This window comes from Enterobacter sp. 01-M-03-SI-ECC (genome assembly GCF_047530215.1).
GTDB classification, from domain to species: domain Bacteria; phylum Pseudomonadota; class Gammaproteobacteria; order Enterobacterales; family Enterobacteriaceae; genus Enterobacter; species Enterobacter chengduensis.
In genome coordinates, this window is record NZ_JBLKDA010000007.1 from 113,519 (window position 1) to 170,220 (window position 56,702).

Consider the following 56,702-nt stretch of genomic DNA (forward strand, 5'->3'; position numbering starts at 1 on the left):
TGGAACTGCTTTTCGCCGGTGAACGGCCAGGAAAGCTGCTTGCTGACGACCTCAACATTGAGCGGCAGCCCGGCTTCCGCCAGCTGGGTTTGCGCGCGCAGAACCATGTCCACCGGGCCGGAGAGATTCACGCCTACATCCAGCCTGTCGCGCAGCGCCCCGCCCACTTTAACCTTCACCTTTTCGCCTTTGAGCGGGTCGATGTTGAGCGCGCTGTTCAGCGTAATATCCACCGGCCAGCTGTCGCGCAACAGGGCGTTCCCTGACGCGTTAACCGAGCCCTGATTGGTGTCGATATCCAGCGCGTCGAGCTTCATGTTACCGTCGATGCTGCTGACCTTCAGCAGCATGGTGTAGACGGTCAGGTCGGTATCGCCGGTCAGGCGCAGCTGCTCGCCTTTGAACTCCTCAATATTGAGGTTCAGCGGCAGATGGACGTCGGTCATTTCCGGCAGGACAGGCTTTGAGAAAAGATCCTTCAGCGTTTCACCCAGCGGCTTTTCTTCCGGCTGCGGGTTCTGGATCTTCGGCTCGACGATCTCTTCCTGCGCCACGTCGGCCACTTTCGGCAGCGCGATCAGCAGGCCCTGCAGCGAGGTTGGCGTGAGGGTGAGGTTTTTCTCCTGCCAGCGCAGGCCGGAGGTGAAATCCATCACCGACACGGTGGTGTCGTCGATGTTGATATTGACGTTATTGAGCGCCACCCGATAAAGCGCGATCGGGTACGGCGTGGAGAGATTGAGCGGGCCGCTGTCCTCTTCCTCGACCGGCGCGGACTTCGGCATTTTCTTCGAATCGATCGCTACGTTGACGTCTTTTAGCGACAGGTCGTTGACGCAGAGTTTGCTGTCCCGCAGGCAGCCCAGCTTCACCGCCAGGTGGAACTCCCCGGCGTTCACCGCCACGCCCGGCTGCGTATAGCGGATGTTCTTCAGGCGCAGGTCGCGCCAGCCGCCCGTCACCTGACCAATCTCCAGCCCCGGCACCCAGCGGTTCGCGGCGTTAAACAGCAGATGCAGCCCGGTCGTCGTTCCCACCAGAAACGCCACCGTACCGAGCAGCAGCACGATAAAAATCAGCACCCCGAGGCTTATCTTCTTCCATAAACTCATAATTCAGGCCCCAGACCGATGTAAAACTGTAATCCGTGTTCTTCTTTATCGCCGACCGGCACGGCGAAATCGAGCTTGATCGGCCCGACGGGCGACTGCCAGCGTACGCCTACGCCCGCGCCGGTTTTGAAATCGCTCTTGCGGATGTCGCTCACCGCCTCGCCGCCGTCGACGAACATGGCACCCCACCATTTGCCGCTGACGTTGTACTGATACTCCAGCGAGCCGGTCGCCAGCTTGGAGGCCCCGATCAGCTTGCCGTCATCGTCTTTAGGCGCGATAGATTTGTATTTGTAGCCGCGGATGCTGCGATCGCCCCCGGCGAAGAAGCGCAGGTCAGGCGGCACTTTGTCGAAGTCGCCGGTTTCAATCCAGCCGAGGTTGCCGCGCATCACAAAGCGGTGTTTGTCATACAGCGTCCGGATCCAGACGTTTTGCGCCTGAATGACCGAGAAGTCCACGTCGGAACCCCACAGGGTGTTGGAGTAATCGATGGAGTAACGCTGGGAATCGCCCCAGGTCGGCATCAGGCCACCGCGCGAGCGGGTCCGGCTGATCATCACCCCAGGATAGAGCAGCATGGTGGTGTTGGTGACGTTGGCCTGGGTAAAGTGGTCCAGGCTCCAGCGCAGGTTGATGGCGCGCTGCCAGCCGCTGGAGAGATCCCAGTAACGCGATACGGCAAGGGTGGTGGAGTCGGACTCGGTATCGTTAAGATCGGTGCGCTTAAAGCCCCCCTGAACCAGGTAATACTGCTCAAGCGGATTTTTCAGCAGCGGCATTTTATAGCTGAAATCAAGCTGCTGTTCCGGGGCGGAGATACTGGCGCTGGTGGTCAGGCTGTGGCCGTAGGAGTTCATCCACGGCTTTTTCCAGGTGGCCTTCACGCGCGGGCCGACGTCCGTCGAATAGCCGACACCGGTCTCAATGGTGTTCTCGGTGCGCGGCGAAACAACGCCATGCAGCGGCAACACCTTGGTTTTGCGAGACTTATCAAATTCCGGTGCGACAATCACGGAGTTAAACCAGCCGGTCGCGGAAAGACGGCGGTTCAGTTCCGCCAGGTCCTTCGACTGGTAGTAATCGCCTTTTTTGAACGGCACGAGGTTTTGCAGGTACTCTTCACGGATTTGTGAACCTTCAAAGGTCACATCGCCAAAGCGGTAGCGTTCCCCGCTGTCGTAGTCGATATCCCAGAAGGCCTGACGCCGATCCAGCGCAATGCCCAGCTGGCTTTTATCGAACTGGCTGTCAAAGTAGCCCTTGCGCAGGGAGACGCTCGTCAGCTCTTTTTTGAAATGGTCGTAGTCGCCGTGGTTCAGCACGGTACCGATTTTCGGACGCGTGCTGAGCAGGTCCAGGTAATCCCGGTCGGTACGCGCCCCGCCGCGCAGGATGACGTTCGTGCCGCCAATCAGTACCGGCTCACCCGGCGAAACGCGGGCAATAAGCACCTGACGCCCCTTCTTTGGCGGCGGGCGGAGATCGAAATCAATGGTGGGCTCATAATAACCCAGCGCTTTTAGCCCTTCCCGGATCGCATCGTCGACGCGCGCGCGAAAACGCCGGTCCGGCGTTACCTCATCACTCTGGATGGTCGATAGCTGCGCGCGCACGTTTTTTTCCAGCGCCCCGGATAACCCCTCAACCTGCAAACGGACATTCGCCGCGCTGGCAATCCCGCTTGTCAGCAATACACTGACTAAACATAACTGGCGGATTTTTGTCACGTTTTCTCCTGAATATCCCTGTTTCCACCCTGGAAGCAAATGCAGTGCCGCTCCGCGGCAAAATACGGCCTGATGGCCAAAAACCCGAATCGCGGGTTGAAAATGGGTGTAACACCCAAATATTTCTTATGATTAAATCTAGACTGATTCAGCGCATTTATTGTGTTCAATTAAACGCGTCGTGACAACCTTAACTGAAACATCGCACCCCGGGAGGCCCCAACGTGAGTTTATTCGACAAAAAGCATCTGGTTTCACAAGCAGATGCATTACCGGGACGCAACACCCCTATGCCTGTGGCAACCTTACACGCCGTTAATGGCCACTCTATGACCAACGTGCCGGATGGCATGGAAATCGCCCTGTTCGCCATGGGCTGCTTCTGGGGCGTTGAGCGCCTCTTCTGGCAGCTGCCCGGCGTTTACAGCACGGCGGCGGGTTACACGGGCGGCTACACGCCGAACCCAACCTACCGCGAAGTCTGCTCCGGCGAAACCGGGCATGCGGAAGCGGTACGCGTGGTGTATGACCCAACCGTAATCCGCTACGAGCAGCTCCTGCAGGTTTTCTGGGAGAATCACGACCCGGCGCAGGGCATGCGTCAGGGCAACGACCACGGCACGCAGTACCGCTCGGCCATTTATCCGCTCACGCCCGAGCAGGATGCCGCCGCGCGCGCCAGCCTTGAGCGCTTCCAGCAGGCCATGCGTGAAGCGGGCGACACGCGCGAGGTGACCACGGAAATCGCGACGGCAAAACCGTTCTACTACGCCGAGGACGATCATCAGCAGTACCTGCATAAAAACCCGTACGGCTACTGCGGTATCGGGGGCATCGGCGTCTGCCTGCCGCCACAGCTGGCCTGATTACCGATCCAGCGCCGCGCGTGCCGCGTGGCGCTCATGGTTCTCTCTTCACATAAAGCCCCCCGCTAGCGCCTCCTCCGGGCATCTTCGCCAAAATGTGACCTCTGGCAGATTTACATCTCTTTACGCTATACTACCCGCTGAAATAATCGGCTCAACGCTACGAGCTGACGTTCAATGTGTTTCCACACAAATGGTATCAATTCCCCTTCTGAGGATCTGGCGAGAAGCCGGATAAACTATGTTAAACAGTATTTTAGTAATACTTTGTCTGATTGCCGTCAGTGCATTTTTCTCGATATCTGAGATCTCGCTGGCCGCGTCCCGTAAAATCAAACTGAAGCTGCTTGCCGACGAGGGCAACATCAATGCCACCCGCATCCTGAAAATGCAGGAAAACCCGGGCATGTTCTTTACCGTGGTGCAGATTGGCCTCAACGCGGTCGCCATTCTTGGCGGTATCGTGGGTGATGCGGCGTTTTCCCCGGCGTTTTATAGCCTGTTTGTGAAGTACATGTCCGTGGAACTGGCCGAACAGCTAAGCTTTATCCTCTCCTTCTCGCTGGTGACTGGCCTGTTTATCCTCTTTGCAGACCTGACCCCGAAACGCATCGGTATGATTGCGCCAGAAGCTGTGGCTTTGCGTATCATCAACCCGATGCGCTTCTGTCTGTACGTATTCCGTCCGCTGGTGTGGTTCTTCAACGGTCTGGCAAACGTCATTTTCCGCATCTTTAAATTGCCTATGGTGCGTAAAGACGACATTACCTCTGACGACATCTATGCGGTGGTGGAAGCCGGTGCGCTGGCCGGGGTGCTGCGTAAGCAGGAACACGAGCTGATTGAGAACGTATTCGAACTGGAATCCCGTACCGTGCCGTCTTCGATGACGGGCCGTGAAAGCATTATCTGGTTCGATTTACATGAAGATGAGCAGAGCCTGAAGAACAAAGTGGCGCAGCATCCGCACTCTAAGTTCCTGGTCTGTAATGAAGATATCGACCACATCATCGGTTACGTCGACTCCAAAGACCTGCTGAACCGCGTGCTGGCAAACCAGAGCCTGGCGCTGAACAGCGGCGTGCAGATCCGCAATACCCTGATAGTGCCGGACACCCTGACGCTCTCCGAAGCGCTGGAAAGTTTCAAAACAGCCGGGGAAGACTTCGCGGTGATCATGAACGAATACGCGCTGGTGGTCGGTATTATCACCCTCAACGACGTGATGACCACGCTGATGGGCGACCTGGTGGGCCAGGGGCTGGAAGAGCAGATTGTTCAGCGTGACGATAACTCATGGCTGATTGACGGCGGCACGCCGATTGAAGACGTGATGCGCGTGCTGGATATCGACGAGTTCCCGCAGTCGGGGAACTACGAGACCATCGGCGGCTTCATGATGTTTATGCTGCGTAAGATCCCGAAACGTACCGACTCGGTGAAGTTCTCCGGCTATAAGTTTGAGGTGGTGGATATTGATAACTACCGCATCGACCAGCTGCTGGTGACGCGCATCGACAATAAACCGACCGTGCTGGTACCCAAGCTGCCGGATGCGGAAGAGAAGGTCTCAGCGTAAGGTTTCTGCCCCCACAAACATCAACGGCTCCCATCGGGAGCCGTCTTTTTATCTACTACTACTGCATAGCACGTTGGTTAAGCCATCTCAGTTTGCAGACGCATAACCTGACGGTTGACTTCGGACATCACAGACAGGTGCTGTTTGTCCTTCACTTTTGGGACAAGGATTTTGCCCTTATCAAACTCAAAAGCGCCAACATCCTTGATGTACAACCGTCCACGGAACAGGATCTTCACGTACTTCGCCACCTGAAGCGGGTTGTAGCGTTGGAAAATTTTCATTCTTGTATCTCCTGCGAATCATACGCTCTTGCGGTGCCACAATCGGCCCGACTGTTCTGAGCGCAAATTTTGATGCCCAATGACTATAGACCAGAACTACGGTGTTACCCAGTGTGCATAAGTTTATTTACCGTTTGATTACAATTATTCAGAATAATCTTTGCAAAGCGTGACTGGGCGCAGTATAAGCCGTCGTTTTTTCATGGATATGTGCGTTCGCCCGCAAACTGGCATCGGGATTGCGGGAAAACCACATTGATCGCACTTATGATTAAAAGCGCAAGACCAAGTGGTCGGATCACCTGCAAACAATAAGGAAACGCCATGACCCTACGTAATATCCTTGCAGCAGCCTGCCTGCTGCTGCCCCTGTGGGCTTCCGCTCACAACATTGAAAAAGGACAACGTGTACCGCCAGTCGGCATTGCGGACCGGGGAGAATTGATTCTCGACAATGATAAGTTTAGCTACAAACCCTGGAATAGCGCGCAGCTTGCGGGCAAAGTGAGAGTTGTACAACATATTGCCGGTCGTACATCTGCAAAAGAGAAAAATGCCAGCCTGGTGGAAGCGATCAAGGCCGCAAAACTCCCTCACGACCGCTATCAGACCACCACGATCGTCAATACCGATGACGCCATTCCGGGCTCCGGAATGTTCGTGCGCTCAAGCCTTGAGAGCAATAAAAAGCTCTACCCGTGGTCGCAGTTTATCGTCGACAGCAACGGCGTGACCCGTAAGGCCTGGCAGCTGGAGGAAGAGAGCTCCGCGATTATCGTGCTGGATAAGGACGGTCGCGTACAGTGGGCAAAAGACGGCGCGTTAACTCAGGAAGAGGTGCAGCAGGTTGTCGACCTGCTGCATAAGCTGCTGGCTCAGTAAATGGAGACGCGGAAGCCAGGGTTGAGGAAGGATTCGCGCGGGGTATAGTCGAGCGGCTTGCCCTGCCAGTCATGAACATGCGCCCCGGCGGCCGCGGCAACGGCATGACCTGCCGCGGTATCCCAGACGTTGGTTGGCCCAAAGCGAGGGTAAAGCTGCGCATGGCCTTCCGCCACCAGGCAGAATTTCAGCGATGAGCCAATCGAGGTAGTCTGGTGTTCGCCCAGCTGTTGCAGGTACTCCTGCAGCTCGCTGTCGCTGTGCGAGCGGCTAATCACCACCAGCGGCGGACGGGCATCGCGCACCTGGATCTGCTTGCGCACGCCGCACTCTTCCTTCCACGCCTTCCCTTCTGCGGCGCTATACATCACCTTCATGACCGGGGCGTAAACCACGCCCAGCACCGCTTTGCCCTTCTCAATCAGGGCGATATTAACGGTAAATTCACCGTTGCGCTTGATGAACTCTTTTGTGCCGTCCAGCGGATCGACCAGCCAGTAGCGCTGCCAGTGCTGGCGCTCGTCCCAGCTTTGCGGCGCTTCTTCTGACAGAACAGGGATGTCCGGCGTTAAGTCCTGAAGCCCTTTCAGAATCACCTTATGCGCCGCAATATCCGCCGCCGTGACCGGAGAGTCGTCCGCTTTGCTGACAACCTCCATAGGCTTTATACCGTCATATACCTGCATGATGGTATCCCCCGCATCCCGTGCGAGCTGACAAATTTTATCTAGCATTTTCCACCTCTTTGTTAACGCAGTGAGGTTAACTCTTTGTTTTAGTTATATCGTAATGTGAACAATTCCGCTATCTGTGAAGCAATTCCGGTTTCAGGTTCCTTTTTTCTGTCAGGATTCACATTTCTGTAAGCAACACGCTATAGATACATACTCTTTTGTGGTCTTCATCGAAAAAAGGACTCCTCTGATGATTAAGTTTAGTGCAACGCTTCTGGCGACGCTGATTGCAGCGAGCGTGCAGGCGGCGACGGTAGATCTGCGTATTCTGGAAACGACCGATCTGCACAGCAACATGATGGACTTCGATTACTACAAAGATACCCCAACGGAAAAATTCGGACTGGTACGTACGGCAAGTTTGATCAACGCGGCGCGTGGCGAAGCAAAAAACAGCGTGCTGGTCGACAATGGCGATCTCATTCAGGGCAGTCCGCTTGGGGATTACATGGCAACCCGGGGGCTGAAAAAAGGCGAGATCCATCCGGTGTATAAAGCGATGAACACCCTGGACTATACCGTCGGCAACCTCGGCAACCACGAATTCAACTACGGCCTGAAATATCTGCATGACGCCCTGGCCGGTGCAAAATTCCCGTACGTTAACGCCAATATCATCGACGTTAAGACCCAAAAGCCGCTCTTTACCCCTTATCTGATTAAAGAGACCGAGGTCGTCGATCGGGACGGTAAAAAGCAGACGCTGAAAATCGGCTATATCGGTTTTGTCCCGCCGCAGATCATGACGTGGGATAAGGCCAACCTCGACGGTAAGGTGACAGTTAACGACATCACCGAAACCGCGCGCAAATACGTGCCGGAAATGCGCGAAAAAGGCGCCGATCTGGTGGTCGTTGTCGCCCACTCGGGGCTCTCCGCCGATCCGTACCAGGCCATGGCAGAAAACTCCGTTTACTATCTGAGTGACGTTCCCGGCGTTGACGCGATCCTCTTCGGCCACGCCCACGCGGTCTTCCCGGGCAAAGATTTTGCCAGCATCAAAGGGGCGGACATTGAGAAAGGGACGCTCAACGGCGTACCGTCGGTCATGCCGGGCATGTGGGGCGACCACCTTGGGGTGGTGGATCTGGTACTCAATAACGACGGCGGCAACTGGAAGGTCACCCAGTCAAAAGCCGAAGCGCGACCGATTTACGACGCTGCGGCGAAAACATCGCTGGCGGCGGAAGATAAAAAGCTGGTCGACGTGCTGAAGCACGATCACGACGCCACCCGCGAATTCGTCAGCAAGCCGATCGGCAAATCTGCCGATAATATGTATAGCTTCCTGGCGCTGGTGCAGGACGACCCGACCGTTCAGGTGGTCAACATGGCGCAGAAGGCCTATGCCGAGCACTTTGTGCAGGGCGATCCGGATCTGGCCAAGCTGCCGGTGCTCTCCGCCGCAGCGCCATTCAAGGTGGGCGGGCGTAAGAATGACCCGGCAAGCTACGTTGAAGTCGAAAAGGGCCAGCTTACCTTCCGTAACGCCGCCGATCTCTACCTCTACCCGAACACGCTGGTAGTGGTAAAAGCGACGGGTAAAGAGGTGAAGGAGTGGCTGGAGTGCTCGGCCGGGCAGTTTAACCAGATTGACCCGCACAGCAGCAAGCCGCAGCCGCTGATTAACTGGGACGGCTTCCGCACCTATAACTTCGACGTGATCGACGGCGTCAACTACCAGATTGACGTCACCCAGCCGGCGAAATATGACGGCGAGTGTCAGACGATCAACCCGCAGGCGGAGCGCATCAAGAACCTGACCTTCAACGGCAAGGCGATCGATCCGAATGCGACCTTCCTGGTGGCGACCAACAACTATCGCGCCTACGGCGGTAAGTTTGCCGGCACGGGTGATGGCCACATCGCCTTTGCCTCGCCGGACGAGAACCGCTCGGTGCTGGCGGCGTGGATCAGCGCGGAGTCGAAGAAGGCGGGCGAAATACGTCCGGCAGTGGACAACAACTGGCGTCTGGCGCCGATCCACAGCGATACGCCGCTGGATATCCGTTTCGAAACGTCACCGTCCGATAAGGCCGCGGCGTTTATCAAGGAGAAGGCGCAGTATCCGATGAAGCAGGTCGCGACGGATGATATTGGCTTCGCGATTTATCAGGTAGACCTGAGCAGGTAGCGGTGATTATGTCGGGTGGCGCTTCGCTTACCCGACCTACGGGTTTTGTAGGCCGGGTAAGGCGAAGCCGCCACCCGGCTTTTACGCCGCGCGATCGTCCCGATTCGCCATCACTTTTGGCGTGTTCACCTCAATCCAGTCCGCCAGCGCGGCGACCTTCTCGCTGACCTCCATGCCCATCGGCGTCAGGCTATACTCTACGTGCGGCGGCACCACCGGGTACGACACGCGATCGACAAACCCGTCCTGCTCCAGCGCCTGAAGCGACTGGGAAAGCATCTTTTCGCTCACCCCGCCCATTTTACGGCGCAGATCGCTAAAGCGATGCGTTCCCTGACGCAGGGCCAGCAGAATCAGGACGCCCCAGCGGCTGGTAACGTGCTTGAGCACCTCGCGTGAAGGGCACTGCTCCGCAAAAAGATTGCCATCGCGCATTTGCTCGCTGAGCGTCGGTATCGTTGTTTTCATACTTACCTTTTTGTACGTACTTACTAAAAGTTAGCTATGGTGCTAGTGTGCCACAACACCAGACAAACACGAAGGAGATTCATCATGATCGCGATTACCGGCGCTACCGGCCAGCTTGGCCATCTTGTTATTGAACAGCTGTTAAAAACCGTTCCGGCCAGCCAGATTGTGGCTATCGTTCGTAACCCGGCGAAAGCGCAGGCCCTGAGCCAGCAGGGGCTTGTGGTTCGTCAGGCGGACTACACGGATGAAGCCGCCTTTACCGCCGCGCTGAGCGGTGTGGATAAGCTGCTGCTGATCTCCTCCAGCGAAGTCGGCCAGCGAGCAACCCAGCACCAGAACGTGATTAACGCCGCCAAAGCGGCAGGCGTGAAATTTATCGCCTACACCAGCCTGCTGCATGCGGATACCTCACCGCTTGGTCTGCACGTTGAACACGTAGCCACTGAAAAAGCGCTGGCGGCGTCCGGCATTCCGTATGCCCTGCTGCGCAACGGCTGGTATACCGAAAACTACCTGGCGAGCGCGCCACCGGCAATTGAGCACGGCGTGTTCATAGGTGCGGCAGGCGAAGGCAAAATTGCCTCTGCAACCCGTGCAGACTATGCCGCAGCGGCAGCTAAGGTGATTGCTGAAGAGGGCCATGCGGGCAAGGTGTATGAACTGGCGGGCGATCGCGGCTGGACGCTGAGCGAACTGGCGGCTGAACTCAGCAAACAGAGCGGGAAGCCGGTGAGCTACCAGAATCTCAGCGAAGCGGATTTTGCCGCCGCGCTGAAAAGCGTCGGCTTGCCTGCCGGGCTGGCAGATATGCTGGCGGACTCCGACGTCGGGGCGTCCAAAGGAGGACTCTTTGACGACAGTCGTACCCTGAGCAGGCTGATTGGCCGTCCGACCACCCCGCTGGCGGAGAGCGTCAACGCCATCCTGTAATTGTTACGGATTGGTTATTTTTTGTGGCGTCCCTGCGGGTCATCTCTGATAATGAAGCGATGACCCGTAAGGAGGCTCACCGTGCAAGGCGTACCGGAACAGTTTATTGATGAGAGAGACAGCGCGCGCTTTCGCCATCTGGCGCAGCTGCCGGGCCTGGAGCTGTATCACGCGCATATTTCTGACTACGCCTTTGAGCCCCATACCCATGAAGCCTTCGGGATCGGCACGATTGAAACCGGTGCAGAACGCTTTCGCTATCGCGGTACCCAGCATCTTGCGGCAGAAAAATCCGTCGTCACCATGAACCCGGACGAGATCCATACCGGCGAATCCGCCACCGAAGGCGGCTGGCGCTACCGGATGGTCTATATCGAACCCGATCTGCTGGAAGAGGTGACCGGCCTCCGGGACTGGTGGTTCAGCGAGGTAACCCGTCATGACCCGCTGCGCTCGCAGCAAATCGGCAGGCTCATTTACGGCCTGTGGCACACGGACGATCCGCTTGCGCAAAAGGGATTACTGCTGGATCTGATCGAGACCTTCCGGCCGTTTGCCCATCACGCGCCGGTGGTTCTGGAAGGCGCGCATCGCTTCGAACGGGTACGTGAGTATCTGCACGACAACTATATGCACGCCCTGACGCTGGACGAGCTGGCCCGCGTCGTTTCGCTCAGCCCGTACCATTTTCAGCGCCAGTTCAAAGCCCATTTTCACGTGACGCCGCACCAGATGCTGATGGCCATTCGCCTGTGGCGCGCCAAAGCGTTCCTCACCCACGGCATGCCCGCTGCCGAAGTGGCTGCCGCGACCGGGCTGACCGACCAGTCCCATTTAACCCGCGCGTTTACCCGCCGCTACGGCATTACCCCCGTGCGCTACCAGAAGCAGGTCATCCGGCGCTGATGCGCAACCTCATACAATACGCGCGCAATTACGCCTCCTACACTGCATACAGCATAAATATCTGTAGGTGGAAAAATGATTAGTGGTGTGTTGTATGCCCTGCTGGCCGGGATGATGTGGGGGCTGATTTTTGTCGGCCCGCTGATCGTACCCGAGTATCCTGCAATACTGCAGTCGACCGGTCGCTATCTGGCGCTGGGGCTGATTGCCCTGCCTCTGGCATGGCTGGGGCGCGCGCGCCTGCGTCAGCTCAGCCGTCAGGACTGGGTGACCGCGCTGGCGCTGACCATGATGGGCAATCTTATTTACTACGTTTGCCTCGCGAGTGCCATTCAGCGTACCGGCGCGCCGGTCTCTACCATGATTATCGGCACGCTGCCGGTCGTCATCCCCGTCTTTGCTAACCTGCTCTACAGCCACCGGGATGGCAAACTGGCGTGGTCAAAAATGGCCCCAGCGCTGATCTGCACCGCCGTGGGGCTGGTATGCGTCAATATTGACGAACTGCGTCATGGGCAGGCGGACATTGACCTGTGGCGTTACGGTTCCGGCATTCTGCTGGCGTTCATTTCCGTGGCGTGCTGGGCATGGTATGCCCTGCGTAATGCCCGCTGGCTGCGGGAGAACCCGGACAAGCATCCGATGATGTGGGCAACGGCGCAGGCGCTGGTCACGCTGCCCGTTTCCATCGTGGGCTATCTCGGTGCATGCCTCTGGCTTGGCCATCAGCAGCCGGACTTCGCCCAGCCCTTTGGGCCGAGACCGTGGCTATTTATTGGTCTGATGGTGGCGATTGCGGTGCTGTGTTCATGGGTAGGCGCGCTGTGCTGGAACGTGGCCAGCCAGAAGCTGCCGACGGTGATTTTAGGGCCGCTGATTGTCTTCGAAACCCTGGCCGGGCTGCTTTATACCTTCCTGATGCGCCAGAGCGTGCCGCCGCTCTTCACGGCCTGCGGGATCGCGCTGCTGGTCGTGGGGGTGGCGATGGCGGTGAGAGCGAAGCCGGAAAAACCGAGGGTTGTTCCGGCATCGGAGAGGTGATTTTTGCCAGGTGGCGCTGCGCTTGCCCGGCCTACATAACCGTAGGCCCGGTAAGGCGTAGCCGCCACCGGGCAAGCCCTTAAAACGTCTCCCAGTTCCCTTCAGACGCCGCCGCTGCGGGCTGCGCTTTTGGCACATAGGTTTTCACCGGCGCGGCTTTAACCGCCTGATTGCGGGTAATTTTGAACACCGCAACCGCGTCGTTCAGGCGTGCAGCCTGATCTTCCAGCGCCGCCGCCGCCGCGGCAGACTCCTCCACCAGCGAGGCGTTCTGCTGGGTCACGCGATCCATCTCGGCTACCGCCTGGCCCACCTGGTCGATACCGCGGCTCTGCTCGTCAGAGGCCGAGGCAATTTCGCCCATGATGTCGGTGACGCGCGTGACGGCATTGACGATCTCTGCCATCGTCGCCCCGGCTTCGTTAACCAGCTGCGAGCCCGCGTTCACGCGTTCGCCGGAATCGTCGATCAGCGCTTTGATCTCTTTCGCCGCCTGGGCGCTGCGCTGGGCGAGGGTACGCACTTCCCCTGCCACCACCGCAAAACCACGCCCCTGCTCGCCCGCGCGCGCCGCTTCTACCGCCGCGTTCAGCGCCAGAATGTTAGTCTGGAAGGCAATGCCGTCGATCACGTTAGTAATTTGCGCGATTTTGCTGGAGCTGGTGGCGATTTCGTCCATTGTACGTACCACGCCTTCCACCACGTTACCGCCCTTCTTCGCCGTTGAGGAGGCGTCCAGCGCCAGACGCGAAGCCTGACGCGCGTTATCGGCGTTTTGCTTCACGGTGGCCGTCAGCTGCTCCATGCTGGCTGCCGTCTCTTCCAGAGAGGCGGCCTGCTGCTCGGTACGGGAAGAGAGATCGTTGCTGCCCGCGGAGATTTCTCCTGCGCCGGTGTAAATGGTATCTGCCCCTTCACGCACCACGCCCACGGTGTTCGCCAGCGAGGTTTGCATCTCCTGCACGTTACGCGCCAGGACAGCCATTTCATTTTTACCTTCTGCCTGAATCGGCTGGGTTAAATCCCCTGCCGCAATGGCGCGAATATGGTTAATCACCTCTTCCAGCGGCAGCAGCAGCACGCGGCGCATGGCGACCCAGCTGGAGATAATCACCACAATCACCAGCAGCATGACCGCAGAGAGGATCCACAGGATGTGCTTGTAATCACTTTCGTTATCCCGAATGCCTTTATCGGTGAGCGCGGCCTGCGCTTCACGCCATTCACGATAAACCTTCTGCATCGCGTTTTGCTTTTGTTCAGCATTCTGCTTGAACATATCTTCCAGATTGCCCTGGCTCAGCAGAACGTTCATTTGCGTCAGCGTTGCAGAGTAAATGCGGTACTGCTCTTCAAGCTGATTCGTCAGGTTCTCATCCAGCCCCGGCGTGTCCGGTAAGGCATAGTATTTATCGTAATGGACCTGGGCTTCAGCCAGCAGGTTTTTCGCCGTGGTCACCAGCTCGTTCAGCTGACCGCCGTTAATTTGCGAGGCCATGCTGCTTTGCAGGCGCAGCATGCCGCGGTTCAGGGTGACGCGCGCCTGGTTCAGGCTGATCCACGCATCGGTAAACTCCGCCACGTTCTGGCTGGAGACCTGTGACACGGTGAAGTTGTTTTTATCGTTATTCAGCGCGTTGATAAAGATACCGGCGGAAATCACTTGCATGATGCCGAGCGCAAGCAGCACCGAAATCAGAAGGGTAATGACTTTTATACGTTTAAACATGCGTTGCCTTTGTTTTATGCAGGTTTGTCTGACGTGGATATATCGGCAGGCGCAGCGGGTTGTTTACTGTTTCTCCACCTTTAAAAAGTTTCTAAACCACTTTCCTGAGTCCATTCAGAGCGTTAAACAGAATAATTTTTACGTGATCTGCCTCACATTTTTCCCTTCCCTCTAAAGGGTTATAGCGCCGCCATAAAGATGCATATAATATGCACCTTATATTCTTGAGACGAGGTAACTGCTATGGCCTTTCGCGACCAACCCCTTGGCGAGCTGGCGCTCTCCATTCCTCGCGCTTCTGCGCTGTTCCGTAAGTACGATATGGATTACTGTTGCGGCGGTAAGCAAACCCTGGCGCGTGCGGCCTCACGCAAAGAACTGGACGTTGAGGTAATTGAAGCCGAGCTGGCGCAGCTTGCCGGGCAGCCTGTCGACAAAGACTGGCGAACCGCTGCGCTCGCGGAAATCATCGATCATATCATCGTGCGGTACCATGACCGCCACCGTGAACAGCTCCCGGAACTGATCCTGCAGGCAACCAAGGTCGAGCGCGTCCATGCCGACAAACCTTCCGTACCGCGCGGTCTGGCGAAGTACCTGACCCTGCTGCACGAAGAGCTTTCGAGCCACATGATGAAGGAAGAGCAGATCCTCTTCCCGATGATTAAACAGGGAATGGGCAGCCAGGCGATGGGGCCGATTAGCGTGATGGAACGCGAGCACGATGACGCGGGCGAACTGCTGGAGGTAATCAAACACACCACCCACAACGTCACGCCGCCGCCAGAGGCCTGCACAACGTGGAAAGCGATGTACAACGGCATTAACGAGATGATTGACGATCTGATGGAGCACATCAGTCTGGAGAATAACGTTCTGTTCCCGCGGGCATTAGCGGGGGAATAAAAAAGCTCGGTGGCGCTAGCGCTCACCGGGCCTGCAACGTCCTCGAACGTAGGCCGGGTAAGCGTCAGCGCCACCCGGCATCATGCTTAACGCATGCCAGCCATGCGTTTCTTACCGATAAACATCCAGCCCAGCCCCAGCGCGATAAACCACAGCGGCGTGACGATCAGCGCCTGACGGGTATCATCTTCCAGCGTCAGCAGAACCAGCACGAAGAGGAAGAACGCCATGCAAACCCAGCACATCAGCTTGCCCAGCGGCATCTTGTAGATCGACTTCTCATGCAGGTGTGGACGCTGCTTGCGGTACACCAGGTATGAACAGAGGATGATGGTCCAGACGAACATAAACAGGATCGCAGAGACCGTGGTAATCATGGTGAAGGCGCCAATCACGCTTGGGTTCACGTAGAGCATCACCACGCCGCCCAGCAGGCACATGCAGGAGAAGGTCAATCCTTTCGCCGGTACCGCACGCTTAGAGAGCTTGGCGAACGCGCTCGGCGCCACGCCTTCCTGCGCCAGACCAAACAGCATGCGGCTCGTTGAGAACACGCCGCTGTTGGCGGACGAGGCAGCAGAGGTCAGCACCACAAAGTTAATCAGGCTCGCGGCGGCAGGCAGGCCTACCAGTACGAACAGCTCAACGAACGGGCTCTTGCTTGGCACCACCGAGCTCCACGGCGTCACGGACATGATGATGATCAGCGCGAAGACGTAGAACATGATGATACGCACCGGAATGGAGTTGATGGCGCGCGGCAGGGACTTCTCCGGATCTTTGGTTTCCGCAGCGGTCGTGCCGACAAGCTCAATCCCCACAAACGCGAACACCGCAATCTGGAAGCCGGCAAAGAAGCCGCTGATGCCTTTCGGGAACCAGCCGCCGTCATTCCACAGATGGGTAAACGACGCCTGAACGCCGGTTGGTGACTGGAAGTGCGTCAGTACCATCACCAGGCCCACAACGATGAGACCGACAATGGCCACGATTTTGATCATCGCGAACCAGAACTCCATCTCGCCGAACATTTTAACGGTGGCGAGGTTAAGGCTCAGCAGCAGAACAATGACCGCCAGCGAGGCAACCCAGTCCGAGAGCCCCGGGAACCAGAACTGCGCGTAGGCGGTAATCGCCACGACGTCCGCCATGCCGGTCACGACCCAGCAGAACCAGTAGGTCCAGCCGGTGAAATAGCCCGCCCACGGCCCGAGCAGGTCAGACGCGAAGTCGCTGAAGGATTTGTATTCGAGGTTCGAGAGCAGCAGTTCGCCCATTGCACGCATCACGAAGAACAGCATAAAACCGATAATCATATAAACGAATATGATTGACGGCCCGGCGAGACTGATGGTTTTGCCTGACCCCATAAACAGCCCGGTACCGATGGCACCCCCAATCGCAATAAGCTGAATATGACGGTTTGTGAGATTGCGCCGTAGCGACTGTTCAGACGACGCCTCTTCGTCGGCGACGACTTTGACCTGATCTACCATGTGATATTTTCCTGTTTATGCCTGTCTGTGTTGTTAAGGCTCTTCTGGCCTTTAAATACGTCAAAAGATGACGTTCCCCTGTAAGGGCTAATCGATATTAGGTAAGAATCGGCGGGATGAATACTATGATTTAGATATTATGTTAATAATATGTTGAAAGTGAGTGTCATATCACTCATACAGCGCGAAACAGCTCACAAAAATACACGCAACAGTTTCGTTTGCAAGATAAAATGTTGATAGCACCGTAACTATAGGTTTTAACGCTATTTTCCTCTCCCGAAACGGGGAGAGGAAATAAGAAAAATCGATTACAGAATTTCCAGCAGTTCGACTTCAAAGACCAGGGTGCTGAATGGCGGGATGGACGCGCCAGCGCCGCGTTCGCCGTAGGCCAGGTTGTGTGGGATCGTCAGTTCCCATTTGGAACCCACCGGCATCAGGGTCAGCGCTTCGATCCACCCTGCGATAACGCCGTTGACCGGGAATTCAGCCGGTTCGCCGCGCGCTACGGAGCTGTCGAACACGGTGCCGTCGATCAGCTTACCGGTATAGTGTACGCGAACGTGGTCGGTACGCGCCGGGATAGCGCCGTCGCCCTGATTGATCACGCGGAACTGCAGGCCGGATTCGGTGCTGTTCACGCCTTCACGCTCACGGTTCTCTTCCAGATATTTCACACCTTCGGCGGCCATCTCTTCAAAGCGCGCACGACGCACGGCGTCAGCACGTTCGTGGATTTCACGCAGCGCGCGGTGCACGACGTCAACCGGGACGGCAGGCTGTTTGCCTTCCAGCGCGTCAGCGATACCCGCCACCAGCGCTTCGGGTAACAGACCTTCCAGGCCGGATTCGCTCAGCTGCTGTCCTACCTGCAAGCCGATACCGTAACTTGCCTGCGCTTCGATAGTGTCAAAAGTCGGGGTGGTCATGGGTTTTCCTTCCATCACATTTAAAGTAGCGGGCAGCATATCAGCCATGCCCTTATGGGTAAAACTTTGTCTGAAGTTAAGGTGACAAACCGCGACGAAACAGAAACAATAGGGATAACCAGGATTAATCCCGAACTGATGTCACGGATGTCGGGTTTACTACGCCGTTCAGGCAGTTAGCAAACTATACTTCGGGGCACAGGATAAAAAATACGCGGAGCAGGAGGAGTGCCATGCCCGGGCGATTTGAACTGAAACCTACCCTGGCGAAAATCTGGCAGGCGCCGGACAATTTTCGCATCATGGACCCGCTGCCTCCTCTGCATCGCAGAGGGATCATCATTGGCGCGCTGATGGTGATTGTGGGCTTCCTGCTTCCTTCCGGGGGCGACGATGTCGATACTGCCCCCGTCTCCCGCAATGCCCAACTGGACATTCAGTCGCAGACGCGGCCGCAGCCTGACGCCCAGCCGATGCAGACGCAGCTTGTCACCCCGTCAAACGATCCGGGTCAGGTGGCGCCGGTTGAGCCAGAACCCATTCAGGATGAGCAGCCGCAGGATCAGGCCGCTGCCCCCTCCCAGCCTCAGGCGCAACAGCCCACCGGCATTGAGCAACAGTGGCGTTCCTATCGCGTAGAGCCGGGCAAAACCCTGGCACAGCTGTTCCGCGATCACAACCTGCCGCCCACCGACGTGTATGCCATGGCGAAAGTGGAAGGTGCGGGTAAGCCGCTCAGTAACCTGCAAAATGGTCAGATGGTACAGATTCGCCAGAATGCCAGCGGTGTGGTGACGGGGTTAACGATTGATACCGGGAATGGACAGCAGGTGCTGTTTACCCGTCAGCCGGACGGCAGTTTCATCAGGGCGCGTTAAGCTTCCGGATCGATAAAAAGCAAAACGCCGGCACAAGGCCGGCGTTTCAACGTGAGCAGAGTAAAAAATTACTCGGCTACAACGTTAACAACCAGTTTAGCGAACACTTCGCTGTGAACCTGGAAGTCAACTTCGTGCTCACCAGTGGTACGCAGAACGCCGTTCGGCAGACGAACTTCGCTCTTAGCCACTTTAACGCCTGCAGCAGTTACTGCATCAGCGATATCGCGGGTACCGATGGAACCGAACAGTTTACCTTCGTCGCCAGATTTGGACGCGATGGTAACGGTGCCCAGTGCGTTGATTGCTTCAGCGCGAGCGTTAGCAGCCGCCAGAACGTCAGCCAGTTTGGCTTCCAGTTCAGCGCGACGTGCTTCGAAAAACTCTACGTTTTTCTTGGTAGCTGGAACAGCTTTACCCTGTGGAACCAGGAAGTTACGTGCGTAACCCGCTTTAACGTTAACCTGATCACCCAGGCTGCCCAGGTTTGCTACTTTATCAAGCAGAATAACTTGCATTACCTTATCCTCTTAAAGTCGTATTAATGGACCGTGCCCGATTACTGATGACGATCAGTGTACGGCAGCAGGGACAGGTAGCGAGCGCGTTTGATAGCGCGAGCCAGCTGACGCTGGTATTTTGCACGAGTACCGGTGATACGGCTTGGGACAATCTTACCGCTTTCGGTGATGTAGTTTTTCAGCGTTGCGATATCTTTATAGTCGATCTCTTGAACGCCTTCCGCGGTGAAACGGCAGAACTTGCGACGACGGAAATAACGTGCCATATGGCTAGTCTCCAGAATCTATCAAATCAATCTGCTCGGCATGCAGAACCATTTTGCTCAGGCCGTTCTTTGCCTTGTGGCAAGAGATGAACCCCTGAACGATTACTGCGCTACCGACCGTTAAACTGTGAGTAATGGCCTGGTTTTCGTGACCGCTAATAATAACGGGCATTTGGCACCACGCCTGCCGGTGAAACCCGGCTTCCTCTTGCACAGAACGATGCTCAAGCACGAACTGGCAATGCGGAATTCCTGATGGACTGACCTTTCGAAGGGGAGCCCTGCATACGATGCCGGACAACGCCAGACGGTTGGTCATCAGAAATTACTCTTCAGAATCCCCAGCATCAGAATCATCTGCGGTTTCGTTTGCGAAATCATCGCGACGCTCACGGCGCTCGTCTTTCGCTTTAACCATCGGAGATGCTTCGGTAACTGCGTTTTTGGTACGCATAACCATGCTGCGGATAACGGCATCGTTGAAGCGGAAGGTAGTTTCCAGCTCATCGATCACTTCCTGCGGCGCTTCAACGTTCATCAGAACGTAGTGTGCTTTGTGCAGTTTGTTGATCGGGTAAGCCAGCTGACGGCGGCCCCAGTCTTCCAGACGGTGGATCGTACCTTCTGCACCAGTGATGGCAGCAGAGTAACGCTCGATCATACCCGGAACCTGTTCGCTCTGGTCAGGATGGACCATAAAAACGATTTCGTAATGACGCATCGAATTGCTCCTTACGGATTATTCAGCCTCCTGTCTGGGTCAGCCGAGGCCCGGGGAGGCAAGGAACGTGTTAAAGGTCGGCTGAAAAATTGACGCGTCATAATACTTGCGCGCCCCTGGAAACTCAAGCTGATTGCACAAATAATTCGCACAAACCGCGAAGCGGGTCTAAGTGGGTGATTTAAAATTGGTCACATCTGGAAGCGTTGTTTTTTTGAACAACTGCATCAGAAATGGTCACGCATCCCCACCGGATGAGTGATTACACTTTAATCAGAGATCACCTGAATAAAAGGAGGAGCATCCCCCTCACACCGCACGCAGTCGTGGAGCGCATATCATGAAAAAAATCGCATTAGCCATAATGGCGGCGCTTTTGCTCAGTGCAAACGCGATGGCAGCCATCAAGATAGACGGCCGACAGGCCAGAAACATGGATGATGTGCAAAGCTTGGGCGTCATTTACATCAATCATAATTTCGCCACGGAAAGTGAAGCAGATCAGGCACTAAACAAAGAAACCGATGCACAGGGCGCAACCTATTATCACGCGATGTTAATCCGTGAGCCCGGCAGCAACGGCAATATGCACGCCAGTGCAGATATTTACCGATAACGCTAGCACCAGGAAAGCCAACAACGAGAACATAGCCATAGTTGACGTTGCCCCCTGCCCGGGGGCTTTTTTTTGTGAATGGCTCCGGAATACCACCGGTTACAACTGTTTTCGGTATTCCAGAGCACTTATTCACTTCTGCCCGTAGTAGGCATTCGGGCCGTGCTTGCGCATGAAATGCTTGTTCATCAGGCAGTTATCAATACCCTGAAGCTGTGGGTTGATGCCGCGGGCAATCCACGCCATGCGGGCCACTTCCTCCATGACGACCGCATTATGGACGGCGTCGTGAGCATCTTTTCCCCAGGAGAACGGACCGTGCTGATACACCACAATACCCGGCGTATGCAGCGGTTCACATTCTCCCAGCGTCTCGATAATCACCTTTCCGGTGTTGAGCTCGTACTCGCCTTCTACTTCCTCCTGCGTTAATGCGCGCGTGCAGGGGATATCGCCAAAGAAGTAGTCCGCGTGGGTCGTGCCCAGCGCGGGGATGGACAGGCCCGCCTGCGCCCAGGCGGTGGCATGGGTTGAGTGGGTATGCACCACGCCGCCAAGGGACGGATAGCGTCGGTAAAGCGCCAGATGGGTGGCGGTATCCGAAGAAGGACGCCACTGCCCCTCTACAACGTTTCCTTCGAGGTCCACGACAACCATATCGTCGACCTTCATGGTCTCATACGCCACCCCGCTGGGCTTGATGACGATGACGCCGCGTTCACGGTCAATCGCGCTGACGTTACCCCAGGTGAAAGTCACCAGCCCATAGCGCGGCAGATCCATGTTGGCTTCAAAGACCTGCTGTTTAAGCTTAAGCATGTTCAGCCTCCAGCAAACCTGCCCGCGCCATACGCTCGCGCACCCAGTCCCGCGCCCTGGCCACTTCCGCAGCCGGGTCGTCCGACGTTTCGCTCCACATCTCAATCAGGTACGGCCCGCAATAGCCAGTCTGCCTGAGCGTCTCGAAGCACCGTTCGAAATCCACCACCCCGGTGCCGAACGGTACGTTTTTAAACACGCCAGGACGGGTATCTTTGACGTGCACCGCCACGATATGCCCGACGCCCGCCTGCAGCTCCATCTGCACGTCGTTATCCCATGCCGACAGGTTGCCGATATCGGGATAAAGCTGGAACCACGGGTTGTTCAGATAGTGCGCGTAGCCCAGCGCCTTGCTGATGGAGTTCATCAACGGGTAGTCCATGATCTCCATCGCCAGCGTGACCTGCGCGCGGCTTGCCATCTCGACGCTCTCTTTCAGACCGTCACGGAAACGACGGCGCGTTTCATCGTTGGCGTCCTGATAGTAAACGTCATACCCCGCCAGTTGAATCACGCGAATACCGACATCCTGCGCAAAGCAGATGGCTTTACGCATGATCTCCAGCCCCTGCGCACGCACGGCATCGTCTTCGCTGCCGAGCGGAAAACGGCGGTGGGCGCTCAGGCACATGGACGGCACGCGCACGCCCGTTTCGGCAATGGCGCTCACCAGCGCCAGGCGCTGCTCGCGGCTCCAGTCGAGGCGAGAGAGACGCTCGTCCGTCTCATCCACGGACATTTCGACAAAATCGAAACCCAGCTGTTTTGCCAGCCGTAACCGCTCCAGCCAGCACTCCCCCGCAGGGAGTGCCTTTTCATAGATGCCAAGCGGGACCTGTTTTGACAACATACCCGCTCCTTAGCCCCAAAGCTGAGCGATTGAACGTTTGAACTGACGCGCCGCTTCCACCGGAGACGCGGCATCACGAATGCTGCGACCGGCGATAAAGACGTGAATGGGAATACCCTGGAACAGCGGCAGATCTTCCAGCGCCAGGCCACCGGTCACGGTGACCTTGAAGCCCATATCGGCCAGACGCTTGATCGCGCTGATATCCGCCTCGCCCCACGCCACGCCTGCGGCCTGCGCGTCGCGGCTGCGGTGATACACCACCTGCTGAATGCCCGCATCGCGCCACTCCTGAGCCTGCTCCCAGGTCCAGAAACCGGTCAGCTCAATCTGCACGTCGCCGTTAAACTCTTTTGCCACGTCCAGCGCGCCTTTGGCGGTGTTGATATCCGCACAGCAGATCACGGTGACCCAGTCGGCGTTGGCTTCGAAGCACATGCGGGAGAGGATTTTGCCCGCGTCGGCGATTTTGGCATCTGCCAGCACGATTTTGTGCGGATAGAGCGCCTTCAGGTCGCGAACGGCACGCACGCCCTCGCCAACGCACAGAATGGTGCCCACTTCGATGATATCGACTTCTTCCGCGATCAGGCGGGTGGTTTCGTAAGCGTGGGACAACGTTTGGTTATCCAGCGCGACCTGCAACATTGGTAATGACATTTCAATTCCCTCTTAAACAGCCGCCGCAGTGGCGTGATCGATTAAATCCAGCACGTCCTGCTCGGTACGGCAGGCGCGTAAACGGTCGAAATTGGCTTCATCATCAAACAGATTGACGATCTGCATGATGCCCACCTCCTGGTGGGTGTTCGCATCCACGGCGGCCATGGTGATCAGAATATCGACCGGATCGTTATCTTCGTGGTTAAACACCAGCGGCGTTTTCAGCGTCACCAGCGCAAAGCCGGTTTTCTTCACCCCCTCTTCAGGACGCCCGTGCGGCATAGCCAGCCCCGGGGCAATCACAAAGTAAGGGCCGTGCTGCGCCACGCCATCCAGAATGGCCTGGTAGTAACGCGGCTCGACAACGTCAGCCTTAACCAGCAGATCCACGCTCAGCTTCACCGCTTCCTGCCAGGTGCTGGCCTCAGCCTGTAAAAGGATGGAGTTATTTTCTGCCAGCGAATCGCGTAGTTTCATGTGGCGTCCTTACTTCACGTCTTGTGGGAAGTGCTCTTTGATCACTTCCAGCAGTTTTGGCCCGAAATCCGCAGGCGACAGCATGTTGCGCACGCCTACCACATATTTATTGCCCGACACGCTGATTTCACCGGCGATATGGGTAGAGGCGATGATGATATCGGCGCCGTTCAGTTCACTTTTGTATTCACCCACTGCGCAGCTGTTTACCGTGTGGTCGATGTTGGACTGGGTTAAAAACTGGTCCACTTTCATCTTCATGATCATGGAGCTGCCTTGCCCATTGCCACACACAGCCAGGATACGTACGGTCATAATCGAAACTCCTTAATGAGCAGACACTTCTGCTGTTTGTTTTTCCGCATCTTCTTCAGCTCGCAGCGAACGGCCAGCGAAGAACATATAAGCCAGAGCAATCAGGATGATGACGGCCATAAAGACCAGCCCGACGGAGGCAAAGCCCTGCATCATCGGCGGTGCCAGAATTGACCAGTCCGCCATGCCCATCCAGGCGCTCATGCCGGTGAGCTTGACCGCCCACACGCAACCGAAGATTTCCACCATGCCCATCACCAGGCAGATCTTGAGCGCTGCGCGCCAGCCGCCGAAGTGGTTAGCAAAGACGCCGATGGTGGCGTTGGAGAAGAACATCGGGATAAAGCCAGGAATAATCAGGATGGAGGAGCCGCAGCCGACCAGGATGCCCACCGCAATCAGCTGACCGATGGTGCCCCACATAAAGCCCCAGACGACGGCGTTTGGCGCAAAGCTGTAGATAGCGGCACAGTCAATCGCCAGCACGGCACCGGGGATCAGGCGTTGGGAGATACCGTTGAAGGCTTCAGAGAGTTCGGCGACGAACATGCGCACGCCCTGAGTGATGATGAAAATAGCTACCGCAAAGGAGAAGCCGGTCTGCAGGATATACACCGTCCAGTGCGTTTTGCCTGCCATCGCCTGCACCACGTCAATGCCGAAGGAGAGCAGAATGGCGCCGAAGAAGATAGTCATGACAATAGCGGTTGAGACGATGTTGTCATGGAAGATATTCAGCCAGCCGGGCATCTTGAGGTCTTCAACGCTCTCCTCTTTTTTGCCCAGGTATGGCGCAACTTTATAGGCAATCCAGGAAGCAAACTGCTGCTGGTGGCCGATGGAGAAGCCACAGCCGTCGGTCACTTCCTGGGTTGGCTTGTACATCATGTTGGAGGTGATGCCCCAGTAGAGCGAGACCAGCACCGCGGTGCAAATAACCGTGGTCCACATGGAGTAGCCGAAGATATAGAGAGAAACCGCGATCAGCCCCGCCTGCTGGAACATGATGTGCCCGGTGAGCATGATGGTGCGAATGCCGGTAATGCGGCGCAATAGCACGTAGATAATGTTCAGCGCCAGGGCGAGCAGAACCGCGTATCCCACCCAACTGTAGGCGTCACCCATGCGGTCAATCGTTGCCATCATAGAGGCGTAAGTGTCAGAAATCGCCCCGTTTATGCCGTAAACTTCCGCCATTTTGGCGACAACCGGCTTAAACGTGCTGGTCAGAATACCTGAGCCTGCCTGCAACAGCATAAAACCGATAATGGTCTTAATCGTACCTTTGATGATCACGCTGACGCTTTTACGCAACAGGATGTAACCCAGGCACGTCACGATACCCAGCAGCAGCGGGGCGTTGGTCATTACCTGATTAAAGAACACGGTAAAGACGTTGTAGAGGATCTCCATAACTCTCTCCAGAAATGAGAACACGAGGGGCAATCCCTGTGTGGTTGGTGCCATCACTCTAGTAATCACAAATAATCACCACAAGATTGAATTTGATTATTTGTGACGCATCACGCAAATTATTTCCATGGTGTTAGTAATGATTTTCAATACCGCACATAAAAAATGAATTACTCTTTATAATTCATGCAATTAATGATTATTAGAGGATAGTCTAACAAGAATAAAACGAAGGTTCTGTGATGTCAGGCAGTTAAAATTACGCACTTTTGTCATTGCAAAGCGTATCAAATGGTGCCAGAGTTAATCACAACAAATCACCATGTGATTACTTTTGATTAAACCCAGGAGTCAAAACGATGAGTAAAGTGAACACCATCACCCGTGAATCATGGATTCTGAGCACCTTCCCGGAGTGGGGCAGCTGGCTGAATGAAGAGATCGAGCAGGAACAGGTTGCTCCTGGCACGTTTGCAATGTGGTGGCTGGGCTGTACCGGTATCTGGCTGAAATCTGAGGGCGGTGCCAATATTTGCGTCGATTTCTGGTGCGGCACCGGCAAGCAGAGCCACGGCAACCCGCTGATGAAAAAAGGCCATCAGATGCAACGCATGGCGGGCGTGGAAAAACTGCAGCCGAACCTGCGTACCACGCCGTTTGTGCTCGATCCGTTTGCCATTCGCCAGATCGACGCCGTGCTTTCCACTCACGATCACAACGATCACATCGACGTGAACGTGGCGGCAGCGGTGATGCAAAACTGTGCGGACAACGTGCCGTTTATCGGACCTCAGACCTGCGTGGATCTCTGGATTGGCTGGGGTGTGCCAAAAGAGCGCTGCATCGTGATGAAGCCTGGCGATGTGGTGAAAATCAAAGACATTGAAATCCACGCGCTGGATGCCTTTGACCGTACCGCGCTGATTACGCTGCCGGCCGATCGGAAGGCTGCAGGCGTGCTGCCGGACGGCATGGACGAGCGTGCGGTGAACTACCTGTTTAAAACCCCTGGCGGTTCCCTGTACCACAGCGGCGACTCCCACTACTCGAACTACTATGCGAAGCACGGTAACGAACACCAGATCGACGTGGCGCTCGGGTCGTATGGCGAGAACCCGCGCGGTATAACCGACAAAATGACCAGCGCCGATATGCTGCGTATGGCCGAAGCGCTGAACACCAAGGTCGTGATTCCGTTCCACCACGATATCTGGTCAAACTTCCAGGCCGATCCGCAGGAGATCCGCGTGCTGTGGGAGATGAAAAAAGATCGCCTGAAGTACGGCTTCAAGCCGTTCATCTGGCAGGTCGGCGGCAAGTTCACCTGGCCACTGGACAAAGATAATCTGGAATATCACTATCCACGTGGTTTCGACGATTGCTTCACCATTGAGCCAGACCTGCCGTTCAAGTCCTTCCTCTGATTGAGCAGCCACATCGCCAGACGTCATGTCTGGCGATGCCATATTTCTTTTAGTAATTTCACGCTATTTCAAATATCATCTTTTTAAATCAATTCTTATCGGAATAGCTCATGACGGAAGCGCAACGGCATCAAATTCTCCTCGAACTCCTGGCGCAAACCGGGTTTATCACCGTCGAGAAAGCGATCGAACGTTTAGGGATCTCCCCCGCCACCGCGCGGCGAGACATCAACAAGCTGGATGAAAGCGGCAAGCTGAAAAAGGTCCGCAACGGCGCGGAAGCGATTAGCCAGCAGCGCCCCCGCTGGACGCCGATGAATATTCATCAGGCGCAGAATCATGATGAAAAAGTGCGGATCGCCAGAGCCGCGTCGCAGCTGGTTAATCCCGGTGAGAGCGTGGTCATTAACTGCGGCTCCACCGCCTTTCTGCTGGGCCGTGAAATGTGCGGCAAGCCGGTACAGATCATCACCAACTATTTACCGCTGGCCAACTATCTGATCGATCAGGAGCACGAGAGCGTCGTGATCATGGGTGGGCAGTACAACAAAAGCCAGTCAATCACCCTTAGCCCGCAGGATAGCGAAAACAGTCTCTATGCCGGGCACTGGATGTTTACCAGCGGCAAAGGCCTGACGGCGGACGGCCTGTATAAAACCGATATGCTGACCGCAATGGCGGAGCAAAACATGCTCAACGTCGTGGGCAAGCTCGTTGTGCTGGTCGACAGCAGCAAAGTGGGCGAGCGCGCAGGGATGTTATTCAGCCGTGCCGAACAGATCGACATGGTGATCACCGGTAAAGGGGCCAACCCTGAGATCCTCCAGAAGCTGGAAGATCAGGGCGTGAAGGTCCTGCGCGTTTAAAGATGCTGGCGGAAAAACGCCACCGTGGCGTCCAGCGCCGTTGGCGTGATGCGGTGGCGAACGCCCGGCTCCCACAGACAGGTCAGATTACCGTCCAGGCCTTCATTCATTAACGCCTGCTGCAGACGAAAGGTTCCCCCCGGCGGAACCACGTCATCCGCGTCACCGTGCCACAGCAGCAGCGGGCGATCGGCCACGCGCGGCAATGCCCGGGACACGTCCCACTCTGCCAGCATCGCGGTGATTTCCGTTAAATCCTGCGGCGGGAAAAGCGTCTGCGCCAGCGACGTAAAGTAGCCCGAGCCCATCAGGCAGGCGACCGACGTCACTTCAGGGTGATGCGTCATGATCCCCAGCGCCGTCATACCGCCCATCGATGCCCCGGCAACCGCCAGACGATTGTCGGCCACCAGCCCAGCCTCATAAAGCGCGTCGCGCAGTCCGGCAAACTCGGTCAGGCTGCCGTGCAAAATGTGCCAGAACTGCCCAAGGCGCGCCTGCTCATTACCCATAAAGCGCCCGCCGTGGTCAGGCGCATCGGGCATCACCACGCGAAAACCCGCCTGCGCCAGCGCGACCGCAAAATAACTGTAAACCAGCTTCGATGAGGTAAACCCATGATAAAAAACCACAACCGGCAGCGGTTTATCGCGTTTACCTGCGGGTATGGCGTGTAAAATTTCATGGTCGCCGAGGTGGCGTATTTCAATTTCAATCATTGTCGACCCTGTACGAATGTATGATTCATAATGTTGAGAACTGGGTTACGCTTTCACGTCATTTTCATTCGAAATATTCGTCCCAGATAACACTTCGGGAACATTCCCCCAAAACTAAATTCACAGACAACTACACTATGGCTATCAGGAAACGAGATATGGTTATGCGCAGGTTTGCTGCTTTATTGCTGGTGTTTCTGCTCAGTGGCTGTAGCGCGCTGCAGGGAACGCCGCAACCCGCTCCACCGGTCGCCGATCATCCACAGGAGATTCGTCGTAATCAGACGGAAGGATTACAACGAATGGGCACCGTCTCCGCGCTGGTTCGCGGTTCCCCGGATGACGCTGAAGAGGCAATAAAAGCACAGGCCGTCGCCGCCAAAGCAGATTATTACGTCATCATTATGATCGACGAAACCATTATAACGGGACAGTGGTATTCACAGGCCATTTTGTACCGGAAATAATGGTTTTCCTTTGAACGAGATTTACACTGCTTTGCGTCCATAGACATTTTCCTGTCCACAATAAACTCCATGCCCGCGTCAATGGAAGGGAGTTTATTCGCGAAGGATTGCCCGGCGGATACCGGAGATATGTGAAATGGAGCTGACGATGAAACGAACTCTTGCTTTGACCTCTCTGTTGCTCTCAGCAGGCCTGGTGAGCACCACCGCGCAGTCAGCAGAATTCGCCAGTGCTGACTGTGTGACTGGCCTGAATGAAATCGGCCAGATCTCCGTGAACAATATCTCGGGGAGCCCGCAAGACGTTGAACGCCTCGTGGCATTAAAGGCTGATGAGCAGGGTGCTTCATGGTATCGCATCATTCAGATGCAGGAAGATAACCACATTGACCACTGGCGGGTACAGGCCATTCTCTACGTGTAATACACCTCCTGATAAAGCCACTTATTTTTAGTGGCTTTTCGCTTTTGCAAATTTTTTATCCTATATAAAACCAATTCAAAACAATTAAATAACATTTTGTTACATTAAAACGGTAAACGTAATCCCTGCTCTGCCGTTGAAGAACCATACCTTTTCAATGATGAGCAATTTATGATCAACGTTTTCCGCCGTGCAGGCCTGGGGGCGAAGCTGTCTCTGCTGACGGGCGTCAGTGTCGCCACGCTGTTTCTGCTTTTCACCTTTCTGCTCGGTCAAAAAGCCAGCCAGCAGCTTGAAGCCCTCGCGGTCGAAGACCTGCATAATCAGTCCACCGGCATGGTTGATATGGTGCAGATGTTTAATACCAGCCTGAGCGAGGAAGTCGAAAGCTATACCCGGCTGTTTACGACATTTCTGCCCCAGCCGTTTAGCGTCGATACTCAGCAGACCCGGACCATAAACGGGCTCACCGTTCCGCTGCTGAAAGGGGGCGACACTGAACTGCATGAAAACACGACTTTTTCTGATGACTTCCTGAATCGTACGGGAGCCATCTCCACGCTGTTTGTTCGCAGCGGTAACGACTTTGTCCGCGTCGCCACCTCCCTGCGCAAAGAGAACGGCGACCGCGCCATGGGAACCGTCCTGGATGCCGCAAGCCCGGCCTTTGCGGCCGTCAGCAAAGGTGAAGTCTACCGCGGCCTGGCGCTGCTGTTTGGCAAGCGCTACATCACCCAGTACCAGCCCGTGAAAAACGCCGAAAGACAGGTCATTGCGATCGTCTTTGTCGGGGTGGACATCACCCACTCCTGGAACGTCATGCGCGAGAAAATCCTCAACCGCCGCCTGGGCGAAAGCGGTCACTTCTTCGTGCTGGATCGCAGCAGCGGCAAAACGCGCGGGCAATACCTGTTCCATGCGAGCGAAGAGGGCAAGTTGCCGAAGTGGGACAGCGCGACGCAGCAGCAGCTACTGGGCGACAAACCCGGCACGCTGGAACGCATAAGCGACGACGGGCGCACGCTGAAAATGGCCTATATGCCGCTGCCAGGCTGGAACTGGACTATCGTCGGCGAAGTGGATAAATCGGTGCTGCTCTCAAGCGTTACCGCCATGCGCGATCGTTTCCTGCTGGCCGGCGTGGTCTTATCCATCCTGTTTGCTGGCCTGTTCGTGGTCATTATTCGCCGCGTACTGACCCGACCGCTGCGCAGCGTGATCCACCTTGCCCGGCAATATGCCGCAGGGGATCTTCGTTCCAGCCTGCCGGTAACGCGCCAGGACGAAGTCGGCCAGCTGATCGATGCCATTAACGGCATCGGCGGCGGGCTGCAGCAAATTGTCCTTCAGGTCCGCGAGGCCGCGGGCGAGATCCATTTGGGCACCAACGCGCTGGCCGCCGACACAGGCGAGATTTCAGAGCAGATCAACAAGCAGGCCAGCAGCGTGGAAGAGACCTCCGCCAGCATGGAGCAGCTGGCCGCCACCGTGCAGCAAAATGCCGCCAATATGGAGCAAACCCAGCAGCTGGTGGAGGAAACCTCGCTCGCGGTTCATCAGGGCGGTGAGACGGTCACCCACGCGGTGTCGACCATGGACGACATTCGCGAAGCGTCAAAACGCATCGAAGACATCACGCGCGTGATCGAGTCCATCGCGTTCCAGACCAATATTCTGGCGCTAAATGCGGCGGTGGAAGCGGCCCGCGCGGGCGAGCACGGCAAAGGGTTTGCGGTCGTGGCGCAGGAAGTTCGCGCCCTGGCAGGACGCAGCGCGAATGCGGTGAAGGAGATTGAACAGCTGATTGGCGATACGCTCAGAAAAGTGGGTGAAGGTCATGCGCTGTCTGAAAAGACGCGCCTGGCGATGGATGAGATCATCATTCATATTGATAACATCAGCCAGCTGGTCACCGAGATTAACCATGCCTCACGCGAGCAGTCGGCCGGGATCGGCCAGGTGAATCTCGCCATGACCCATATTGGCGAAGCGTCGCATATCAATGCCGATCGCGTCTCGCGCAGCGAACAAACCGCTCAAACGCTGCGCGAGAAGGGCTCACACCTGACCCAGCTGGTGAGCCTGTTCCAGCTAAAAGGCTAGCCGACTCTGCCCGTGGCGCGCAGCAGCAGGTCGTTTTGCACCTGCGCGCTCATCAGCGTCCCGCCACGGGTGTCCAGCATCATGCGGCACCACGCCTGCGCCACCGGAGGCGATGCGTGCCGCAGCATCTGGCTTCCGGTACCGAGCAAGAAAAGCTGCTGCGCGATCTCCCGCCCCTGCGCCTCCTGCGGCTTACGCAGTTTTTGCTGAAGCTGTCGCCAGCTGTGGTCGAAATGTCTGTCCTGCCCTTTCACCTGCGCAAACTCGTCGGCAAGCAGATCGTGAATGCCGGGCTGCTTCGCCAGCACGCGCAGCACGTCCAGGCACATGATGTTGCCGGATCCTTCCCAGATACTGTTCACCGGCATCTCGCGATACAGGCGAGGAAGCTCACTCTCCTCGCAGTACCCTGCCCCGCCGAGCACCTCCATCGCTTCTGCCACAAACGGAATGCCCGCTTTGCACACGCTAAATTTCGCGGCCGGGGTAAACAGCCGCGCCCAGGCGGCCTCATGCGGATCCGCACGCTTATCCCACGCCCGGGCCAGGCGGAACAGCAGCGCCGTTTGCCCTTCCAGCACCAGCGCCATCCGGCTTAGCACTTCGCGCATGAGCGGCTGATCGATGAGATTTTTACCGAAGGTCTGGCGCTGGTGCGCATGGTATAGCGCTACCGAGAGCGCCCGCCGCATCAGCCCGTGGCTGCCCAGCGCGCAGTCAAAGCGCGTCAGCCCGCCCATTTTGAGGATCTGCCTTACCCCTTCGCCTTCTTCTCCCAGCAGCCAGCCGGCGGCATCAAGAAACTCCACCTCGCTGCTGGCGTTGGAGCGGTTCCCGAGCTTGTCCTTCAGACGCTCCAGCCGGACGGCGTTGCGCTGCCCGTCAGGCAAAAAGCGCGGCACAAAAAAGCATGACAGCCCGCCCTTCGCCTGGGCCAGCACCAGGTGCGCATCGCTTTGCGGGACGGAGAAAAACCATTTATGCCCCACCAGCCGGTAGCTGCCGTCGCTGCATTTTTCCGCTCTGGTGGTGTTGCTCAGCACGTCCGAGCCGCCCTGCTTTTCCGTCATCCCCATGCCGATCAGCAGGCCGCGCTTTTGCGCACCAGGGGCCAGATGAGGATCGTAGCGGTCGCTGAGCAGCGGCGTCAGCCAGTCGTGAAAGAGCGTGGGAAGCGCCTGCTGCAGCAGCGGCGTTGCGGCAAACGTCATCGTGATTGGGCAAAGCGTGCCCGCCTCTACCTGAGCATGAAGCACAAAGCGTGCGGCCCGCGCGACAAACGACCCTTTACGCGCCTCCTCTTCCCACGCCAGGTTATGTACGCGGTTGGCACACAGCCCCTGCATCAGCAGGTGCCATGCCGGGTGAAAGCGGACGTCATCCAGTCGCTCCCCGGTGGCGTCATAGCGTAGCAGCTCCGGCGGATTGACGTTCGCCAGCCTGCCCAGCTCCAGCGATTCCGCGGTACCTAACTGCTGCCCGATGCTGGCGAGCAGCTCAACATCCCACTCGGCCCCCTCGCGGGAAACCGCGTCATGCAGGGCGCAGTCCGAGAGGAAAAGGTTGCTGTTGGAAAGCGGCGCGGGTTGATTGAAAACGGTATGGGTCTGCCAGTGCATGCTGTCTCCCTCCTTCAGTGGCAATGACGATAAGTATGGACAGACCGCGCGCACGCTGCATGGGAGGGGAGTCACACGTTCACGATCCCGCTGATATCATTCGTGAAATAGCTCACAGAACATAAGAATAAACTATTTCATGACTTCGCTTTTGTTGAATAATTTATTCTTACCCCTTTCAGTGAGGATCGTTATGCAACCGGATGCGCACAAGCGAGCATTAATTGCAGGCTCCATTGGTAACTTTATCGAGTGGTATGAGTTTGCGGTCTACGGTTTTCTGGCGACCGTGATTGCGAAGAACTTCTTCCAGCTTGAAGGAGAAGCCGGGCTCACCAGCCTGATCCTCACCTACGCCTCCTTCGCCATCGCCTTTTTCTTCCGCCCGCTGGGTGCGGTGGTGTTTGGCCGCATCGGCGACCGGATAGGCCGTAAGCCGACGCTCATCATCGTGCTGGTGCTGATGACGCTCGCGACGGCCGCCATCGGCATGGTGCCGGTCTACGCCAGCATCGGGATTGCCGCGCCGCTCATTATCACGCTGCTGCGCATCCTGCAGGGGCTGTTCGCGGGCGGCGAATACGGCGGCGCGGTCTCGCTGATGACGGAGTTCGCTCCGCGCGGCAAGCGCGGGCTTTATGGCGCGTGGCAGTCCTTCACCGTGGCGCTGGGGCTGTTAGCGGGGGCCGGCATCGTGGCGCTGCTCTCCGCCCTCCTCACGCCTGAGGCCCTGCACGACTGGGGCTGGCGCATTCCTTTCTTCCTGGCGCTGCCGATGGGCGTTGTTGCGCTGTGGCTTCGTGTCAGCATGGAGGAGACCCCCAGCTTTGTGCAGCAGCAGGATAAACCGGCTGTCGCACAGGCGGATACGGCCGCCACGCTTCGGGCCATCGTGATGGGGATTGGGCGCGTGATGGTATGGTCTGCGGCGGGGTATACCTATCTGGTGATTATGCCAACCTATCTGCAGTCGGCGCTGCACACCGGGTTTAATCAGGCCCTGCTGATTGCGGTGATTTCGAATATTGGTTTTGCACTGACCATCATTCCTTCGGGGATCCTGAGCGACCGGATCGGGCGCCGCACGGTGATGATTATCGCCACCGCGCTGCTGCTGATCCTCGCTCTGCCTCTGCTCAAAATTTTGCAGGCGGAATCAAGCACGCTGGCGGTCAAAGCGATTGTGGTGCTCATTGCGGGTGGTCTGGTGGGCATGCTGGCGGGGCCGGGCCCGGCGATGCTATCCGAAATGTTCCCGACGCGCGTGCGCTATACCGGGCTGGGGCTGGCCTATTCGTTATCGAACGCGATTTTTTCGGGCTGTGCGGGGCTGATCATTACCGGACTGATTAAAGAGACGGGCAATCTGGATATTCCGGCGTATTACGTGATGGCGACGGCGGTCGTGAGTATTTTCGCGCTGATGACGCTGAGGAAGGATGACCATTTGCGGTCGCTGGAGGAGTGAGGTTGTTTTGCCGGGTGGCGGCTCCGCCTTACCCGGCCTACAAAACCGTAGGCCCGGTAAGCGAAGCGCCACCGGGCGAAAATCAGCTACGCTGACGCACCGCTTCAAACAGGCAGATGCCTGTTGCAACGGACACGTTCAGGGACGACACGCTGCCCGCCATCGGGATGCTAATCAGCTCGTCGCAGTGCTCGCGCGTCAGACGGCGCATGCCTTCGCCTTCCGCACCCATCACCAGCGCCAGACGGCCGGTCATTTTGCTCTGGTACAGGGTATGATCCGCTTCACCGGCAGTGCCGACGATCCAGATGTTCTCTTCCTGCAGCAGACGCATGGTGCGCGCCAGGTTGGTCACGCGGATCAGCGGAACGTTTTCCGCCGCGCCGCAGGCCACTTTCTTCGCCGTGGCGTTCAGCTGCGCAGAGCGATCTTTCGGCACGATCACCGCATGCACGCCCGCCGCATCGGCGCTGCGCAGGCACGCGCCGAGGTTGTGCGGATCGGTAACGCCATCGAGGATCAGGAAGAACGGATTCTCCAGTTCAGCGATCAGATCCGGCAGATCGTTTTCCTGATACTGACGACCCGGCTTCACGCGGGCAATAATGCCCTGGTGCACCGCACCGTCGCTTTTCTCATCCAGGAACTGGCGGTTTGCCAGCTGGATCACCACGCCCTGCGCTTCAAGCGCGTGGATTAGCGGCATCAGACGCTTATCTTCACGCCCTTTCAGAATAAAGACTTCCTGAAAACGCTCCGGTGCGCGCTCGAGAAGGGCCTGCACCGCGTGGATGCCGTAAATCATTTCACTCATTGATGGTTCTCGTAATAAATATTACCCCTCTCCCCACTGGGGAGAGGGTCAGGGTGAGGGGAAAATTACTCCGCCTGCTTTTTCTTCGCCGCGCGCTTCGCTTTGGTGGCGGCCGCTATTTTCTGTGTCTTCGCAGAAGGTTTCTTCGCGGAACGGGCTTCTTTCTTCGCCGCCTTCGGCTTCTGCTTCTTCTCGCCGCGGAACGCGCTGTCCGGCTCGAAGTTGACCTTCTTACCCGCCTGACGACGCTTACCGCCGCCCGGCTTACCGTTACCGGTTTTTTTCGCCCGTTCACGCTCGGTTTTACCGACGTTACGCGGCGCGCGCTCGCTGGAGATCAGGCTGAAGTCGATTTTACGGTCGTCCATATTCACGGCCTCAACCTTAACTTCCACACGGTCGCCCAGACGATAGGTCTGGCCGCCAGACTCGCCAATCAGACGCTGGCCGACCTGATCGAAGCGGTAGTAGTCGTTATCGAGGCTGGAGACGTGCACCAGACCGTCGATAAACAGCTCGTCCAGACGCACGAAGAAGCCAAAGCCGGTCACGCTGGCAATCACGCCTTTGAAGACGTTACCCACCTGATCCAGCATAAAGTCACACTTCAGCCAGTCCGCCACGTCGCGCGTGGCTTCATCGGCACGGCGTTCGGTCATGGAGCAGTGCTGACCCAGCTGCAGCATCTCGTCCATTGAATAGTGGTAGCCACCGGTTTCGGTCGTGTTCCCTTTATGGCCCTGCTCCTGCGCCAGCAGATACTTGATCGCACGGTGCAGAGAGAGGTCAGGATAACGACGGATCGGCGACGTAAAGTGGGCGTAAGACTGCAGCGCGAGGCCGAAGTGCCCCCGGTTTTCCGGATCGTAAATTGCCTGCTTCATGGAGCGCAGCAGCATCGTCTGCAGCATTTCTGCGTCAGGACGGTCGCTTATGGATTCCAGCAGTTCGGCGTAATCACGCGGCTCCGGCTTGTTGCCGCCAGGCAGCTCAAGGCCCAGCTCGGCCAGCACGGAGCGGAACGACGTGATGGCTTCCGTGGTCGGCTTATCGTGAATACGGAACAGCGCAGGCTCTTTGGCTTTCTCAACGAAGCGTGCCGCCGAGATATTCGCCAGAATCATACACTCTTCAATCAGCTTGTGCGCATCGTTACGCTGGGTCTGCTCGATACGCTCGATGCGGCGCTCGGCGTTGAAGATGAACTTCGCTTCTTCGCTCTCGAACGAGATCCCGCCGCGCTCTTCGCGCGCCTGCTCCAGCGTTTTATAAAGGTTATGCAGCTCTTCGATGTGTTTGACCAGCGGCGCGTACTGTTCGCGCAGATCCTGGTCGCCCTGCAGCATATGCCAGACCTTGGTGTAGGTCAGACGCGCGTGCGAGCTCATCACCGCTTCGTAGAACCTGTAGCCGGTTAAGCGCCCTTTGTTGGAGATGGTCATCTCGCAAACCATACAGAGGCGGTCAACCTGCGGGTTCAGGGAGCACAGGCCGTTAGACAGCACTTCCGGCAGCATCGGTACAACCTGCGACGGGAAATAGACCGACGTACCGCGGCTGCGGGCTTCGTTATCCAGCGGGGTGTGCGGACGAACGTAGTAGCTGACGTCTGCAATCGCCACCCACAGACGCCAGCCGCCACCGCGTTTTTTCTCGCAGTAAACGGCGTCATCGAAGTCGCGGGCGTCTTCACCGTCGATCGTGACCAGCGGCAGGGAGCGCAGATCCACGCGGCCCGCTTTAGACTCTTCCGGGACTTCTTCGCGCAGGCTTTCGATCTGCTCTTCTACCGCTTTCGGCCAGATGTACGGAATCTCATGGGTGCGCAGCGCCATATCCACGGCCATGCCGGTGCCCATGTTATCGCCTAAGACTTCCACAATTTTACCGACCGCTTTGGTACGACGGGTTGGGCGCTGGGTGAGCTCAACCACCACCACAAAGCCCATGCGCGCGCCCATCACCTCTTCAGGCGGGATCAGGATATCGAAGCTCAGACGGCTGTCGTCCGGCACCACGAAGCCCACGCCCGCGTCGGTAAAGTAGCGGCCCACAATCTGGCTGGTTTTAGGCACCAGCACGCGGACCACGCGCGCTTCGCGGCGGCCTTTACGGTCAGCGCCCAGCGGCTGCGCCAGGATCTGGTCGCCGTGGATGCACATTTTCATCTGTTCAGATGAGAGGTAGAGATCGTCTTTACGGCCTTCCACGCGCAGGAAGCCGAAGCCATCGCGGTGACCAATGACGGTCCCTTTCAGCAGATCGAGGCGTTCTGGCAGCGCGTAGCACTGGCGGCGGGTAAAGACCAGCTGCCCGTCACGCTCCATCGCGCGCAGGCGGCGGCGAAGGGCTTCAATTTGCTCTTCGCCTTCAATGTTTAATTCAACGGCAAGTTCTTCACGATTGGCGGGTTTTTCGCGTTTTGTTAAGTGTTCAATGATGAACTCGCGGCTGGGAATAGGATTCGCGTATTTTTCGGCTTCGCGTTCCTGGAAAGGATCGTGTGACATGTCGGTTCCTCCGTTGTCAGCTCCGGTGGACGTTTTCTTCATTCCACCAGCAATAATTTATAAAGCGGTTGATTCTCTTCAACCAAATCGGCCAGCGTGTAGTTATCCAGCTCCATGAGAAAACTTTGCACGGCCTTTGAAAGCGCCTTTTTCAGGCGGCAAGCGGGCGTAATGTGGCAGAACTCGCTGCTGCAGTTGACCAGAGACAGCGGCTCCAGTTCACGTACCACATCGCCAACACGAATACTCTGCGCCGGTTTACCGAGACGGATCCCACCATTCTTCCCACGGACGGCAGCAACGTATCCGGCACGACTAAGTTGATTGATTATTTTGACCATATGATTACGGGATACGCCGTAGACCTCTGTGACTTCAGAGATGCTGGTCATCTTCCCATCGGGTAACGACGCCATGTAAATCAGCGCACGTAAGCCGTAATCGGTGAAACTTGTTAACTGCACATCAACCTCAGGAAAAAGGGAAATCGCGGACAAACCGCAGAGATATTCAATAATGATGATAAACCAGCCAGATAGATAGCGGCTAATTTATTTGAACTGAAAGGAGAACGGAGGATAAAAAAGCCGGATGCGCGTTGCTTATCCGGCCTACGATGGGTTTTGTAGGCCCGGCAAGCGCAGCGCCGCCGGGCGAAACCATCATTATGCGTCGAACGGGTCGCGCAGGATCATCGTTTCGGTACGATCCGGGCCGGTAGAAATAATATCGATCGGCACTTCGGTCAGTTCTTCAATACGCTTGATGTAATCCAGCGCCGCCTGAGGCAGGCCGCTACGCTCTTTCACACCGAAAGTGGTCTCAGACCAGCCCGGCATGGTTTCGTAGATTGGCTCAATGCCTTCCCAATCGTCAGCAGCCAGCGGCGTGGTGGTCACTTCGCGGCCATCTGGCATACGGTAGCCGACGCAGATTTTTACTTCTTTCAGGCCGTCCAGTACGTCCAGCTTGGTCAGGCAGAAGCCAGACAGGGAGTTGATCTGCACAGCACGACGCACGGCAACCGCATCCAGCCAGCCGGTACGACGACGACGACCGGTGGTCGCGCCAAACTCGTTACCCTGCTTGCACAGGAACTCGCCGGTTTCATCAAACAGCTCGGTCGGGAATGGACCCGCACCCACGCGAGTGGAGTACGCTTTGATGATGCCCAGAACATAATCCACATAGCGCGGACCCAGGCCAGAGCCGGTCGCCACGCCACCAGCGGTGGTGTTCGAGGAGGTTACGTACGGATAGGTACCGTGGTCGATGTCCAGCAGCGTACCCTGCGCACCTTCAAACATGACGAAATCGCCACGCTTGCGCGCCTGGTCCAGCAGATCGGACACATCAACAACCATACCGGTCAGAATGTCTGCAATCGCCATGACGTCATCCAGCACTTTCTGGTAGTCAACAGCGTCAGCTTTGTAGAAGTTCACCAGCTGGAAGTTGTGATATTCCATCACTTCTTTCAGTTTTTCAGCGAAGGTGGCTTTATCGAAGAGGTCGCCCACGCGCAGACCGCGACGCGCAACTTTATCTTCGTAAGCCGGGCCGATACCACGACCGGTGGTGCCGATGGCTTTCGCACCGCGCGCTTTTTCACGCGCCACGTCCAGCGCCACGTGATAATCCAGGATCAGCGGGCAGGCTTCGGAGAGCAGCAGACGCTCACGAACAGGGATACCACGGTCTTCCAGACCTTTCATCTCTTTCATCAGCGCAGCAGGAGACAGCACAACGCCGTTACCGATGATGCTGGTGACGTTATCACGAAGAATGCCTGATGGAATAAGATGGAGGACGGTTTTTTCACCGTTGATTACGAGAGTATGGCCTGCGTTGTGACCGCCCTGGTAGCGTACAACATATTTAGCCCGTTCAGTCAGAAGATCAACAATCTTCCCTTTACCTTCGTCACCCCATTGGGTGCCCAGTACGACGACGTTGTTACCCATTTTTTTCAAAATCACCGTTTGCTTAAAAATGGATTCTACCATCGCTTTTTCAGATATACAGCACTTTTTGACCTCAAAATACGCCGATTGCGCCTACTTTTTGATCAGCCAATCGTTTTCCTCAACATGTAGTAGATCACGATGCCCGCAACCACAAGACCGCCGCCAAAACGTCGCAAAATATTATCCGGCAATTGGCTCATCGTGGCGATCATTCGACGCCATGCGCGCGGATAGAGCATTGGTCCGAGACCTTCCAGCACCAGGACGAGGGCCAGTGCGAGCCAGATCGTTGAATTCATTTTTATTCCTTATAAAAGAAAACCACCGCTCCGTTGAGAGCGGTGGTTTGAATACTCAAACGAGCCTGAGTTTATCGCGTAGCGTTAGTCGGCGTCTTCATATAACGGAAGAAATCGCTGTCCGGGCTGAGCACCATCACATCCTGGTTGCTCTGGAAGCTATTCTCGTAGGCGCGCAGGCTACGGATAAAGGCGTAGAAGTCAGGATCCTGGCTGAAGGCGTCCGCAAAGAGCTTCGCCGCTTCGGCATCGCCTTCACCGCGCAGGATACGGCCCTGACGCTCAGATTCCGCCAGCGTCTTGGTGACTTCATAGTCCGCTGCGGCGCGCAGCTTCTCAGCCTCTTCCTGGCCCTGTGAACGGTGACGACGGGCTACCGCTTCACGCTCGGCGCGCATACGGTTGTAAATCGCCTCGGATACCTCTACTGGCAGGTTGATCTGCTTGATACGCACGTCAACCACTTCGATACCCAGCGCAGCCATACTGTTCGGGTTGATCACCGGCACTTTACCGTTGGTCTCCGCCTGAACGCGTTCAGCCGCTTTGGCAATCGCATCATCTGCTGCCGGCGTTGAAACTTCGTCTTCAGTGCCCGCGGTACCGGAGTTCAGCGCATCGCGCACTTCCAGGGTCAGACGACCACGGGAGTCGGTCACGATGTCCTTCACGTCCAGACGACCAATCTCAGAACGCAGACGGTCAGAGAACTTACGTTTCAGCAGCACTTCTGCCTGAGAAACGTCACCGCCGCCCGTCGCCAGGAAGTAACGGCTGAAATCGCTGATGCGCCATTTGATATAGGAATCAACGATCAGGTCTTTTTTCTCTTTGGTCACGAAACGGTCGGCCTGGTTATCCATGGTCTGGATACGCGCATCAAGCGTTTTCACCGACTGAATGAACGGCACCTTGAAGTGCAGGCCCGGTTCGTAAATCACCGGGCGTTTGTCGCCGTCACGCACGACGCTGCTGAACTGGAACTTAATCCCACGCTCGCCCTCTTTCACCACAAAGATCGAGGTATAAAGCGCGACCAGTACGATGACGATGATCGCAATAACTGACTTACGCATCCTTATTCCCCCTGACGCTGGTAGTCGTTACGCTGCGCGTTAGCACGGCGTTGGTCCATAATGTCACCATCGTTCGAAGAAGGCGTTGTGTTCGTGCTGGCGCTGCCCGTTGAGGCAGGCGGCAGACGCAGCAGGTTGTTCGCGCCGCTGGTGTCGCCTTTCGCGGCTGGCGCAGAACTGCCTTTCAGCATCTGATCCAGCGGCAGAACCATCAGGTTTCCACCTTTGTTGTCGTTAACCAACACTTTGCGGGTGTGGCTCAGCACTTTTTCCATGGTCTCGATGTAAAGACGCTCACGGGTAATTTCCGGTGCCGCTTTATATTCCGGCAGGATCTTCGCGAAGCGAGCCACTTCACCCTGCGCTTCCAGGATGGTCTGCGTCTTATACGCGCGTGCTTCTTCCAGAATACGCTGCGCCTGGCCGTTAGCGCGTGGCTGAACTTCGTTGGTGTACGCTTCCGCTTCACGGATGTACTGCTGTTCGTTTTCACGTGCGGCAATCGCATCGTCAAAGGCGGCTTTCACCTCTTCAGGCGGACGCGCAGCCTGGAAGTTGACGTCCAGCAGGGTAATACCCATGTTGTACGGACGAATAGTCTCTTCCAGCTCGCGCTGGGTATCGCTACGAATAACGGTACGCCCTTCGGTCAGGATGCGGTCCATGGTGTATTTACCGATTACGCCGCGCAGGGCGCTGTCGGTCGCCTGGCGCAGGCTGTCATCGGCGCTGGTCACGCTAAACAGATAACGCTCAGGATCGGTCACGCGGTACTGCACGTTCATCTCGACGCGCACCACGTTTTCATCAGAGGTCAGCATTACGCCAGAAGCCGCCAGTTCACGGACGGACTCCACGTTTACCGCGGTCACGTCGTCAATGAAGGTCGGTTTCCAGTTCAGGCCCGGCTCAACCAGATGGCTGAACTTGCCGAAACGGGTGACCACGCCGCGTTCCGCTTCTTTGATGGTGTAGAACCCGCTGGCTGCCCAGATGATGACCACCGCAGCGGCCACGATACCTACAACACGGCCTCCCATTGGCGGGCGCGGAGTCTGAGTGGAATTGCCACCCGAGCCAGAACCTTTTCCTCCGCCAAGGCCACCAAGCTTCTTGCTCAGCTTGCGGAAGATATCATCCAGATCCGGCGGCCCCTGCTCGCGACCACCTTTGTTGCCATTTCCCTCAGAGTTGCCGCCAGGTTTGCTGCTTCCCCACGGGTCGCGGTCTTGTCCGTTATTACCGGGCTGATTCCACGCCATGTATATGCTCCATATTTGTTATGCAAGGGCGAATTATTCAGGCATCCCCTTTCTGATCAGACGATATAGTCGACCAGCGCAGGTTCTTGTTTACAGAGGCGACGCCAGTCAACGATCGGCATACGCACCTGCATCCCCACGCTGCCGTCATCCTCCATCCACTCTTTTTCTATCGCCTGAAGCTGATAAAACCGGCTGCGCAGCCTGCCTTCCTGTGGCGGCAGTCGCAGCGTGTGCTGAGCTACCTCACCGGAAAGACGTTCTGTCAAAGCCTGGAAAAGCAGTGGCACACCAATACCGGTCTGGGCAGAAAGCCAGACCCGAATCGGTTTGTTTTCTTCATCTCGGTCAATACGCGGTTCGAAATCGTCCAGCATATCGATCTTGTTCATGACCAACAGCGTTGGGATCTCGTGGGCGTCAATCTCTTCGAGCACCACGTTCACCGCGTCGATGTTCTCCTGCACGCGCACGTCTGCCGCATCTATCACGTGCAGCAGCAGCGTCGCCTGACGCGTCTCCTGCAGGGTGGCCTTAAACGCCGCCACCAGGTCATGCGGCAGATGGCGAATAAACCCTACGGTATCCGCCAGCACCGTTTCACCGACGTCAGCAACGTCAATTCGACGCAGCGTAGGGTCCAGGGTCGCAAACAGCTGGTCTGCGGCATAAACCTGGGCCTCGGTTATCTGGTTAAACAGGGTGGATTTACCGGCGTTGGTATAGCCCACCAGCGACACCGTCGGGATGTCGGCTTTAGTACGCGCCCGACGCCCCTGTTCACGCTGTTTCTCTACGCGTTCCAGACGCGAGAGGATCTGGGTAATTCGGCCACGCAGCAAACGACGGTCGGTTTCGAGCTGGGTTTCACCCGGGCCGCGCAAACCAATCCCGCCTTTTTGTCTTTCAAGGTGTGTCCAGCCACGCACCAGACGCGTTGCCAGATGGCGCAGCTGCGCCAGCTCAACCTGCAGTTTCCCCTCGTGGGTACGGGCACGCTGAGCAAAAATATCTAAAATCAAACCCGTGCGATCGATAACACGGCATTCGCAAAGGGCTTCCAGGTTGCGCTCCTGGGCTGGAGACAGCGCATGATCAAACAACACGACTGACGCGCCGGTTGCTTTTACGGCATCCGCAATTTCGACTGCTTTACCTTCACCAACAAAATACTTTGGGTGCGGCGCTTTACGGCTACCGGTAATCACCTGCATTGCTTCGACACCGGCGGAAGAGACCAGAGATTCAAACTCTTGGAGGTCTTCCATATCTTTGTCTTGCGAAAAATAGATGTGTACCAGCACCGCCTGCTCACCGGCATCATAACGGTCAAACAAGCGTAAACCTCTCTAAAAAGATCAGCGGGGAACGCAGGATCCCTGGCTCCCCGTGTGGATAACAGTGCGAAACCTTATTCGGTCTCGTCGCTGTCCTGCGCTGGCGTTGAAGAACCCTGCGCGTTGCTGCCATGATGGTAGTTACTACCCGTGCCGCCGCCAGCGTTATTGCTGTGATGAGATACCGGACGAGACGGAACAACGGTAGAAATAGCGTGCTTATAGACCATCTGGCTGACCGTGTTTTTCAACAGAATCACGAACTGATCGAAAGACTCAATCTGACCTTGCAGCTTAATACCATTCACCAAATAAATAGAAACTGGAACACGTTCCCGACGCAATGCGTTCAGGAACGGATCTTGTAAAGATTGCCCCTTAGCCATTCTATCTTTTCCTTATATGCTTGTTTTGTACTTAGAACCTTGCGATTCTGAAAAATTGCGCACGATACGTCTCAATTGTACACATTCAGTGAGCGATATCACCAACAACCTCAATCACTTCGTTTAACGCCTGTTGCGGTTTTTCACTGTCTAACCAGTGAACACCCTCCCAACCGCGCAACCAGGTGATCTGGCGCTTCGCTAACTGTCTCGTGGCGCAAACACCTCTATAAACCATTTCATCGTATGAAATCTCACCTTCAAGATACGACCACATCTGGCGGTATCCCACACAACGAACGGAAGGCATGTCCGTATGCAAATCTCCACGGGCAAAGAGCGCCCGCACTTCTGCTTCAAAATCTGAAGCCAACATCTGATGAAAACGCTGCTCAATTCGCTGATGGAGCAGTTCACGGCTCGCCGGGGCGATGGCGAACTGATGCACCTGATACGGCAGAGCGTCTCCTGACGTTTGCGTCAGTTCCGTTAAAGTTTTACCCGAAATGAAAAAAACTTCCAGTGCCCGGGAAAGCCTTTGCGGATCATTTGGATGGATCCGCGCTGCCGCAACCGGGTCAATCTCCGCCAGTTGCTGATGCAAAACGTCCCAACCCTGCTCTGCCGCCTGCTGCTCAATTTTTGCTCTTATTTCCGGATCCGCGGATGGCAGAGGTGACAACCCCTCCAGCAGCGCCTTGAAGTAGAGCATGGTTCCGCCAACCAACAGCGGTATACGTCCCGCCGCCGTTATCTCGGCCATCTCGGCTAAGGCATCCCGGCGGAAATCCGCTGCGGAGTACGCCTGAGCCGGGTCGAGAATATCCAGCAAACGGTGCGGTGCCGCACGCAGCTCGTCTGCGTCAGGCTTCGCCGTGCCGATGTCCATCCCTCGGTAGATGAGGGCGGAGTCGACGCTAATCAACTCTACAGGCAAAACTTTACGCAACTCAATGGCTAACGCCGTTTTGCCCGAGGCCGTTGGGCCCATTAAAAAAATTGCCTTAGGCAGGCTCGCCTTACTTACGTCAATCATGTTTCAGGGCGTTCATCGCCGTTTGTAAATCAACAGGTTGTAATAAACCACCCGGCGGCGTTTTTACCAGGTGCGGGCAAAGACGTTCCACCTCCGCCAGCACGCTGATGGCCTGCGCCATACTCCACGGCGCGTGTTCGCTTGCCAGATGGCGGGCGATCCACTGCGCGGTGTTGGCGGCATCAAACGATGTTTGCTGCGCCAGGTAGCCTATCAGTTCAGGAATCAAGTTTTGTAAATTTTGTTGGCGTAAGGGTAAAGGCACTGCACGAATTGTCACATGTTGTGGTTCGAGCACAGTTTCAATACCCATCTGCGCCAGCTGCGACCCAACGCGCTGCAATACCCTTGTTTCATCAGGGGATATTTTCAGGCGTACCGGAATTAACAGCGGCTGCGCGCAGGCTGCATTTTCGCCCGGCGTGAGCTGCACCTGTTTGAGCCAGCGTTCGGCGACCGGCAAGGCCAGAAGCATCACGTTGCCGTTACGTTCAAGCAGCGCCATATCCGGGGCGATAATCGTCAGCACCCGGCCGAAACTCTGGCTATGACCGTCCAGTGAAGGCTGAGGGGCCGGAATGGGCTCTTTACTCTCTACCGCAGGCGTTTCCAGCAGTTTGCGGTACAACGCCCCCTGCTGCTTTTGATAGCCAGGCTGGGCATTCGGGTAGTTCGCGCCCGTTGGACGCGGTGCGCTCCCTGCTGATGAAAAGCGCGGGGCTTCCGGTTCACGCGCGACGGCAGGCTCCGCAAAATGGTTGCGGCCCGCTGCCACACGGTTTTCGGGCAGCGGACGCGGCGCAGGGGCGTCGTTCTCCAGCGGCAGCGTTGGCGCAGCCTGCTGCTGCAACACGGCGGCCACGCCCTGATAAATAAAGTCGTGCACCAGACGCGACTGGTGGAACCGCACCTCATGCTTGGCAGGATGAACGTTCACATCCACCTGATGGGGGTCGATATCCAGATAAAGGACGAAAGCAGGCTGCTGATCGGCCCCGAGCTTGTCTTCGCAGGCCTGGCGAATCGCGTGATTGATGAGGCGGTCGCGCATCATGCGGCCGTTGACGTAGCAATACTGAATCTCAGAGAACGCAGCGCTGCTCGCGTTTGGATCGGCAACCCAGCCGCGCAAAGCCAGATCGCCGTGCTGCCACTCAATGGCCAGCGCCTGTTCCAGAAACGGCAATCCGCAAATCGCCCCCAGACGACGCTCTTTCTGCCCGCCTTTCGCCACCGCGCGATACTGGCGCATCACCTTGCCGTTGTGGCTGAGATTAATGGTGACGTCAAAACGCGCCAGCGCGATACGCCGAACGATCTCGTCGATATGGCCAAACTCGGTCTTCTCGGTACGCATAAACTTGCGCCGGGCGGGGGTGTTGTAGAAGAGATCTAACACTTCAAGCGTCGTGCCGACAGGATGCGCCGCGGGCCTGACCGTCACGTCCATGTCGCGCCCTTCGGCGTAGGCCTGCCAGGCTTCCTGTTGTTCCGCGGTACGGGAGGTGAGCGTCAGGCGCGAAACCGAGCTGATACTGGCCAGCGCCTCACCGCGAAAGCCGAGGCTAATAATCGCTTCCAGGTCATCCAGAGAGGCAATTTTACTGGTGGCGTGACGCGCCAGCGCCAGCGCCAGCTCCTCTTTTTTAATGCCACAGCCGTTGTCGCGAATGCGGATAAGCTTCGCGCCACCGCGTTCGATATCAATATCGATGCGGGTTGCGCCCGCATCGAGGCTGTTTTCCACCAGCTCCTTCACCACCGACGCAGGGCGTTCCACCACCTCACCGGCGGCGATTTGGTTCGCGAGCTGCGGCGGTAGAACCTGAATCGGCATGAATTCTCCTTAGTTGGTCGCAGTCATCTCACCCGGCAGCGCCGCGCTGGCCGTCTGGGCGGCACCGCTCTGCGGTGCGGACTGCAGCGGATGCGCCTCAAAGTATTTACGCAGACCGTTATAAATGGCTTCGGCAATTTGCTGCTGGTAACTGTCGCTTCCCAACAGACGCTCTTCACCGTTGTTACTGATAAAGCCCGTCTCTACAAGGATGGACGGGATATCCGGCGAGCGCAGAACGCCGAGGCTGGCATGCTCAGGACGACGTTTATGCAGCACGCCAATGCTTTGCAGCTGGCTCAGTACGTTAGTGGCGACATCATACCCGACGCGCTGAGAATGACCGAACTGTAAATCCAGCACCGCCTGGCTGAGGTACGGATCGGACTGGCTGTTAGCCAGCACGTCGCCCGCGCCGCCTAACAGCTCAGACTGCTTCTCATGCTCTTCCAGCCAGTTGGCCATTTCGCTGTTCGCGCGACGGTTCGACAGCACCCAAACCGAGGCGCCGGTCGCGCTACGATTCGGCGCAGCGTCCGCATGAATGGAGACCAGGAAGTTGGCGTTTTGCTTGCGCGCCACGTCCGAGCGCCCCATGACGGAGATAAAGTAGTCCCCGTCGCGGGTCAACACGCCTTTAAACATAGGATCGTCGTTGAGCAGCGAACGCAGTTTACGCGCGATAGCGATGGTCACGTTTTTCTCGCGCGTGCCGCCAGGGCCTATCGCCCCCGGATCTTCCCCGCCGTGGCCCGCGTCAATGGCGATGATCACTTTGTCACCGCTGACCGTTGCGCGTCGCGCGCTGGCCGCCGGACGCGTCACCGTATTGCTGCTGGTTGCCGCGGTAATGCGATCGTTTTGCGATTTAAACGGATTACGCGCAGGTTCAGAAGGACGCGGCGTATATACCGGCTCTTCCACGCGCTTCGCGACGACCGGCGGCGGTGGAGGCGGCGGCGGAACGTCGGCATTGATGGTAAAGACCACCGTATAGTTCGCGCCGTTTTGCTGCTTCACCGCCTTCGTTTTGCCTTTTTCGGTCAGATCGACCACCAGGCGTAACGACTGGCTGTCCTGGGGCGTTCCCGAACGGATGCTTTTCACCAGGTTGTTGCCGCTGAACTGCAGCGGAAGCCCCTGGATTACGCCCGTCTGTTTGATATCCAGCGCCACGCTGTGGCTGTCTGGCTGTGAAAATGCATACTCAGGATCGCCCATAAAGCTGAACGTGATCCGGGCCTGGCTTTCGCCGTTTGATACCTGAATATCCGAGAGGTTTGCCGCCCCGGCCTGCACGCACAGCAGCACGGTGGCAGCCAACAACCAGCCTTTAACGCGATTTATCATCCCGTCATCCCTACGCTTAACCGGCCAGACGCGCCAGTAAGGAACTGCCTGATGAGGAAACCGCACTGATGCGCGCCTCACGCCCTTGTGCCTGGTAATCTAAGTGAATTTCGACATCCGGGTCAGGCAGCACACCCGCACCTTGTTGCGGCCACTCCACCAGGCAGATGGCATCATTGGCAAAATAATCACGGATCCCCATAAATTCCAGCTCCTCAGGATCCGCAAGGCGGTATAAATCGAAGTGGTACACCATAAGATTTTCAAGGGCGTACGGTTCTACCAGCGTGTAGGTTGGGCTTTTGACATTCCCGTTATGCCCTAACGCCTGCAAAAAACCCCGGCTGAAGGTGGTTTTACCCGCACCTAAATCACCATACAGATAAATGACGGTTGCCCCCTGACAGGCCTGCGCCACGCGCTTGCCGAGTTCTAAAGTGGCTTGTTCATCAGGTAAAGGAATCGCTCGATTAGTCATTTTCTACGTCAATCACATCCGGGTTAACAACACGCCGCAGCGTGCAAAAGAGATCGGTGGCCAGCATACCGCGCGTGCCGTAACGCGCAGCCAGTTTATCCGCCGCGACGCCGTGGGCCACGCAGCCCGCACAGGCTGCATCATAAAGGGGAAGTTTCTGTCCAAGCAATGCGCCAATGATGCCGGAAAGCACATCGCCCATGCCGCCGCTTGCCATGCCCGCATTGCCGGCATCAATAATGCCCTGCGACTCGTCGCTGGCGACAACGGTTCCTGCCCCTTTTAAAACAGCAACACCTCCGTAACGTTTTACCAGACGCTGAGCAGAAAGTAAGCGATCGCTTTCAATTTCTGCCACGCTGCAGTTAAGCAGCCGCGCGGCTTCGCCGGGGTGTGGCGTGAGAATGCGATTGTGACGCTTATCGGGGTTTATTGCCAGAAGGTTAAGCGCGTCGGCATCCCACAGCATCGGTTTACGAAAATTCTCGACCTTTTGCAGGGCCTGTTTACCCCACGCCTGCTGTCCAAGCCCGGGCCCAATCACCACCACGTCCGCCCATTCCAGGCTTTCTTCAAGCGCCTGGGGCGTAAGCTCGTGGACCATCAGCTCCGGACGGGCGGTAATGATTGGGGCAATATTCTCAATGCGGGTGAGCACTCGCACCAGGCCAGCACCGCTGCGTAATGCCGCTTCGCCGGTCATGCGAATCGCACCTGCCGTGCCATGGTCGCCGCCAATTATCACCAGCCTGCCGCTATCCCCTTTATGGGACGTCGGTCGGCGCGGCGGGAGCCACGCTGCAAGCTGCGACGCATCAAAACGCGCGATGCGCATTTCCTGCCCGGCAAGCCAGCTCTCCAGCCCCAGCGCACTGTGGTGCAGCACGCCAACAACGTCTCGCGCTTTGCCGGTCAGCAACCCCGGCTTGAGGGCGATAAAGGTCACCGTGTGCGCAGCCTGAATCACCGCTCCCGGCGTCGCGCCGGTTTGTGCAATCAGGCCTGAAGGAATATCCAGCGCGACAACCGGCGCGGAATGTCTGTTCGCGTGTTCAATCAGAGCGGCTACGTTTTCGCGAGGCGCGCTGCGAAGCCCGGTGCCCAGCAGACCGTCAACAATCAGATCAACATCCTCTGGCCAGACGATATCCGGCGCATGAATCACACCGCCTGCGTTAAGCCACGCCGTGCGCGCCGCGTCCGCCTCTTCCGGCAGCGGTTTTTCACTCTCCAAAGCCAGCAGCGTCACGCGGATACCTGCCGCAGCCGCAAGACGGGCGACAACGTAGCCGTCGCCGCCGTTATTGCCGTGCCCACACAGAATCAGCCAGTGAGCGGCCTGCGGATACGCGCTGCGGGCAACGTTAAACGCCGCCTCACCCGCGCGCAGCATCAGTTCGTAAAGGGTTATCCCGAGGCTGTCTGCGGCCTCTTTTTCGGCGCGCCGGAGGTCATCCGCATGCCAGATGGAATGTGGTATACTTGCGGGGTTTTTCTTCACCGTATGGTCCGTCATGTCACAGCCCCTCGATCTCAATGAATTAGCGCAAAAAATAAAACAGTGGGGTGCTGAACTTGGCTTCCAGAAGGTGGGCATTACCGATACCGACCTCTCGGCCAGCGAGCCAAAACTGCAGGCCTGGCTGGATAAACAATACCACGGCGAAATGGAGTGGATGGCGCGTCATGGCATGATGCGCGCCCGTCCACACGAGCTCTTGCCGGGCACGTTACGCGTCATCAGCGTGCGCATGAACTACCTGCCCGCCAACGCGGCCTTTGCGCGCACGCTAAAAGACCCCTCTTTGGGTTACGTCAGCCGCTACGCCCTGGGACGTGATTACCATAAGCTTCTGCGCAACCGTTTAAAAAAACTCGGGGAAACCATTCAGCAGCACTGTGTTTCGCTGAATTTTAGACCCTTTGTCGATTCTGCGCCTATTCTTGAGCGCCCGATCGCCGAAAAAGCCGGGCTTGGCTGGACAGGTAAGCACTCACTTATCCTTAGCCGCGACGCCGGATCGTTCTTCTTCCTGGGTGAACTGCTGATTGATTTGCCGCTGCCGATAGACGGCCCGGTAGAAGAAGGCTGTGGGCGCTGCGTGGCCTGCATGACCATTTGCCCGACGGGTGCCATCGTCGAGCCCTACACCGTTGATGCACGCCGCTGCATCTCCTACCTGACTATCGAACTGGAAGGGGCCATTCCAGAAGAATTTCGACCGCTTATCGGCAACCGCATCTACGGCTGCGACGACTGCCAGCTGATCTGCCCGTGGAACCGCTATTCACAGCTCACGGACGAAGAAGATTTCAGCCCGCGTAAGGCGCTGCATGCGCCGCAGCTTATTGAGCTGTTCGCCTGGACCGAAGCCTGGTTCCTGAAAGTGACGGAAGGCTCGGCCATTCGCCGTATCGGCCATCTGCGCTGGCTGCGTAACGTTGCCGTCGCGCTGGGTAATGCTCCCTGGGATGAAGCGAATCTGCGGGCACTTGAAAGCCGTAGAGGTGAGCACCCACTTCTTGATGAACACATAGAATGGGCGATTGCGCAGCAAATTGAGAAGCGTAATGCCTGTGTAGTCGAGGTGCAGCTACCGAAGAAACAGCGTCTGGTAAGGGTAATCGAAAAAGGGCTTACGCGAGATGCCTGAACTATTCACAGCCTGTGAATAAAATTACAAACTCAAGCGCCATCTGGGCTGGAGATGAGGTCAAGTGATCTCAATAACATTTTGAAATCAAATTTTATTTATTAAATACAGCGAGTTATAAAGATATTATTCACCCTGCTAAGTTTTAACCCTGTTCCGGTTAAGCGCAGTTTCTGTGGATAACTCTGTTTACAAGAGTATTTCAGAGACAATAGAAAACGTCCCCAACGAATCATTTCGCTGTGGATATTTTAGAGATGATGAAGAATTTGGAGCGGGAAACGAGACTCGAACTCGCGACCCCGACCTTGGCAAGGTCGTGCTCTACCAACTGAGCTATTCCCGCTTGGGCAGTCTGTGCTGTGAAAGCACTTTCAAATTTTGGAGCGGGAAACGAGACTCGAACTCGCGACCCCGACCTTGGCAAGGTCGTGCTCTACCAACTGAGCTATTCCCGCAAATCTGTACTGCTTTTGTTGCTGTCGTAACGTGTAATTCTCTGTCGTTACGGGAGGCGCATTATACGAGAAATCCTTTTAGCTGCAACCCCCCTTAAAGCGATTTTTTCGAAATTCAGTTCAAATGCTTATTAAATCGGCAAGCTGAACAATTTAACGGCAAAAACCCGGCCACGCAAGGCGCCGGATCTCAAAATCACAGCTTAATAAAGTTTTCGCGGTAGTACGCCAGCTCCGCCACGGACTCCCGGATATCGTCCATCGCCTGATGGGTGCCCTGCTTTTTAAAGCCGTCGAGGATTTCAGGCTTCCAGCGACGCGCCAGCTCTTTCAGGGTGCTGACATCCAGATAGCGGTAGTGGAAGTAAGACTCCAGCTCCGGCATGTACTTAAACAGGAAGCGGCGATCCTGGCCGATGCTGTTCCCGCAAATAGGCGATTTCCCCGCCGGAACCCACTGTTTCAGGAACTCAAGCGTTGCCAGCTCCGCCTCGCGGTCGCCAAACGTGCTCGCCTTCACGCGCTCCACCAGGCCACTGCCGGTGTGGGTGCGCACGTTCCATTCATCCATCAAGGCCAGCTGCTCATCGGACTGATGCACGGCAATCGTTGGGCCTTCCGCCAGGATATTCAGGTTGGCGTCCGTCACCAGCGTTGCAATTTCAATAATGCGATCGCGCTCGGGATCCAGCCCGGTCATTTCGAGATCGATCCAAATCAGGTTGTTTTCATCCGCGCTCATGTTATTTTCCACCCTTCTCGCATAACCGGCAGTAGCAGGTTAACTAGTATTAATTAGAGTGTATCATAGAGGTTTTGCCCCTTATGGGCGACCAGGAGCCAGCGCGATTGAGTAAAAATAAACTCTCCAAAGGGCAGCAGCGCCGCGTAAACGCCAACCACCAGCGCCGTCTTAAAACCACTTCGGAGAAGCCGGATTATGACGACAACCTGTTTGGTGAAGCGACAGAAGGCGTAGTCATCAGCCGTTTCGGCATGCATGCCGATGTCGAATCCGCCGACGGGGAAATTCACCGTTGCAATATCCGTCGCACCATCCGTTCACTGGTGACCGGCGATCGCGTGGTCTGGCGACCAGGCAAAGAGGCCGCTGAAGGGGTCACGGTTAAGGGCATCGTTGAGGCCGTGCATGAACGCACGTCGGTGCTCACCCGCCCGGATTTCTACGATGGCGTGAAGCCGATTGCCGCCAACATTAACCAGATCGTCATAGTTTCGGCGATTTTACCTGAGCTTTCGCTCAACATTATCGATCGTTACCTTGTGGCCTGCGAAACGCTGCAGGTGGAACCGATCATCGTATTGAACAAAATCGATCTGCTGGATGACGACGGCATGGCCTTCGTGAATGAGCAGATGGATATCTACCGCAAGATTGGGTATCGCGTGCTGATGGTCTCCAGCCACACCAAGGATGGCCTGAAACCGCTGGAAGAGGCGCTCACCGATCGCATCAGCATCTTCGCGGGCCAGTCCGGCGTGGGCAAATCAAGCCTGCTGAACAACCTGCTTGGCCTCCAGCAGGAGATCCTGACCAACGATGTGTCCAACGTCTCGGGTCTGGGCCAGCACACGACCACCGCCTCGCGCCTGTATCACTTCCCACACGGCGGCGACGTGATCGACTCCCCGGGCGTGCGTGAGTTCGGTTTGTGGCACCTTGAGCCGGAACAAATCTTTAACGGATTTGTCGAATTCCATGATTATTTAGGCGCTTGCAAATACCGCGACTGTAAACACGATAACGACCCGGGCTGCGCTATCCGCGAAGCGGTTGAGAACGGTGAAATTGCGGAGACCCGCTTTGAAAACTATCACCGCATTCTTGAGAGCATGGAAGACGTAAAAACGCGTAAAAACTTTTCTGATTCTGATAACTGACAACTAAGCTAAGCATCGCTAAAATCGTCCCCTTTTTTCAGGTTCCGGCGGCTTAACGCCGGATCAGGAACGACAAAACAATGGCCTGGAGGCTACCTTGTTAAACGCATTTAAACTTTCGCTTCAATACATTCTGCCAAAACTGTGGCTCACTCGCCTGGCGGGCTGGGGCGCAAGCAAACGCGCGGGCTGGCTGACCAAACTGGTCATCGACCTTTTCGTAAAATATTACAAGGTCGACATGAAAGAGGCGCAGAAGCCGGATACCGCCAGCTACCGCACCTTCAACGAATTCTTCGTGCGCCCGCTGCGTGACGACGTGCGCCCGCTGAACACCGATCCAAACGTCCTGGTGATGCCGGCAGACGGCGTGATCAGCCAGTTGGGTAACATCGAAGACGACAAAATTCTGCAGGCGAAGGGCCATAACTACAGCCTGGAAGCGCTGCTGGCGGGCAATTACCTGATGGCGGATCTGTTCCGCAACGGTACGTTCGCCACTACCTATCTGTCACCGCGCGACTACCACCGCGTGCACATGCCGTGTAACGGTATTCTGCGTGAAATGATCTACGTCCCGGGCGACCTGTTCTCCGTGAACCACCTCACCGCGCAGAACGTGCCGAACCTGTTTGCCCGTAACGAGCGCGTCATCTGCCTGTTTGATACTGAATTTGGCCCAATGGCGCAGATTCTGGTCGGTGCGACCATTGTAGGCAGCATCGAAACCGTCTGGGCGGGCACCATTACGCCTCCGCGCGAAGGCGTGATCAAACGCTGGACCTGGCCTGCCGGTGAAGCGGAGGGCTCTGTCGCCCTGCTTAAAGGTCAGGAGATGGGCCGCTTCAAGCTGGGCTCCACCGTGATCAACCTGTTTGCGCCGGGCAAGGTGAAGCTCGCTGAACAGCTCGAAAGCCTGTCGGTCACCAAACTGGGCCAGCCGCTGGCGGTCTCTACCGAAACCTTCGTGACGCCAGATGCAGAACCCGCGCCGCTGTCACAGGAAGAGATCCACGCCGAGCACGACGCCAGCCCGCTGGTTGACGACAAAAAAGACGAAGGCTAACAACAGAAGGATCGCTGACGTGCGCCCGATTATCGTTCTACTGATGGCCTGGTGCCTCAGCATGGGGGCGTACGCAGCGACAGCCCCCGACGCCAAACAGATAACCCAGCAACTGGAGCAGGCAAAAGCGGCCAAACCCGCTCAGCCAGAGACCGTCGAGTCGCTCCAGACAGCCCTGAACGCGCTTGAGGAGCGAAAAGGCTCGCTTGAGCGCGCTCAGCAATATCAGCAGGTTATCGACAACTTCCCCAAACTCTCGCAGACGCTGCGCTCTCAGCTCAATAACCTGCGTGACGAGCCGCGTGACGTGCCCGCAGGCATGACCTCCGATGCCCTGAACCAGGAGATCCTGCAGGTCAGCAGCCAGCTTCTGGAGAAGAGTCGCCTTGCCCAGCAGGAGCAGGAGCGAGCGCGCGAAATTGCCGACTCCCTCAGCCAGCTTCCACAGCAGCAAACCGACGCCCGCCGCCAGCTTAATGAAGTCGAGCGTCGCGTGGGTACGCAAAGCGGCAATACGGCACAGGCTCAGGCGCAAAATCTGGGTCTGCAGGCAGAATCGGCTCGCCTGAAGGCCCTTGTCGATGAGCTGGAGCTGGCGCAGCTTTCCGCCAATAACCGCCAGGAACTGTCGCGGATGCGCTCTGAACTCGCTCAGAAGCAGAGCGAGCAGCTTGACGCCTATCTTCAGGCCCTGCGCAATCAGCTCAACAGCCAGCGTCAGCGCGAGGCCGAGCGTGCTCTTGAAAGCACCGAACTGCTAGCGGAGAACAGCGCTAACCTCCCCGCGGGCATCGTCGATCAGTTTAAGGTCAACCGCGAGCTTTCCGCCGCGCTCAACCAGCAGGCGCAGCGTATGGACCTGGTGGCTTCGCAGCAGCGTCAGGCGACCAATCAAACCCTTCAGGTTCGCCAGGCGCTCAACACCCTGCGCGAGCAGTCCCAGTGGCTCGGGTCATCGAACCTGCTGGGCGAAGCGCTACGCGCCCAGGTCGCGCGCCTGCCGGAAATGCCGAAGCCGCAGCAGCTGGATACCGAGATGGCCCAGCTGCGCGTTCAGCGACTGCACTTTGAAGACCTCCTCAATAAACAGCCGCAAATCCGCCAGCTTCGACAGGCTGACGGACAGCCCCTGACCAGCGAGCAGAACCGGATTCTGGAAGCCCAGCTGCGTACCCAGCGTGAGCTGCTGAACTCTCTGCTCCAGGGCGGGGATACGCTGATCCTGGAACTGACCAAGCTAAAAGTATCCAACAGCCAGCTGGAAGACGCGCTGAAAGAGGTGAACGAGGCCACGCACCGATATCTCTTCTGGACGTCCGACGTGCGTCCAATGACCTTCTCGTGGCCGATTGAAATTGTCCAGGACCTGCGCCGTCTGATTTCGCTGGACACCTTCAGCCAGCTGGGACAGGCCAGCGTGATGATGTTCACCAGCAAAGAGACCATTTTCCCGCTGCTGGGGGCGTTGATTCTGGTGGGCTTTAGCATTTACTCGCGCCGACATTTCACCCGTTTCCTGGAGCGTTCCAGCTCAAGGGTCGGGAAAGTCACTCAGGACCACTTCTGGCTGACGCTGCGCACCGTATTCTGGTCGATTCTCGTCGCCTCCCCGCTGCCGGTGCTGTGGATGACGCTGGGATATGGCCTGCGGGAAGCCTGGCCCTACCCGCTTGCGGTAGCGATTGGCGATGGCGTCACCGCCACCGTGCCGCTGCTGTGGGTGGTCATGATTTGCGCCACCTTTGCGCGCCCCAATGGCCTGTTTATTGCCCACTTCGGCTGGCCGCGTAATCGCGTTGCGCGCGCCATGCGTTACTACCTGATGAGCATCGGGCTGATTGTGCCGCTGATTATGGCGCTGATCATGTTCGATAATCTCAACGACCGGGAGTTCTCAGGCTCGCTG

General features: G+C 56.8%; 55 protein-coding genes and 2 tRNA genes (2 of these 57 running past the window's edge). 20 read left to right on the forward strand and 37 right to left on the reverse strand.

What is annotated here, in order from left to right; translation table 11 throughout:
- Positions 1-1,112 carry the beginning of an autotransporter assembly complex protein TamB gene (gene tamB / locus ACMWKK_RS09210; protein ID WP_406542785.1) on the reverse strand. The gene continues 2,665 nt to the left of window position 1, outside the view, so 1,112 of the gene's 3,777 nt are visible here — the first part of the coding sequence; its start codon is at positions 1,110-1,112; its stop codon lies beyond the left edge, outside the window.
- Positions 1,109-2,842 (reverse strand): autotransporter assembly complex protein TamA, encoded by a 1,734-nt coding sequence (gene tamA / locus ACMWKK_RS09215; protein ID WP_045329834.1) that lies wholly within the window; start codon positions 2,840-2,842, stop codon positions 1,109-1,111. Before tamA ends, tamB begins: the two co-directional genes overlap by 4 nt.
- A 224-nt stretch (positions 2,843-3,066) precedes the next feature.
- Here tamA and msrA point away from each other — a divergent pair, with 224 nt between their 5' ends.
- Both msrA and ACMWKK_RS09225 read left to right on the forward strand, forming a co-directional pair.
- On the forward strand, positions 3,067-3,708 hold the full coding sequence (gene msrA / locus ACMWKK_RS09220) for a peptide-methionine (S)-S-oxide reductase MsrA (protein ID WP_045329837.1): 642 nt from the start codon (positions 3,067-3,069) through the stop codon (positions 3,706-3,708).
- A 241-nt stretch (positions 3,709-3,949) separates the two neighbouring features.
- Complete coding sequence (locus tag ACMWKK_RS09225; RefSeq protein ID WP_023310162.1) at positions 3,950-5,287, forward strand: hemolysin family protein; 1,338 nt, start codon at positions 3,950-3,952, stop codon at positions 5,285-5,287.
- Between the two features lie 77 nt (positions 5,288-5,364).
- Here the strand turns inward: ACMWKK_RS09225 and ACMWKK_RS09230 are convergent, their stop codons facing one another.
- Entirely contained in the window at positions 5,365-5,571 is a 207-nt protein-coding gene (locus ACMWKK_RS09230) for a DUF1107 domain-containing protein (protein WP_008501430.1), read from the reverse strand.
- A 324-nt stretch (positions 5,572-5,895) separates the two neighbouring features.
- Here ACMWKK_RS09230 and ACMWKK_RS09235 point away from each other — a divergent pair, with 324 nt between their 5' ends.
- Positions 5,896-6,453, forward strand: a complete 558-nt coding sequence (locus ACMWKK_RS09235; RefSeq protein ID WP_045329839.1) for a YtfJ family protein — start codon at positions 5,896-5,898, stop codon at positions 6,451-6,453.
- Here the strand turns inward: ACMWKK_RS09235 and cysQ are convergent.
- The gene (gene cysQ, locus ACMWKK_RS09240) at positions 6,447-7,187 is read right to left on the reverse strand and encodes a 3'(2'),5'-bisphosphate nucleotidase CysQ (RefSeq protein WP_112780428.1); all 741 of its coding nucleotides are present in this window, start codon (positions 7,185-7,187) and stop codon (positions 6,447-6,449) included. The genes ACMWKK_RS09235 and cysQ overlap by 7 nt on opposite strands.
- Before the next feature lie 190 nt (positions 7,188-7,377).
- Here cysQ and ACMWKK_RS09245 point away from each other — a divergent pair, with 190 nt between their 5' ends.
- The gene (locus ACMWKK_RS09245; RefSeq protein ID WP_112780427.1) at positions 7,378-9,321 is read left to right on the forward strand and encodes a bifunctional 2',3'-cyclic-nucleotide 2'-phosphodiesterase/3'-nucleotidase; all 1,944 of its coding nucleotides are present in this window, start codon (positions 7,378-7,380) and stop codon (positions 9,319-9,321) included.
- Between the two features lie 81 nt (positions 9,322-9,402).
- Here the strand turns inward: ACMWKK_RS09245 and ACMWKK_RS09250 are convergent, their stop codons facing one another.
- Entirely contained in the window at positions 9,403-9,789 is a 387-nt protein-coding gene (locus ACMWKK_RS09250) for a winged helix-turn-helix transcriptional regulator (protein ID WP_048994033.1), read from the reverse strand.
- 84 nt (positions 9,790-9,873) lie between these two features.
- Here ACMWKK_RS09250 and ACMWKK_RS09255 point away from each other — a divergent pair, with 84 nt between their 5' ends.
- The 3 genes from ACMWKK_RS09255 (at position 9,874) to ACMWKK_RS09265 (ending at position 12,669) form a co-directional block, all read left to right on the forward strand.
- Complete coding sequence (locus tag ACMWKK_RS09255; protein ID WP_112780426.1) at positions 9,874-10,722, forward strand: SDR family oxidoreductase; 849 nt, start codon at positions 9,874-9,876, stop codon at positions 10,720-10,722.
- 81 nt (positions 10,723-10,803) lie between these two features.
- Complete coding sequence (locus ACMWKK_RS09260) at positions 10,804-11,628, forward strand: AraC family transcriptional regulator (RefSeq protein ID WP_112780425.1); 825 nt, start codon at positions 10,804-10,806, stop codon at positions 11,626-11,628.
- A 75-nt stretch (positions 11,629-11,703) separates the two neighbouring features.
- Positions 11,704-12,669 (forward strand): DMT family transporter, encoded by a 966-nt coding sequence (locus ACMWKK_RS09265; protein WP_112780424.1) that lies wholly within the window; start codon positions 11,704-11,706, stop codon positions 12,667-12,669.
- 79 nt (positions 12,670-12,748) lie between these two features.
- On the opposite strand, the gene ACMWKK_RS09270 is transcribed toward ACMWKK_RS09265, so the two are convergent.
- Positions 12,749-14,398, reverse strand: a complete 1,650-nt coding sequence (locus ACMWKK_RS09270) for a methyl-accepting chemotaxis protein (RefSeq protein WP_112780423.1) — start codon at positions 14,396-14,398, stop codon at positions 12,749-12,751.
- 243 nt (positions 14,399-14,641) lie between these two features.
- On the opposite strand from ACMWKK_RS09270, the gene ytfE reads away from it, so the two are divergent.
- Entirely contained in the window at positions 14,642-15,304 is a 663-nt protein-coding gene (gene ytfE, locus ACMWKK_RS09275) for an iron-sulfur cluster repair protein YtfE (protein WP_112780422.1), read from the forward strand.
- Positions 15,305-15,390: 86 nt separating this feature from the next.
- Here ytfE and cycA read toward each other — a convergent pair whose 3' ends face one another.
- Positions 15,391-16,800 (reverse strand): D-serine/D-alanine/glycine transporter, encoded by a 1,410-nt coding sequence (gene cycA, locus ACMWKK_RS09280; RefSeq protein WP_112780421.1) that lies wholly within the window; start codon positions 16,798-16,800, stop codon positions 15,391-15,393.
- Between the two features lie 311 nt (positions 16,801-17,111).
- Complete coding sequence (fklB, locus tag ACMWKK_RS09285) at positions 17,112-17,732, reverse strand: FKBP-type peptidyl-prolyl cis-trans isomerase (RefSeq protein WP_008502892.1); 621 nt, start codon at positions 17,730-17,732, stop codon at positions 17,112-17,114.
- A 233-nt stretch (positions 17,733-17,965) separates the two neighbouring features.
- Between fklB and ACMWKK_RS09290 the strand changes: the two genes are divergently transcribed.
- Entirely contained in the window at positions 17,966-18,610 is a 645-nt protein-coding gene (locus ACMWKK_RS09290; RefSeq protein ID WP_045329859.1) for an OapA family protein, read from the forward strand.
- A 68-nt stretch (positions 18,611-18,678) separates the two neighbouring features.
- Here the strand turns inward: ACMWKK_RS09290 and rplI are convergent, their stop codons facing one another.
- From rplI to rpsF, 4 genes are read right to left on the reverse strand one after another with little or no spacing between them, the layout of a single operon-like run.
- A complete protein-coding gene (gene rplI / locus ACMWKK_RS09295) occupies positions 18,679-19,128 on the reverse strand; it encodes a 50S ribosomal protein L9 (protein WP_024907318.1) in 450 nt (149 codons plus the stop codon).
- A gap of 41 nt (positions 19,129-19,169) precedes the next feature.
- Positions 19,170-19,397, reverse strand: a complete 228-nt coding sequence (gene rpsR, locus ACMWKK_RS09300) for a 30S ribosomal protein S18 (protein ID WP_000135199.1) — start codon at positions 19,395-19,397, stop codon at positions 19,170-19,172.
- A gap of 4 nt (positions 19,398-19,401) precedes the next feature.
- On the reverse strand, positions 19,402-19,716 hold the full coding sequence (priB, locus tag ACMWKK_RS09305) for a primosomal replication protein N (protein ID WP_008502895.1): 315 nt from the start codon (positions 19,714-19,716) through the stop codon (positions 19,402-19,404).
- 6 nt (positions 19,717-19,722) lie between these two features.
- Complete coding sequence (rpsF, locus tag ACMWKK_RS09310; RefSeq protein ID WP_014068637.1) at positions 19,723-20,118, reverse strand: 30S ribosomal protein S6; 396 nt, start codon at positions 20,116-20,118, stop codon at positions 19,723-19,725.
- A 340-nt stretch (positions 20,119-20,458) separates the two neighbouring features.
- On the opposite strand from rpsF, the gene yjfY reads away from it, so the two are divergent.
- Positions 20,459-20,734: a DUF1471 family protein YjfY gene (yjfY, locus tag ACMWKK_RS09315; RefSeq protein WP_112780420.1), complete on the forward strand. Its 276-nt coding sequence runs from the start codon at positions 20,459-20,461 to the stop codon at positions 20,732-20,734.
- 132 nt (positions 20,735-20,866) lie between these two features.
- On the opposite strand, the gene ACMWKK_RS09320 is transcribed toward yjfY, so the two are convergent.
- The 6 genes from ACMWKK_RS09320 to ulaA are packed head-to-tail and all read right to left on the reverse strand — an operon-like array spanning position 20,867 to position 25,274.
- On the reverse strand, positions 20,867-21,553 hold the full coding sequence (locus ACMWKK_RS09320; RefSeq protein ID WP_112780419.1) for an L-ribulose-5-phosphate 4-epimerase: 687 nt from the start codon (positions 21,551-21,553) through the stop codon (positions 20,867-20,869).
- Positions 21,546-22,406: an L-ribulose-5-phosphate 3-epimerase gene (locus ACMWKK_RS09325; RefSeq protein ID WP_045329868.1), complete on the reverse strand. Its 861-nt coding sequence runs from the start codon at positions 22,404-22,406 to the stop codon at positions 21,546-21,548. Before ACMWKK_RS09325 ends, ACMWKK_RS09320 begins: the two co-directional genes overlap by 8 nt.
- Before the next feature lie 9 nt (positions 22,407-22,415).
- Complete coding sequence (ulaD, locus tag ACMWKK_RS09330; RefSeq protein ID WP_023334265.1) at positions 22,416-23,066, reverse strand: 3-keto-L-gulonate-6-phosphate decarboxylase UlaD; 651 nt, start codon at positions 23,064-23,066, stop codon at positions 22,416-22,418.
- 12 nt (positions 23,067-23,078) lie between these two features.
- Complete coding sequence (ulaC, locus tag ACMWKK_RS09335; protein WP_032643822.1) at positions 23,079-23,546, reverse strand: PTS ascorbate transporter subunit IIA; 468 nt, start codon at positions 23,544-23,546, stop codon at positions 23,079-23,081.
- 9 nt (positions 23,547-23,555) lie between these two features.
- On the reverse strand, positions 23,556-23,861 hold the full coding sequence (ulaB, locus tag ACMWKK_RS09340; RefSeq protein WP_003856022.1) for a PTS ascorbate transporter subunit IIB: 306 nt from the start codon (positions 23,859-23,861) through the stop codon (positions 23,556-23,558).
- A 12-nt stretch (positions 23,862-23,873) separates the two neighbouring features.
- Positions 23,874-25,274, reverse strand: a complete 1,401-nt coding sequence (ulaA, locus tag ACMWKK_RS09345) for a PTS ascorbate transporter subunit IIC (protein WP_112780417.1) — start codon at positions 25,272-25,274, stop codon at positions 23,874-23,876.
- A 359-nt stretch (positions 25,275-25,633) separates the two neighbouring features.
- Between ulaA and ulaG the strand changes: the two genes are divergently transcribed.
- Together ulaG and ulaR are read left to right on the forward strand one after the other, a co-directional pair.
- The gene (gene ulaG, locus ACMWKK_RS09350; RefSeq protein WP_112780416.1) at positions 25,634-26,698 is read left to right on the forward strand and encodes an L-ascorbate 6-phosphate lactonase; all 1,065 of its coding nucleotides are present in this window, start codon (positions 25,634-25,636) and stop codon (positions 26,696-26,698) included.
- A 110-nt stretch (positions 26,699-26,808) separates the two neighbouring features.
- Positions 26,809-27,564 (forward strand): HTH-type transcriptional regulator UlaR, encoded by a 756-nt coding sequence (gene ulaR, locus ACMWKK_RS09355; RefSeq protein WP_032643819.1) that lies wholly within the window; start codon positions 26,809-26,811, stop codon positions 27,562-27,564.
- Here the strand turns inward: ulaR and yjfP are convergent.
- Positions 27,561-28,283 (reverse strand): esterase, encoded by a 723-nt coding sequence (yjfP, locus tag ACMWKK_RS09360; RefSeq protein WP_112780415.1) that lies wholly within the window; start codon positions 28,281-28,283, stop codon positions 27,561-27,563. The two genes, ulaR and yjfP, sit on opposite strands and share 4 nt — an antisense overlap.
- Positions 28,284-28,420: 137 nt before the next feature.
- Between yjfP and bsmA the strand changes: the two genes are divergently transcribed.
- The 3 genes from bsmA (at position 28,421) to ACMWKK_RS09375 (ending at position 31,277) form a co-directional block, all read left to right on the forward strand.
- Positions 28,421-28,750, forward strand: coding sequence for a biofilm peroxide resistance protein BsmA (bsmA, locus tag ACMWKK_RS09365; RefSeq protein ID WP_025758271.1), 330 nt, complete (start codon positions 28,421-28,423; stop codon positions 28,748-28,750).
- 136 nt (positions 28,751-28,886) lie between these two features.
- On the forward strand, positions 28,887-29,174 hold the full coding sequence (yjfN, locus tag ACMWKK_RS09370) for a DUF1471 family protease activator YjfN (protein WP_045329878.1): 288 nt from the start codon (positions 28,887-28,889) through the stop codon (positions 29,172-29,174).
- A 171-nt stretch (positions 29,175-29,345) separates the two neighbouring features.
- Positions 29,346-31,277, forward strand: coding sequence for a methyl-accepting chemotaxis protein (locus ACMWKK_RS09375; protein WP_112780414.1), 1,932 nt, complete (start codon positions 29,346-29,348; stop codon positions 31,275-31,277).
- Here ACMWKK_RS09375 and ACMWKK_RS09380 read toward each other — a convergent pair.
- The gene (locus ACMWKK_RS09380; RefSeq protein ID WP_112780413.1) at positions 31,274-32,896 is read right to left on the reverse strand and encodes an isovaleryl-CoA dehydrogenase; all 1,623 of its coding nucleotides are present in this window, start codon (positions 32,894-32,896) and stop codon (positions 31,274-31,276) included. The two genes, ACMWKK_RS09375 and ACMWKK_RS09380, sit on opposite strands and share 4 nt — an antisense overlap.
- 193 nt (positions 32,897-33,089) lie before the next feature.
- Here ACMWKK_RS09380 and ACMWKK_RS09385 point away from each other — a divergent pair, with 193 nt between their 5' ends.
- Positions 33,090-34,364 (forward strand): MFS transporter, encoded by a 1,275-nt coding sequence (locus ACMWKK_RS09385; RefSeq protein WP_112780412.1) that lies wholly within the window; start codon positions 33,090-33,092, stop codon positions 34,362-34,364.
- A gap of 82 nt (positions 34,365-34,446) precedes the next feature.
- On the opposite strand, the gene rlmB is transcribed toward ACMWKK_RS09385, so the two are convergent.
- From rlmB to nnr, 14 genes are all read right to left on the reverse strand, one after another.
- Positions 34,447-35,178: a 23S rRNA (guanosine(2251)-2'-O)-methyltransferase RlmB gene (rlmB, locus tag ACMWKK_RS09390; RefSeq protein ID WP_111967108.1), complete on the reverse strand. Its 732-nt coding sequence runs from the start codon at positions 35,176-35,178 to the stop codon at positions 34,447-34,449.
- Positions 35,179-35,243: 65 nt separating this feature from the next.
- Positions 35,244-37,688 (reverse strand): ribonuclease R, encoded by a 2,445-nt coding sequence (rnr, locus tag ACMWKK_RS09395; protein ID WP_045329887.1) that lies wholly within the window; start codon positions 37,686-37,688, stop codon positions 35,244-35,246.
- Between the two features lie 38 nt (positions 37,689-37,726).
- The gene (gene nsrR / locus ACMWKK_RS09400) at positions 37,727-38,152 is read right to left on the reverse strand and encodes a nitric oxide-sensing transcriptional repressor NsrR (protein ID WP_023310139.1); all 426 of its coding nucleotides are present in this window, start codon (positions 38,150-38,152) and stop codon (positions 37,727-37,729) included.
- A gap of 201 nt (positions 38,153-38,353) precedes the next feature.
- Entirely contained in the window at positions 38,354-39,652 is a 1,299-nt protein-coding gene (locus tag ACMWKK_RS09405; RefSeq protein ID WP_024907332.1) for an adenylosuccinate synthase, read from the reverse strand.
- 104 nt (positions 39,653-39,756) lie between these two features.
- A complete protein-coding gene (locus tag ACMWKK_RS09410) occupies positions 39,757-39,954 on the reverse strand; it encodes a DUF2065 domain-containing protein (protein ID WP_003855996.1) in 198 nt (65 codons plus the stop codon).
- Positions 39,955-40,025: 71 nt separating this feature from the next.
- Complete coding sequence (gene hflC / locus ACMWKK_RS09415) at positions 40,026-41,030, reverse strand: protease modulator HflC (protein ID WP_023334250.1); 1,005 nt, start codon at positions 41,028-41,030, stop codon at positions 40,026-40,028.
- Positions 41,031-41,032: 2 nt separating this feature from the next.
- Complete coding sequence (gene hflK / locus ACMWKK_RS09420; protein ID WP_112780411.1) at positions 41,033-42,292, reverse strand: FtsH protease activity modulator HflK; 1,260 nt, start codon at positions 42,290-42,292, stop codon at positions 41,033-41,035.
- 56 nt (positions 42,293-42,348) lie between these two features.
- Positions 42,349-43,629 (reverse strand): ribosome rescue GTPase HflX, encoded by a 1,281-nt coding sequence (gene hflX / locus ACMWKK_RS09425; protein ID WP_023310136.1) that lies wholly within the window; start codon positions 43,627-43,629, stop codon positions 42,349-42,351.
- Positions 43,630-43,703: 74 nt separating this feature from the next.
- Entirely contained in the window at positions 43,704-44,015 is a 312-nt protein-coding gene (gene hfq, locus ACMWKK_RS09430) for an RNA chaperone Hfq (RefSeq protein ID WP_008502919.1), read from the reverse strand.
- An 85-nt stretch (positions 44,016-44,100) separates the two neighbouring features.
- On the reverse strand, positions 44,101-45,051 hold the full coding sequence (miaA, locus tag ACMWKK_RS09435) for a tRNA (adenosine(37)-N6)-dimethylallyltransferase MiaA (protein ID WP_045329892.1): 951 nt from the start codon (positions 45,049-45,051) through the stop codon (positions 44,101-44,103).
- Positions 45,044-46,888 (reverse strand): DNA mismatch repair endonuclease MutL, encoded by a 1,845-nt coding sequence (mutL, locus tag ACMWKK_RS09440; protein WP_161656604.1) that lies wholly within the window; start codon positions 46,886-46,888, stop codon positions 45,044-45,046. The genes miaA and mutL overlap by 8 nt, the downstream gene beginning before the upstream one ends.
- 9 nt (positions 46,889-46,897) lie before the next feature.
- Positions 46,898-48,238: an N-acetylmuramoyl-L-alanine amidase AmiB gene (gene amiB / locus ACMWKK_RS09445; protein ID WP_112780409.1), complete on the reverse strand. Its 1,341-nt coding sequence runs from the start codon at positions 48,236-48,238 to the stop codon at positions 46,898-46,900.
- Between the two features lie 16 nt (positions 48,239-48,254).
- Entirely contained in the window at positions 48,255-48,716 is a 462-nt protein-coding gene (gene tsaE / locus ACMWKK_RS09450; RefSeq protein ID WP_112780408.1) for a tRNA (adenosine(37)-N6)-threonylcarbamoyltransferase complex ATPase subunit type 1 TsaE, read from the reverse strand.
- The gene (nnr, locus tag ACMWKK_RS09455; protein ID WP_112780407.1) at positions 48,709-50,232 is read right to left on the reverse strand and encodes a bifunctional ADP-dependent NAD(P)H-hydrate dehydratase/NAD(P)H-hydrate epimerase; all 1,524 of its coding nucleotides are present in this window, start codon (positions 50,230-50,232) and stop codon (positions 48,709-48,711) included. The genes tsaE and nnr overlap by 8 nt, the downstream gene beginning before the upstream one ends.
- Here nnr and queG point away from each other — a divergent pair.
- On the forward strand, positions 50,231-51,370 hold the full coding sequence (gene queG / locus ACMWKK_RS09460) for a tRNA epoxyqueuosine(34) reductase QueG (protein WP_045329904.1): 1,140 nt from the start codon (positions 50,231-50,233) through the stop codon (positions 51,368-51,370). The two genes, nnr and queG, sit on opposite strands and share 2 nt — an antisense overlap.
- Positions 51,371-51,640: 270 nt before the next feature.
- Here queG and ACMWKK_RS09465 read toward each other — a convergent pair.
- The 3 genes from ACMWKK_RS09465 to orn all read right to left on the reverse strand — a co-directional run bounded on the left by ACMWKK_RS09465 (position 51,641) and on the right by orn (position 52,570).
- Positions 51,641-51,716, reverse strand: a tRNA-Gly gene (locus tag ACMWKK_RS09465).
- Between the two features lie 36 nt (positions 51,717-51,752).
- Positions 51,753-51,828: transfer RNA gene (locus tag ACMWKK_RS09470), tRNA-Gly, on the reverse strand.
- Between the two features lie 196 nt (positions 51,829-52,024).
- Positions 52,025-52,570, reverse strand: coding sequence for an oligoribonuclease (gene orn, locus ACMWKK_RS09475; protein WP_045331420.1), 546 nt, complete (start codon positions 52,568-52,570; stop codon positions 52,025-52,027).
- A gap of 107 nt (positions 52,571-52,677) precedes the next feature.
- On the opposite strand from orn, the gene rsgA reads away from it, so the two are divergent.
- The 3 genes from rsgA to mscM all read left to right on the forward strand — a co-directional run.
- Positions 52,678-53,730: a small ribosomal subunit biogenesis GTPase RsgA gene (rsgA, locus tag ACMWKK_RS09480; RefSeq protein WP_072265610.1), complete on the forward strand. Its 1,053-nt coding sequence runs from the start codon at positions 52,678-52,680 to the stop codon at positions 53,728-53,730.
- 97 nt (positions 53,731-53,827) lie between these two features.
- The gene (asd, locus tag ACMWKK_RS09485; RefSeq protein ID WP_045331425.1) at positions 53,828-54,796 is read left to right on the forward strand and encodes an archaetidylserine decarboxylase; all 969 of its coding nucleotides are present in this window, start codon (positions 53,828-53,830) and stop codon (positions 54,794-54,796) included.
- A gap of 19 nt (positions 54,797-54,815) precedes the next feature.
- Positions 54,816-56,702, forward strand: partial view of a miniconductance mechanosensitive channel MscM gene (mscM, locus tag ACMWKK_RS09490; RefSeq protein WP_406542786.1) — the 5' portion only. It continues 1,437 nt past the right edge of the window; only the first 1,887 of its 3,324 coding nucleotides appear in the window; it begins with the start codon at positions 54,816-54,818; its stop codon lies beyond the right edge, outside the window.

Bases quoted from the DNA above. Each gene is read 5' to 3' on its own strand.
- ACMWKK_RS09380 (WP_112780413.1), bottom strand. From the start codon at position 32,896: ATGCACTGGCAGACCCATACCGTTTTCAATCAACCCGCGCCGCTTTCC.
- ulaR (WP_032643819.1), top strand. From the start codon at position 26,809: ATGACGGAAGCGCAACGGCATCAAATTCTCCTCGAACTCCTGGCGCAA.
- bsmA (WP_025758271.1), top strand. From the start codon at position 28,421: ATGGCTATCAGGAAACGAGATATGGTTATGCGCAGGTTTGCTGCTTTA.
- ACMWKK_RS09250 (WP_048994033.1), bottom strand. From the start codon at position 9,789: ATGAAAACAACGATACCGACGCTCAGCGAGCAAATGCGCGATGGCAAT.
- fklB (WP_008502892.1), bottom strand. From the start codon at position 17,732: ATGACCACCCCGACTTTTGACACTATCGAAGCGCAGGCAAGTTACGGT.
- rlmB (WP_111967108.1), bottom strand. From the start codon at position 35,178: ATGAGTGAAATGATTTACGGCATCCACGCGGTGCAGGCCCTTCTCGAG.
- ACMWKK_RS09290 (WP_045329859.1), top strand. From the start codon at position 17,966: ATGCCCGGGCGATTTGAACTGAAACCTACCCTGGCGAAAATCTGGCAG.
- queG (WP_045329904.1), top strand. From the start codon at position 50,231: ATGTCACAGCCCCTCGATCTCAATGAATTAGCGCAAAAAATAAAACAG.
- ACMWKK_RS09405 (WP_024907332.1), bottom strand. From the start codon at position 39,652: ATGGGTAACAACGTCGTCGTACTGGGCACCCAATGGGGTGACGAAGGT.
- hflK (WP_112780411.1), bottom strand. From the start codon at position 42,292: ATGGCGTGGAATCAGCCCGGTAATAACGGACAAGACCGCGACCCGTGG.
- rpsF (WP_014068637.1), bottom strand. From the start codon at position 20,118: ATGCGTCATTACGAAATCGTTTTTATGGTCCATCCTGACCAGAGCGAA.
- ACMWKK_RS09245 (WP_112780427.1), top strand. From the start codon at position 7,378: ATGATTAAGTTTAGTGCAACGCTTCTGGCGACGCTGATTGCAGCGAGC.
- rnr (WP_045329887.1), bottom strand. From the start codon at position 37,688: ATGTCACACGATCCTTTCCAGGAACGCGAAGCCGAAAAATACGCGAAT.
- ulaC (WP_032643822.1), bottom strand. From the start codon at position 23,546: ATGAAACTACGCGATTCGCTGGCAGAAAATAACTCCATCCTTTTACAG.
- ACMWKK_RS09410 (WP_003855996.1), bottom strand. From the start codon at position 39,954: ATGAATTCAACGATCTGGCTCGCACTGGCCCTCGTCCTGGTGCTGGAA.
- tsaE (WP_112780408.1), bottom strand. From the start codon at position 48,716: ATGACTAATCGAGCGATTCCTTTACCTGATGAACAAGCCACTTTAGAA.
- ACMWKK_RS09265 (WP_112780424.1), top strand. From the start codon at position 11,704: ATGATTAGTGGTGTGTTGTATGCCCTGCTGGCCGGGATGATGTGGGGG.
- ACMWKK_RS09385 (WP_112780412.1), top strand. From the start codon at position 33,090: ATGCAACCGGATGCGCACAAGCGAGCATTAATTGCAGGCTCCATTGGT.
- ACMWKK_RS09270 (WP_112780423.1), bottom strand. From the start codon at position 14,398: ATGTTTAAACGTATAAAAGTCATTACCCTTCTGATTTCGGTGCTGCTT.
- ACMWKK_RS09325 (WP_045329868.1), bottom strand. From the start codon at position 22,406: ATGTTGTCAAAACAGGTCCCGCTTGGCATCTATGAAAAGGCACTCCCT.
- ulaG (WP_112780416.1), top strand. From the start codon at position 25,634: ATGAGTAAAGTGAACACCATCACCCGTGAATCATGGATTCTGAGCACC.
- yjfN (WP_045329878.1), top strand. From the start codon at position 28,887: ATGGAGCTGACGATGAAACGAACTCTTGCTTTGACCTCTCTGTTGCTC.
- ulaB (WP_003856022.1), bottom strand. From the start codon at position 23,861: ATGACCGTACGTATCCTGGCTGTGTGTGGCAATGGGCAAGGCAGCTCC.
- cysQ (WP_112780428.1), bottom strand. From the start codon at position 7,187: ATGCTAGATAAAATTTGTCAGCTCGCACGGGATGCGGGGGATACCATC.
- ACMWKK_RS09235 (WP_045329839.1), top strand. From the start codon at position 5,896: ATGACCCTACGTAATATCCTTGCAGCAGCCTGCCTGCTGCTGCCCCTG.
- orn (WP_045331420.1), bottom strand. From the start codon at position 52,570: ATGAGCGCGGATGAAAACAACCTGATTTGGATCGATCTCGAAATGACC.
- rpsR (WP_000135199.1), bottom strand. From the start codon at position 19,397: ATGGCACGTTATTTCCGTCGTCGCAAGTTCTGCCGTTTCACCGCGGAA.
- ACMWKK_RS09320 (WP_112780419.1), bottom strand. From the start codon at position 21,553: ATGCTTAAGCTTAAACAGCAGGTCTTTGAAGCCAACATGGATCTGCCG.
- miaA (WP_045329892.1), bottom strand. From the start codon at position 45,051: ATGATTGACGTAAGTAAGGCGAGCCTGCCTAAGGCAATTTTTTTAATG.
- priB (WP_008502895.1), bottom strand. From the start codon at position 19,716: ATGACCAACCGTCTGGCGTTGTCCGGCATCGTATGCAGGGCTCCCCTT.
- ACMWKK_RS09225 (WP_023310162.1), top strand. From the start codon at position 3,950: ATGTTAAACAGTATTTTAGTAATACTTTGTCTGATTGCCGTCAGTGCA.
- ACMWKK_RS09375 (WP_112780414.1), top strand. From the start codon at position 29,346: ATGATCAACGTTTTCCGCCGTGCAGGCCTGGGGGCGAAGCTGTCTCTG.
- ulaA (WP_112780417.1), bottom strand. From the start codon at position 25,274: ATGGAGATCCTCTACAACGTCTTTACCGTGTTCTTTAATCAGGTAATG.
- hflC (WP_023334250.1), bottom strand. From the start codon at position 41,030: ATGCGTAAGTCAGTTATTGCGATCATCGTCATCGTACTGGTCGCGCTT.
- amiB (WP_112780409.1), bottom strand. From the start codon at position 48,238: ATGATAAATCGCGTTAAAGGCTGGTTGTTGGCTGCCACCGTGCTGCTG.
- yjfY (WP_112780420.1), top strand. From the start codon at position 20,459: ATGAAAAAAATCGCATTAGCCATAATGGCGGCGCTTTTGCTCAGTGCA.
- cycA (WP_112780421.1), bottom strand. From the start codon at position 16,800: ATGGTAGATCAGGTCAAAGTCGTCGCCGACGAAGAGGCGTCGTCTGAA.
- ACMWKK_RS09255 (WP_112780426.1), top strand. From the start codon at position 9,874: ATGATCGCGATTACCGGCGCTACCGGCCAGCTTGGCCATCTTGTTATT.
- ACMWKK_RS09230 (WP_008501430.1), bottom strand. From the start codon at position 5,571: ATGAAAATTTTCCAACGCTACAACCCGCTTCAGGTGGCGAAGTACGTG.
- hfq (WP_008502919.1), bottom strand. From the start codon at position 44,015: ATGGCTAAGGGGCAATCTTTACAAGATCCGTTCCTGAACGCATTGCGT.
- rplI (WP_024907318.1), bottom strand. From the start codon at position 19,128: ATGCAAGTTATTCTGCTTGATAAAGTAGCAAACCTGGGCAGCCTGGGT.
- ytfE (WP_112780422.1), top strand. From the start codon at position 14,642: ATGGCCTTTCGCGACCAACCCCTTGGCGAGCTGGCGCTCTCCATTCCT.
- mutL (WP_161656604.1), bottom strand. From the start codon at position 46,888: ATGCCGATTCAGGTTCTACCGCCGCAGCTCGCGAACCAAATCGCCGCC.
- ulaD (WP_023334265.1), bottom strand. From the start codon at position 23,066: ATGTCATTACCAATGTTGCAGGTCGCGCTGGATAACCAAACGTTGTCC.
- yjfP (WP_112780415.1), bottom strand. From the start codon at position 28,283: ATGATTGAAATTGAAATACGCCACCTCGGCGACCATGAAATTTTACAC.
- nnr (WP_112780407.1), bottom strand. From the start codon at position 50,232: ATGACGGACCATACGGTGAAGAAAAACCCCGCAAGTATACCACATTCC.